The organism is Pseudoalteromonas sp. 1_2015MBL_MicDiv (genome assembly GCF_002407505.1).
Lineage (GTDB): Bacteria > Pseudomonadota > Gammaproteobacteria > Enterobacterales > Alteromonadaceae > Pseudoalteromonas > Pseudoalteromonas fuliginea.
Genome location: NZ_CP012738.1, coordinates 1 through 57671, shown reverse-complemented (window position 1 = coordinate 57671; position 57671 = coordinate 1). Strand labels below are relative to the sequence as shown.

49 protein-coding genes and 2 pseudogenes (1 of these 51 running past the window's edge) are annotated in these 57671 nt (G+C 38.2%); 18 read left to right on the top strand and 33 right to left on the bottom strand.

Features of this window, described 5'->3' with window-relative positions:
• Positions 1-2221: the 5' portion of a M1 family metallopeptidase gene (locus AOR04_RS17860; protein WP_096794185.1), read on the bottom strand. 227 nt of this gene lie to the left of the window's left edge; the window shows 2221 of its 2448 coding nt (coding positions 1-2221); it begins with the start codon at positions 2219-2221; its stop codon lies off the left edge, out of view.
• Positions 2222-3312: 1091 nt separating this feature from the next.
• On the opposite strand from AOR04_RS17860, the gene AOR04_RS17855 reads away from it, so the two are divergent.
• The 4 genes from AOR04_RS17855 (at position 3313) to AOR04_RS17840 (ending at position 9208) form a co-directional block, all read left to right on the top strand.
• Positions 3313-3549, top strand: a complete 237-nt coding sequence (locus tag AOR04_RS17855; RefSeq protein ID WP_007376681.1) for a hypothetical protein — start codon at positions 3313-3315, stop codon at positions 3547-3549.
• A 79-nt stretch (positions 3550-3628) separates the two neighbouring features.
• Complete coding sequence (locus AOR04_RS17850) at positions 3629-4876, top strand: exonuclease SbcCD subunit D C-terminal domain-containing protein (protein ID WP_096794184.1); 1248 nt, start codon at positions 3629-3631, stop codon at positions 4874-4876.
• The gene (locus AOR04_RS17845) at positions 4873-8523 is read left to right on the top strand and encodes an SbcC/MukB-like Walker B domain-containing protein (RefSeq protein WP_096794183.1); all 3651 of its coding nucleotides are present in this window, start codon (positions 4873-4875) and stop codon (positions 8521-8523) included. Before AOR04_RS17850 ends, AOR04_RS17845 begins: the two co-directional genes overlap by 4 nt.
• Before the next feature lie 28 nt (positions 8524-8551).
• A complete protein-coding gene (locus AOR04_RS17840; protein ID WP_096794182.1) occupies positions 8552-9208 on the top strand; it encodes a class I SAM-dependent methyltransferase in 657 nt (218 codons plus the stop codon).
• 328 nt (positions 9209-9536) lie between these two features.
• Here AOR04_RS17840 and AOR04_RS17835 read toward each other — a convergent pair whose 3' ends face one another.
• The 4 genes and pseudogenes from AOR04_RS17835 to AOR04_RS17820 form a co-directional block, all read right to left on the bottom strand.
• Complete coding sequence (locus AOR04_RS17835) at positions 9537-10304, bottom strand: DUF2971 domain-containing protein (protein ID WP_096794181.1); 768 nt, start codon at positions 10302-10304, stop codon at positions 9537-9539.
• 52 nt (positions 10305-10356) lie between these two features.
• A pseudogene (locus tag AOR04_RS17830) lies at positions 10357-10748 on the bottom strand (ACT domain-containing protein).
• A 19-nt stretch (positions 10749-10767) separates the two neighbouring features.
• Positions 10768-11331 (bottom strand): DUF6942 family protein, encoded by a 564-nt coding sequence (locus AOR04_RS17825; protein WP_096794179.1) that lies wholly within the window; start codon positions 11329-11331, stop codon positions 10768-10770.
• Between the two features lies 1 nt (position 11332).
• A complete protein-coding gene (locus AOR04_RS17820; RefSeq protein WP_002959175.1) occupies positions 11333-11788 on the bottom strand; it encodes a YaiI/YqxD family protein in 456 nt (151 codons plus the stop codon).
• Positions 11789-11918: 130 nt separating this feature from the next.
• Here AOR04_RS17820 and AOR04_RS17815 point away from each other — a divergent pair, with 130 nt between their 5' ends.
• On the top strand, positions 11919-12440 hold the full coding sequence (locus AOR04_RS17815) for a lipocalin family protein (RefSeq protein WP_096794178.1): 522 nt from the start codon (positions 11919-11921) through the stop codon (positions 12438-12440).
• A 474-nt stretch (positions 12441-12914) separates the two neighbouring features.
• On the opposite strand, the gene AOR04_RS17810 is transcribed toward AOR04_RS17815, so the two are convergent.
• From AOR04_RS17810 to AOR04_RS17800, 3 genes are read right to left on the bottom strand one after another with little or no spacing between them, the layout of a single operon-like run.
• Positions 12915-13250 carry a DUF3325 domain-containing protein gene (locus AOR04_RS17810; protein WP_007376694.1) on the bottom strand — a complete coding sequence of 112 codons (336 nt, stop codon included), beginning with the start codon at positions 13248-13250 and terminating at the stop codon, positions 12915-12917.
• Complete coding sequence (locus AOR04_RS17805) at positions 13247-14848, bottom strand: PepSY-associated TM helix domain-containing protein (protein WP_096794177.1); 1602 nt, start codon at positions 14846-14848, stop codon at positions 13247-13249. The genes AOR04_RS17810 and AOR04_RS17805 overlap by 4 nt, the downstream gene beginning before the upstream one ends.
• Complete coding sequence (locus tag AOR04_RS17800) at positions 14845-15201, bottom strand: hypothetical protein (protein ID WP_007376696.1); 357 nt, start codon at positions 15199-15201, stop codon at positions 14845-14847. The genes AOR04_RS17805 and AOR04_RS17800 overlap by 4 nt, the downstream gene beginning before the upstream one ends.
• Positions 15202-15546: 345 nt before the next feature.
• Between AOR04_RS17800 and AOR04_RS17795 the strand changes: the two genes are divergently transcribed.
• The 3 genes from AOR04_RS17795 to AOR04_RS17785 all read left to right on the top strand — a co-directional run bounded on the left by AOR04_RS17795 (position 15547) and on the right by AOR04_RS17785 (position 17806).
• Positions 15547-15903 carry a VOC family protein gene (locus AOR04_RS17795; protein WP_007376697.1) on the top strand — a complete coding sequence of 119 codons (357 nt, stop codon included), beginning with the start codon at positions 15547-15549 and terminating at the stop codon, positions 15901-15903.
• Between the two features lie 150 nt (positions 15904-16053).
• On the top strand, positions 16054-16635 hold the full coding sequence (locus tag AOR04_RS17790) for a uracil-DNA glycosylase family protein (protein WP_096794176.1): 582 nt from the start codon (positions 16054-16056) through the stop codon (positions 16633-16635).
• A gap of 304 nt (positions 16636-16939) precedes the next feature.
• Entirely contained in the window at positions 16940-17806 is an 867-nt protein-coding gene (locus AOR04_RS17785; protein ID WP_096794175.1) for a bile acid:sodium symporter family protein, read from the top strand.
• Positions 17807-18207: 401 nt separating this feature from the next.
• Here the strand turns inward: AOR04_RS17785 and AOR04_RS21910 are convergent, their stop codons facing one another.
• Complete coding sequence (locus tag AOR04_RS21910; protein WP_232525555.1) at positions 18208-18366, bottom strand: hypothetical protein; 159 nt, start codon at positions 18364-18366, stop codon at positions 18208-18210.
• 193 nt (positions 18367-18559) lie between these two features.
• On the opposite strand from AOR04_RS21910, the pseudogene AOR04_RS17775 reads away from it, so the two are divergent.
• The 4 genes and pseudogenes from AOR04_RS17775 to AOR04_RS17760 form a co-directional block, all read left to right on the top strand.
• Positions 18560-18754 (top strand): annotated as a pseudogene (locus AOR04_RS17775) (SDR family oxidoreductase); the annotation flags it as partial.
• Between the two features lie 324 nt (positions 18755-19078).
• Positions 19079-19588: a hypothetical protein gene (locus AOR04_RS17770; RefSeq protein ID WP_033028630.1), complete on the top strand. Its 510-nt coding sequence runs from the start codon at positions 19079-19081 to the stop codon at positions 19586-19588.
• Between the two features lie 101 nt (positions 19589-19689).
• Positions 19690-20457: a hypothetical protein gene (locus AOR04_RS17765; protein ID WP_198403035.1), complete on the top strand. Its 768-nt coding sequence runs from the start codon at positions 19690-19692 to the stop codon at positions 20455-20457.
• 3 nt (positions 20458-20460) lie between these two features.
• Positions 20461-23649, top strand: coding sequence for an SdrD B-like domain-containing protein (locus AOR04_RS17760; RefSeq protein WP_096794173.1), 3189 nt, complete (start codon positions 20461-20463; stop codon positions 23647-23649).
• 58 nt (positions 23650-23707) lie between these two features.
• Here the strand turns inward: AOR04_RS17760 and AOR04_RS17755 are convergent, their stop codons facing one another.
• Both AOR04_RS17755 and AOR04_RS17750 read right to left on the bottom strand, forming a co-directional pair.
• Positions 23708-24040 carry a hypothetical protein gene (locus tag AOR04_RS17755; protein ID WP_096794172.1) on the bottom strand — a complete coding sequence of 111 codons (333 nt, stop codon included), beginning with the start codon at positions 24038-24040 and terminating at the stop codon, positions 23708-23710.
• A 122-nt stretch (positions 24041-24162) separates the two neighbouring features.
• Complete coding sequence (locus tag AOR04_RS17750; protein ID WP_007376711.1) at positions 24163-24732, bottom strand: hypothetical protein; 570 nt, start codon at positions 24730-24732, stop codon at positions 24163-24165.
• A gap of 227 nt (positions 24733-24959) precedes the next feature.
• On the opposite strand from AOR04_RS17750, the gene arfB reads away from it, so the two are divergent.
• Positions 24960-25373 (top strand): alternative ribosome rescue aminoacyl-tRNA hydrolase ArfB, encoded by a 414-nt coding sequence (gene arfB, locus AOR04_RS17745; RefSeq protein WP_007376712.1) that lies wholly within the window; start codon positions 24960-24962, stop codon positions 25371-25373.
• A gap of 782 nt (positions 25374-26155) precedes the next feature.
• Here arfB and AOR04_RS17740 read toward each other — a convergent pair.
• The 5 genes from AOR04_RS17740 to AOR04_RS17720 form a co-directional block, all read right to left on the bottom strand.
• Entirely contained in the window at positions 26156-27205 is a 1050-nt protein-coding gene (locus AOR04_RS17740) for a DUF2955 domain-containing protein (RefSeq protein WP_096794647.1), read from the bottom strand.
• Between the two features lie 10 nt (positions 27206-27215).
• Entirely contained in the window at positions 27216-28280 is a 1065-nt protein-coding gene (locus AOR04_RS17735; RefSeq protein ID WP_008139130.1) for an HlyD family secretion protein, read from the bottom strand.
• Positions 28270-28755: a MarR family transcriptional regulator gene (locus AOR04_RS17730; protein ID WP_096794171.1), complete on the bottom strand. Its 486-nt coding sequence runs from the start codon at positions 28753-28755 to the stop codon at positions 28270-28272. Before AOR04_RS17730 ends, AOR04_RS17735 begins: the two co-directional genes overlap by 11 nt.
• A gap of 458 nt (positions 28756-29213) precedes the next feature.
• Entirely contained in the window at positions 29214-30098 is an 885-nt protein-coding gene (locus AOR04_RS17725) for a spermidine synthase (RefSeq protein ID WP_008136882.1), read from the bottom strand.
• Entirely contained in the window at positions 30091-30714 is a 624-nt protein-coding gene (locus tag AOR04_RS17720; RefSeq protein ID WP_033015969.1) for a fused MFS/spermidine synthase, read from the bottom strand. The genes AOR04_RS17725 and AOR04_RS17720 overlap by 8 nt, the downstream gene beginning before the upstream one ends.
• A gap of 622 nt (positions 30715-31336) precedes the next feature.
• Between AOR04_RS17720 and AOR04_RS17715 the strand changes: the two genes are divergently transcribed.
• Positions 31337-32119 (top strand): RES family NAD+ phosphorylase, encoded by a 783-nt coding sequence (locus AOR04_RS17715; protein WP_096794170.1) that lies wholly within the window; start codon positions 31337-31339, stop codon positions 32117-32119.
• Positions 32120-32282: 163 nt separating this feature from the next.
• Positions 32283-33254 carry a hypothetical protein gene (locus AOR04_RS17710; protein WP_096794169.1) on the top strand — a complete coding sequence of 324 codons (972 nt, stop codon included), beginning with the start codon at positions 32283-32285 and terminating at the stop codon, positions 33252-33254.
• 78 nt (positions 33255-33332) lie between these two features.
• Here AOR04_RS17710 and AOR04_RS17705 read toward each other — a convergent pair whose 3' ends face one another.
• Complete coding sequence (locus AOR04_RS17705; RefSeq protein WP_007378784.1) at positions 33333-33833, bottom strand: lactoylglutathione lyase family protein; 501 nt, start codon at positions 33831-33833, stop codon at positions 33333-33335.
• A 114-nt stretch (positions 33834-33947) separates the two neighbouring features.
• Here AOR04_RS17705 and AOR04_RS17700 point away from each other — a divergent pair, with 114 nt between their 5' ends.
• On the top strand, positions 33948-34814 hold the full coding sequence (locus AOR04_RS17700) for a LysR family transcriptional regulator (protein WP_096794168.1): 867 nt from the start codon (positions 33948-33950) through the stop codon (positions 34812-34814).
• Between the two features lie 10 nt (positions 34815-34824).
• On the opposite strand, the gene AOR04_RS17695 is transcribed toward AOR04_RS17700, so the two are convergent.
• From AOR04_RS17695 to AOR04_RS17655, 9 genes are all read right to left on the bottom strand, one after another.
• Positions 34825-35538, bottom strand: a complete 714-nt coding sequence (locus tag AOR04_RS17695; RefSeq protein ID WP_007378782.1) for a glycosyltransferase — start codon at positions 35536-35538, stop codon at positions 34825-34827.
• Positions 35539-35565: 27 nt separating this feature from the next.
• Complete coding sequence (locus tag AOR04_RS17690; protein ID WP_096794167.1) at positions 35566-36312, bottom strand: TIGR04282 family arsenosugar biosynthesis glycosyltransferase; 747 nt, start codon at positions 36310-36312, stop codon at positions 35566-35568.
• Between the two features lie 241 nt (positions 36313-36553).
• Positions 36554-37306 (bottom strand): glycosyltransferase family 2 protein, encoded by a 753-nt coding sequence (locus AOR04_RS17685; protein ID WP_007378780.1) that lies wholly within the window; start codon positions 37304-37306, stop codon positions 36554-36556.
• The gene (locus AOR04_RS17680) at positions 37299-39653 is read right to left on the bottom strand and encodes an NAD(P)-binding domain-containing protein (protein WP_096794166.1); all 2355 of its coding nucleotides are present in this window, start codon (positions 39651-39653) and stop codon (positions 37299-37301) included. Before AOR04_RS17680 ends, AOR04_RS17685 begins: the two co-directional genes overlap by 8 nt.
• Before the next feature lie 29 nt (positions 39654-39682).
• On the bottom strand, positions 39683-41065 hold the full coding sequence (locus AOR04_RS17675) for a glycosyltransferase 87 family protein (protein ID WP_232525554.1): 1383 nt from the start codon (positions 41063-41065) through the stop codon (positions 39683-39685).
• A gap of 13 nt (positions 41066-41078) precedes the next feature.
• Positions 41079-42587 carry a glycosyltransferase gene (locus AOR04_RS17670; protein WP_007378777.1) on the bottom strand — a complete coding sequence of 503 codons (1509 nt, stop codon included), beginning with the start codon at positions 42585-42587 and terminating at the stop codon, positions 41079-41081.
• Positions 42588-42590: 3 nt separating this feature from the next.
• The gene (locus AOR04_RS17665) at positions 42591-43448 is read right to left on the bottom strand and encodes a hypothetical protein (protein ID WP_096794164.1); all 858 of its coding nucleotides are present in this window, start codon (positions 43446-43448) and stop codon (positions 42591-42593) included.
• A gap of 526 nt (positions 43449-43974) precedes the next feature.
• Positions 43975-44652 carry a haloacid dehalogenase type II gene (locus AOR04_RS17660; RefSeq protein ID WP_096794163.1) on the bottom strand — a complete coding sequence of 226 codons (678 nt, stop codon included), beginning with the start codon at positions 44650-44652 and terminating at the stop codon, positions 43975-43977.
• Between the two features lie 80 nt (positions 44653-44732).
• Positions 44733-45509: a DODA-type extradiol aromatic ring-opening family dioxygenase gene (locus AOR04_RS17655; protein WP_096794162.1), complete on the bottom strand. Its 777-nt coding sequence runs from the start codon at positions 45507-45509 to the stop codon at positions 44733-44735.
• 106 nt (positions 45510-45615) lie between these two features.
• On the opposite strand from AOR04_RS17655, the gene AOR04_RS17650 reads away from it, so the two are divergent.
• A complete protein-coding gene (locus tag AOR04_RS17650) occupies positions 45616-46521 on the top strand; it encodes a LysR family transcriptional regulator (RefSeq protein WP_096794161.1) in 906 nt (301 codons plus the stop codon).
• Positions 46522-46566: 45 nt separating this feature from the next.
• Here AOR04_RS17650 and AOR04_RS17645 read toward each other — a convergent pair whose 3' ends face one another.
• Entirely contained in the window at positions 46567-47142 is a 576-nt protein-coding gene (locus AOR04_RS17645) for a DJ-1/PfpI family protein (protein ID WP_033030093.1), read from the bottom strand.
• Positions 47143-47228: 86 nt separating this feature from the next.
• On the bottom strand, positions 47229-48479 hold the full coding sequence (locus AOR04_RS17640) for an NADH:flavin oxidoreductase/NADH oxidase family protein (protein ID WP_096794160.1): 1251 nt from the start codon (positions 48477-48479) through the stop codon (positions 47229-47231).
• A gap of 100 nt (positions 48480-48579) precedes the next feature.
• On the opposite strand from AOR04_RS17640, the gene AOR04_RS17635 reads away from it, so the two are divergent.
• Positions 48580-48987, top strand: coding sequence for a MerR family transcriptional regulator (locus tag AOR04_RS17635; RefSeq protein ID WP_007379075.1), 408 nt, complete (start codon positions 48580-48582; stop codon positions 48985-48987).
• A gap of 36 nt (positions 48988-49023) precedes the next feature.
• Here AOR04_RS17635 and AOR04_RS17630 read toward each other — a convergent pair whose 3' ends face one another.
• The 5 genes from AOR04_RS17630 to AOR04_RS17610 form a co-directional block, all read right to left on the bottom strand.
• A complete protein-coding gene (locus AOR04_RS17630; RefSeq protein ID WP_007378812.1) occupies positions 49024-49215 on the bottom strand; it encodes a DUF3185 family protein in 192 nt (63 codons plus the stop codon).
• A 103-nt stretch (positions 49216-49318) separates the two neighbouring features.
• The gene (gene rmuC, locus AOR04_RS17625; RefSeq protein WP_096794159.1) at positions 49319-50785 is read right to left on the bottom strand and encodes a DNA recombination protein RmuC; all 1467 of its coding nucleotides are present in this window, start codon (positions 50783-50785) and stop codon (positions 49319-49321) included.
• A 939-nt stretch (positions 50786-51724) separates the two neighbouring features.
• Positions 51725-54871: a DEAD/DEAH box helicase gene (locus tag AOR04_RS17620; protein WP_096794158.1), complete on the bottom strand. Its 3147-nt coding sequence runs from the start codon at positions 54869-54871 to the stop codon at positions 51725-51727.
• Positions 54872-55294: 423 nt separating this feature from the next.
• Positions 55295-56257, bottom strand: coding sequence for a transcriptional regulator (locus tag AOR04_RS17615; RefSeq protein ID WP_096794157.1), 963 nt, complete (start codon positions 56255-56257; stop codon positions 55295-55297).
• 15 nt (positions 56258-56272) lie between these two features.
• On the bottom strand, positions 56273-57511 hold the full coding sequence (locus AOR04_RS17610) for an AAA family ATPase (RefSeq protein WP_007378808.1): 1239 nt from the start codon (positions 57509-57511) through the stop codon (positions 56273-56275).
• Positions 57512-57671: the final 160 nt, after the last annotated feature.

Here is a 57671-nt window from a genome sequence, read left to right as displayed (position 1 = left end):
TATCGGTAACAATTAGCTTTTGAACGTTTTTATAATTACGACGCCAAATTTCAGCAGGAATATAACGCTCTTCAGTTGTGCCATCTTCATATGTTAGCTCAAGTAAGATAGGCATTACCAAACCACCTAAGTTTGAAAATTCCATTACATAATAGTTTTTATCTTCTTCTAAAGCGCGTTCAAGCGTTTTACGCTCCCACGGCTCTAAGCCTTTTAAAAACTTGTTGTACGAGTTGCGTTCTTTATTGGTTACAGTAAAGCGGTCGTTTTCGTCATAAAAATCGGTAACATCAGGGTTTTGCTCAACCCATGTTTTTTTACCTTCTGCGCGGTTACGCTCAACAAATAATGACGTAGGCTTATCTGCTTCAATATCGCGTAAACGGCTGTAATCAATATCAGGGTTTTTAGTGTCTAAACGTAGTTGATATACTTTATCTAAAGAGATATCAACATGGTCTGTGGTGTAAAACCAGCCACGCCAAAACCAATCTAAATCAACACCAGAGGCTTCTTCCATTGTACGGAAAAAATCAGCTGGGGTAGGGCGCTTGTATTTCCAGCGCTGAGCATACTCTTTAAATGCAAAGTCGAATAAGTCACGGCCTAAAATCACTTCACGTAAAATATTAAGTGCTGCGGCAGGCTTAGTATAAGCATTCGGGCCTAAGCGTAATACGCTGTCTGACTGAGTCATAATTGGCACTTGATTTTCAGACTTCATGTAGCTCACTATATCGCGAGGCTCAACACCCCAAGGAATAGTAGGATCCCATTCACGACCAGCAACGCCATCTAAAAAGCTGTTTAAGCCTTCATCCATCCACGTCCATTGGCGCTCATCCGAATTTACAATCATCGGAAAGTAAATATGGCCAACTTCATGAATAACTACGCCAAGTAAAAAGCGCTTTTCAGCTTGTGAATAAGTACGAGTACCATCATCTTGTAACTTAGTACGTGGGCCGTTAAAGGTGATCATTGGGTATTCCATACCACCAACGGGGCCATTAACCGACTGTGCAGTTGGGTATGGGTAGTCAAAAGAATACTTAGAGTACACTTCCATTGTGTGTACTACCGCTTCAGTTGAGTACTTTTTCCATAAGTCACCACCTTCTTTAGGGAAGAATGACATTGCCATAACTAAAGGCTGAACGTCACCACCTTGCTGGTAACCTTTTGCATCCCACATAAACTTACGAGACGACGCCCAAGCAAAGTCTCGAACATTCTCTGCTTTAAAGTGCCACGTTTTAGTTTTGTCGGTGCCTTCTTTTTCGTTTTCTAGCGCTTCTTCTGCGTTAACAATAAACACAGGACGCTTAGATGTTTCAGCTTGCTTTAAACGTTTGCGCTGCGTACTTGTTAGTACTTTGCTCGCGTTATCAAGCTTACCTGTTGCCGATACAATGTGATCCGCAGGAACGGTAATCTCAACATCGTAATCACCAAACTCAAGTGTAAATTCACCAGAACCTAAAAATGGCTTGTTTGTCCATGCTTCGTAATCGGTATAAGCCGCTAAACGAGGGAACCACTGAGCAATTAAGAATATGTCGTTGCCATCTTCTTCAAAATGCTCATAACCAGAGCGCGCACCCACAGCATCTTCTTCAACAATATTGAAGGCAAAGTTCATACTAAATTCGACTTCTTTACCTGGTTTTAATGGCTCATTTAAATCAATACGCATTAAGGTATCAACTACAGTTACGCGCAGTTCTTTACCATCGTCATCTTTTACGCCACTAATTGTATAACCCAGTTCGTTGTCGCTCATAAATTGCTGACGACGTAGCTCACCTAAACTTAATTTAGCAGGCTTTTGTGCTGGTAGGCTTTTTAACGTACTTTTAAACGTTTTAGTTGTTTCGGCAATAGAGTCACTTTTAAAAATATTTTGATCTAGCTGTAACCATAAATATTTAAGCGTATGTGGTGAGTTATTTTTGTATTCAATACTTTGGCTACCCGTAATACGGTGCTTTTTTTCATCTAGCTTTACATCAATATCGTAGTTAACACGTTGCTGCCAGTATTTTTCACCTGGTTCACCTGCAGCACTACGATATACATTGGGTGTAGGAAGCGCTTCGTCTAATTGACGAAACTTATCAACGTAAGAACCTTTTGTTTGCTCAACTGAGGACGCCATAACAACACTCGACATTGCCAGTGGCAATACAAAAGCGCTCAGCGTAAGACCTATTTTTTTCATTGTTAGTCCTGATAAATTTTAGTAAGGGTACTTTGACAAAATAACAGCTTAGCTTCAATAAATTAGCGATAAAGTGTCGCTTTTATAAGGTGATATTCACCAAAAATTTACAGCACTTTTATATAAGTGCAACCATAACCAATATAAGCAAGATTAAAACTGTAAAGGGGTTTACAAAACACCAACACCGCGCAAACAAAATAGGGACAAGCACTTGAATCTATGAGGTTCAGACCCAATTCATCGCTAATAGCTACAGTGAAAACGTCTAACTTGAAAAGTGGAGATTGCTATGAAGTTTTATATTACAAAAAAAGAGCAGCAACTCGAAGCAAATCCTGCACAGAAGTTAATCCTTGAAAGTTACCAAGCTTATAATACCAATTTTATTAAAACATGATCACTCTAGGGTCTGTTTATCTTTCGAGGTTGAATTTGCAGCAGACTGTTTGGTGTTTAGGAAAGGCAGAGCCTGTGTAGTGTGGTTATTCCACATAAATAGGCGATAACGCAGCATAAATGCCAAACATGCGCTGCCCTTTGGGTTCTTTCTAGGGGCAATTTACTCTTTGTTGCTCGGTTTTTACTTAGCCCACTAGGTTACAAACCTCGCGCCGCGATTAAATCCCCCCTAGATTGAACAAATTTTAATCCTGAAAGGTCAACAGGCCCTAACGTATTAAATAACTCACTAACTACGTTAAAAATCATTCATATAGAACAACTATGTATCATAATTTCAGCCTTGTTATTGAGCTATTTTCTTATCGCTATAATAGATCACTAATTTAATGCAATTGGTATAACTACAAATTTGTAAATGTGATATGTGCATGCGATAAACAAGATGCGCTAAAAAGGTTCCCATCCATACAAAAAAGTAATAAGAAACGCATTATTATTGGCGTAAATATTGCTGCAATCTCAATAATATTGGCTATTTATACGATAAATTAAAAATAGTTAATATTTTTATTGATCTTTAATGCTGTTTGTATTTAAAATCGCCCACCCTTTTATTTGAGGCAAATAAATTCGTCACATTTATCCTCAAATAAATATAGATTAGTAGCAATAAATGCGGTGGACTCATGGATTTTTATATCCTAAAAAAACAACAAGAACTAATTGCTATCCCGGCAAATGAGAACAACTGTAAACAGTATCTCGATTCTGGTTATTTTTACATTGATAAAGTAGCAGCATGTAACGAAGTTAATGCTTTAAAAGTGCTACAAACTAAGCAAACTAAAACACTAAAGTACCCACTAATTATGGCATTGCTAGCATTACCGATTATTTTTGTAGGCTGGTATAGTTTAACCTAACCTTAAAATGGTCCTTAGGCTTGCATCTTTAATTACCTTGGGTATATTGGCGCTCTTACTGGTTTTTTAAGAGCGCGACATGAAAGTCCTCCACACCTCAGATTGGCACCTTGGCCAACAATTTTATGAACACGACCGCCGTGTTGAACACCAAGCCTTTTTTACATGGTTATTAGCCACTCTTGTTGAACAACAAATAGACTTACTTTTAGTTGCTGGCGATATTTATCATACCGCGACTCCAAGCGCTAGCGCCGAAAATCAGCTTTACCAATTTATTAAAGACGCCAAAAAGGCATGCCCACAATTACACGTAGTAATTATTGCGGGTAACCACGACTCTGCAAATCGTATTTTGGCAGCTCAGCCATTACTAGCACAGTTTGATACTCACGTAGTAGGGCGCTTTGATGTCGCAACACCCAATGAAACTGTTATTCCCATAAATACTAATGGTAAACGCGCTGTAATCGTCGCTATGCCATTTTTACGTGCAAGCGATGTAAGTTTACTTAGCCAAACTGAAAGCGGCTCTAGTTATGCTCAAGGCGTTGCAAAAGCTTACGAGCTTGCACTAGAACAAGCTACTAATATAAACGAGCAAAACTCACCATTAATAGTTATGGGGCATTTACACGCAAAAGGCGGGGATATTTCAAGTGATTCTGAGCGTAACTTAGTGATAGGTGGTGAGGAGTCTATTTCAGCCAATGTATTTGGTAAACAAGCCAACTATGTTGCCCTTGGGCATTTACACAAAGCGCAACAAGTCGCTAAAAGCGATATTATTCGCTACAGCGGCACACCTATACCTATGTCGTTTTCAGAACGTAACTACACGCACCAAGTAAATGTTGTTGAGTTTATTATTGATGAAAAACAACATATTAGTACAACTGTAAACCCCCTTTACATTCCACGCTCTGCCGATGTAATTATTTTACCAAAAGGGGAGTGTGTGCCATTAAGCGAACTATGCGAGCAAATTAAAGCGCTCGACACCGCACAAAATACAACAGCGCCTTATTTACGGGTAAAGCTTAAATCAAGCGATACCGACACCACCTTCAGAGAACAAATAGAACAAGCACTTGAAGGCAAGCATATTAAATTTTGTGGTATTGAACGTGTACGTGAGCAATCAGCGCAAAATGACGACAACACCGTATTTGAAGATTTAAGCGAAGTTGAAATGCTCAACCCACTAAACCTATTAGAACAGGCATTTGCAAACGATAAAGACATGGCAGGGCAAAGCGTACCCGATGAGCTAAAAGCACTTTTAAGTGACGTGATAAACGAGCTTACGGAGCAAGAACAACTATGAAAATAACCGCAGTTCGTATTCATAATTTAGCTTCAATAGTTGATGCTGAAATAGACTTTACTCAAGCCCCATTAAAAGATGCAGGCTTATTTGCGATAACAGGCGATACCGGCGCTGGTAAAAGTACTTTTTTAGATGCGATATGTTTAGCCCTTTATACAAAAACAGCGAGGCTACGCGGCGATAAAGGTAACTTAATTGAGTTTAACGGCGACAGCATTAAGCTTAATGATGCGCGAAACTTGCTACGCAGAGGTACATGGGAAGGCTACGCCGAGGTCGACTTTTTAGGGCAAGATAAACAGCTTTACCGTGCGCGCTATACAATTGCACGGACCCATAAAAAAGTAACAGGCAAACTTAAAGTAGCAGAGCACACCTTAGTAACCCTGCCAGACGAAACCCTTATAGCTGACAAAAGCCACACAATAAAAGAAGTTGAGAGCAAAATAGGGCTTAACTTTGAGCAGTTCTCCCGTGCCGTACTTTTAGCGCAACATGAGTTTGCTGCATTTTTAAAAGCCACTGGCGATGAGCGAGCACAACTTTTAGAGTGTTTAACAGGCACCGATAAATTTAGCCGTATTGGCGTGCGTATTTTTGAGCGCCATAAAGAGCAAGTGGCAAAGCTTGAAGCGCTTAAAGCAGGCCTTGAAAGCTATACCTTATTAACGAGCGAAGAACTTGAGCTACAACAAACCAAGTTAACCGATTTAAAAGCGCAAACCGAACACACTAAAAAAGAGCTGACCAAAACCGAAAAAGCACTTAACTGGTATCAGCAAGCTACAGTGCTTGAGCAAAATTTACTGCAGGCACAGCAAACTCAGCAACAAGCAAGCTCAGCGCTTGAAAGTATCGTTGTTCAAAGCGAGCAAGCAAAACAAGCTAAACAAACGCTTGAAATAAAAGATAACCGCAGCCGTTTTACTCAATTAACCGATCAAAATACGGCGTTAGATCAGCAAATAACATCGCTTAAAAGTGTTGATCATTTAGCGGTAATTAACGAGCGTAACACCGCGCTTGCTAAGCATACTGAGCTACTTAATAACGCCAATGAGCAAAAACAAAATGCAGCGCCCGTTATAGCAAAAGCGAGAGAGCTCGACAGCAGCATTGCTTTGCAAACTCAAGCTGTAAAAGGCGCAGAGTCGCAAATAATCAAAGAGCAAACTCAACTTGATGAGCTCAATCAGCAGCTTAAACAAAGCAATAACGAGCTAGAACTCGCTAATACCGACTCAACTAAAAGCCAGCAATGGCTTAATGAGCATGCACAGCTGCACGTTTTAGCAAAAGACTGGAGCTACTATCAGCAAAGCTTTAATACTTACTTAAATGCACAGCAGCAATTAACTGCAAACCTTGCACAAAGCCAAACTCTTAATACCGAGCTTGCAGGTCAGAGCGAGCGATTAAATACACAAAATAATAAAGTGCAGCAGTGCGAGGCGTTACTTACGAGCGAGCAGTCTGCTTTGCAGGTATTAAATACTCAGCTTAATGAATTTAATGCAGAGCACTGCGACGCGCAGCTAAAAAGTATTGATTACTTAAAAGAGCAGCGAGAGCGCTATAAGCAATTTAACGCAGAACTAAAACAAAGCACTCAACGCCAACACGTACTTAATCAGCAGCTAAATGAAAGCCAGCAAGCCCATGCTTTACTTAATCAGCATTTAATAACCAGTGAGCAAGCACTTAAAGGCAGCGAGTACGCACTTAACCAAGCGCGCTTAAGAGCCAGCGAAAACGTAGAGCATTTACGCACTGAGCTTCGCCCTAATGAGCCTTGTTTAGTGTGCGGTGCAACTGAGCACCCGTATGCGGTAAATCAAAATCAGCAATTAAATAACTTAATTACTGATTTTGAAAATGCTTTTAATATAGCTAAAAAGCAATTTGACCATGCACAAAGCGAGCTGCATAAGCATCAAACTCAACATGCCGTATTAACTGCTGAACACGAACAACTTGAGCAAATAATACAAACAGCAAAAGCCAAACAGCTCGACATTAAAAATACCATGCAAGGCGCACGCACAGAGCTTAACGACTTAACGCCTGATCAGCTTGAAGTAACTTATAAGCAATTAACGCAGCAAAAAGCGCAATACTTTGAGCAGCAAAAACGCCAACGCACACTGCAAACTAAAGTAAATGAGCTACAAGCATCACTTAAAGCAGAGCAGAAAATACAGCAGCAACTGAGTAATAAACACCTTGAGCTTACACACCAGCAAAACCAAATAACGAGTAAGCGTAGCGAGCTAAGTGCACAAATTAACGAGCTTGGTACAACGCTCAATAGCCAATTTGAAAACAGTGATTTTTGGCAGCAACTACAAGCCAATACACTTGAACTTAGCGAGCTGCACGAGCAAGTTACGCAGTATCAGCAAACTCAAACGCAACTTGAGCAAAGCCAAAAGCGCCAAGACACAGCTAATGAGCAAATAAAGCAGCTTACCCCCCTTATTAGTAAAAGCGAGCAATCGTTAAAAGTACTTAATGAAGAGTTTGTAAAAGCTAAAGCGCTATTAAACGCGGTACAAAGTGAGCGCTTAGCTTTATTTAATAATGAGCAAATAAGCGCAGACGACTACCAAGCAAAACTCACAAGTGAGCAAGAGCAAAAACAATCACAGGTTCAAGCGAGCCAAAAAGCCTATGACGACGCTATAAAACAACGAGATGAGCACGCTATAACGCTTAAAAATGTAGAGCAACGCTTACTTGAAAACAGCCAAGAACTAGCAACACTTGAGGCACGTTATAACCAGTGGTTTACTGACTTTAAAGCGCAATACAGCGATGTAACGCACGAACAGGTCAAAATTTTACTAACGCTAAGTAGCGAGACTATTAAAGCGCATTTAAATCAACACGAGCAGTTAACTCAAGCGTTAACAGATGCAAATGCCGCATTAAAACAGCAGCAACTTACACTTGAAAAACACAACAGTAGCGATAAACCAACACAAAGTGCAGAGGCTTTAAGTACGCAATTAAGCAGCTTAAATGAGCAACAAACGCAGCTGCAAAATTCATTACTAGCAACTAATACCGCTATTGAGCAACACAACCAAAATGCGAAAGCGCTTGAAGGCAAACAAGCTGAGTTAACTACGCTTAAAACACAGGTAGAGCAGTGGCACTTGCTTAATAAAGTATTGGGCGATGCAACGGGTAAAACCATGCGTAACTTAGCACAAACACAAACGTTAAAAATATTACTGCACTATGCCAACAGCCACTTAAAAACACTAAACAAACGCTACGAATTAACCGCCATAGCGCAAACGCTCGACATTGCAATTATCGACCGCGACATGGCCGACGAGCAACGCTCTGTTAATACGCTCTCGGGCGGTGAGTCATTTTTAGTATCGCTAGCGCTTGCACTTGGTTTAGCATCGCTTTCGTCTAACAAAGTACAAATCAATTCTTTGTTTATTGACGAAGGGTTTGGTACGTTAGACAGCGAAACCCTAAGCATTGCAATGGACGCTTTGGATTCTTTGCAAGCACAAGGCAGAAAAGTAGGCGTTATATCGCACGTAACACAAATGAGCGAGCGTGTAGCCACTCAAGTGCATGTAGCCAAAAAGCCAGGTGGATATTCCACAGTTGAAGTTTTATAAGCAACATTACTGAAAACAAGGAGATACAATGCCAACGTTTACAGGCGAGCAAGCAACACAATACGATAGCCGCATAACCCGTTTAGTGCCTGGTTATGAATTATTACATCAGCTCACTAATGCGCAACTACAAGCAACGCTGGGCGACAATGCGCATATTTTGGTAGTAGGGGCAGGCACAGGCAAAGAAGTACTTGCACTGGCTGCACTAAACCCTACATGGCAATTTACTGCGCAAGATACATCAGCCGATATGCTTGCTATCGCACAGCAGCAATTTGATGAACAAGGCATAACAAGTCGCGTAGATGTACATAATGGCCCCGTTGATAAGTTATCGGTTAAAGCCGATGCCGTTTTATGTTTATTAGTAATGCATTTTTTAGAAGACAACGGCGATAAAAAAGAGTTATTAAAAGCAATTAAAGGAAGCCTTAAAAAAGACGCCAACCTTTATATTGCAGATTTAATGCGCCCTGAAACTTCATTTGAGCGCGAAGCTCAGCTTACAACGTGCGCGCAATTGGGTTTAACCGAAACAGGCAAAACACAAACAGGGCACGACTTAGAAAATGAGTTTTACCCGCTTGATAGAATGCGCTTTAGCGAATTGCTAAATGAGTGCAAATTTGGCATTCCGAAGCTGTATTTTAAAGCTCTAGGTTTTAGCGGATATGTAGTTTAAGTTTCACAAGCTAAACAAGTACCCGCTATTTAGCACCAATAAAAACACCGAGTGAACAAACTCGGTGTTTTTATATAAACCTCAGCACAAGTCCTCACCGATTCTAATCATAACCCACAAAGTATTATAAAGTACTCCGCTTTTATTTGGAGCGTAGGTAGGTTAAACGAAGCCATATTTGCTGTTGAAATAAGTACTATCGCCGACAGAAACAATTAAGGATAGTTAAATATAGACTCTCTTCTACTTGGGTTTTTACGTCAGTGTCCAGATATAAATTAAAATATTTATGTATTCTTTTATTATTTAGTAAGCTAATTACTCTAACTTATTTCGGTTTATATGGGATATCAGAGCTGTAAACTTTAATACCCGTAAGTTTGTTTGACTTCAAAAAATCACGCATATCAGTGACCAATTGAGCCTGTTCAGATTGGGGACCGATGTATACTGCTTTAATAGAGCTTTTAGGTAATAAAACTTTTATATAAGGGACTTTTTTGCCATTACATTCTCTATGAAAAATCTCTGTTGTATGATGTTTATCTAAAGAAAAAATAGCTCTTTTTTCTTTTTCTGCATAAAATGCAGCGTGTTTTATGGCGGCAGCGGAATAAACTAAAGAGCTTATAAACCTAACCCTATCACCTTTTAGGTAACACTCATCATAGAGTGTTGATATAAATTCAAAGTCAATAAAACTATCTGATTTTCTTAATTGCACAGGGTATAAGCAAGGGCGAACATCACTTTGTGTGAATGGTCCGCTTACAGTTAAGGATAAGGTTATCGCATTATTATCTAATTCAATGGCGTAAGGCCCGTACTCTCTCCACATTGATAATTCATCTTTAGCTAAACATAAAGATACTATGAAGATATCTAGCTTGCTAAGGCTATGCATAACCTGTTGCTTTAAATCTTGAATTTTCTCAATTGATAGCTTTTTACTTTCAGCTAGTCTATTGAGAATTAATTCTATTCCCTGCTCAATTTCTGAAGTGTCATTTAAATATTGATAATGAGTAGCCCATAACTCTTGGGTTCTTAAAATGCTTTTTACTGCATTTATGTCGGTATATTGATATAAATTCATTTAATTCCTTTTTAAATATTTATTAGCTCAATGTTGGTAATTAACAAAAAACCTAACCAATCTCTTCAAGTGCTTTCATTGCGGCTTGTGCTTTATCTGTTTGTACAAAAATATGGTCGTGATAAAACGCAGCGACCACATTAGCGCTAATGCCATGCTCAGTCAGCTTTGCAGATACCGCAGCAGTTAGCCCTACGGCCTCTAAACTTGAATGTACGTTAAGGGTAATTAAATTATATTTACCCTCGTAAGTAATACCTGCTTTATCGGCGGTTTCAGCTTTTAAAATAAGGGTTAGCCCTTCTTCTTCAACATAAGTGGCAAGTGGCTCTAAATGAACATAATCGGCCAATTTACCAGCTAAACAGCAAAATATGTACTCACCTTGTTTAAGCACAGGCTGCATTGATTTTAATAATTCTTTAACTCTAAAATTCCGGCCATGGTCGTTCCTTACAATGTGTTATTTAGTGCCTTTTAGCTGCGCGACTAGCTCGCTTAATCTCGCAATTTTTATATTACTTAATTGCCTGTAATCAAAATATGGGCACACAATAATGTTGTTAGTTGTGTCTATTGCAAACTCGTCGTCGAGCCAATCAAATTGTGCATGTAACTTACCTTGTTGTAATAAGTTTTTAGCGTGCGTACGCCCTGCAATTATGTGTAACTGGTTTTTATTGCTAGTAGCTTTATCTGCGCAAGTAATAGTCGTGTCAGGCGCGCTAAATAGCAGGGCGGTTTTACTGTTTTTTTGCAGTAAATACTCATCGCGATATTGTTGCCAAGTAGGGGCTTGTTTGGCAAATGAATAATGCTCACTTGGCAGGGCAAATAGCACTTTTGCGTACACGTTAAACACTTTGCGCCAACCATTACCACAGTGCTGGTTTATGGTATTTATTTGCTCATTTATAACCGGCTCTAGGCATTCAAGTGTTTCAAAAAACGGCATTGGCGGCGCTTTTGCTACGTATACCGCCACGCTAAATTGCGTATCACCTAAGCCAACTAATTGGGTGTTCAAACTAGTTAGCCTTGTTTTGCGCTAAAATACGGTCAAGGTTATTTGCAAAGTTTTGGCGATCGGTTTGGCTAAGTGGCGGTGGCCCACCACTCATTTCTACGCCACTTGAGCGCATGGTATCCATAAAGTCGCGTACGTTAAGTATTGAGCGAATGTTTTCGGTGGTATAAAGCTCACCACGTGGGTTTAGCGCTTGCCCGCCGTTATCAATTACTTCACTTGCTAGCGGAATATCGCCTGTAATAACTAAATCACCTTTTTCAACACGTTTTACTATTTCGTCGTCGGCTACATCAAACCCCGACGATACTTGAACGCGGCTTATGTATTTTGACGGCGGAATACGCATTGCGTGATTGGCCACTAAAATAGTCTCGATTTTCATACGCTCTGCAGCTCTAAAAAGTATTTCTTTTATAACAACAGGACATGCGTCTGCATCTACCCAAATTTTCATGCTATGGTCATTTTTATTGCTTTAGAATTAATATGATCCTATAGCAAATTTTTTTAATCGGCTAGCAAACTTTATATCCATCTATATTTAGATAATACGTACGATTTATGTAATTAAAAAAGGAGCTTACATGAAGGCTATTAAATACGGTTTACTTATTACAGGGTTATTTTTTCTTAGTGCCTGCACCAGCCCTCCTGAGGGAATAACACCCGTTAAAAACTTTGATATACAAAAATATAAAGGCAAGTGGTTTGAAATAGCGCGTCTTAATCACTCATTCGAAGAAGGTATGGAGCAAGTTACCGCGACTTATTCAATTAACGACGACGGCACAGTAAAGGTCCTTAACAAAGGGTATTTAACGGATGATAAAAAATGGGATGACGCCGAAGGCTTAGCCAAGTTTGTAGAGGGCACAGACATAGGGCATTTTAAAGTCTCGTTTTTTGGTCCATTTTATGGCGCTTACGTGATTTTTGAACTTGACCAAGGCGATTATCAATATGCATTTATAACCAGTTACAACAAAGATTACTTGTGGTTTTTGTCGCGTACACCAACGGTTAGCAAAGAGCTTAAAGAACACTTTTTAACTAAAGCTAAAGAGTTGGGCTTTGCTACCGATGAAATAATTTGGGTTGAGCAATAAACAATGTAAAGCCCCTTTACAGTAGTCATAAAAGAGTCATCTAACAGTAAAGTAACTTAAATATATTATGGTTATATTGTGTGTACTTGCCGTGAGACAGCAAGTATTGGAAACACTGAATATCCCCTATTGTTGGCAAGCTATATAGCTTGCCATTTTTTTGCCTAGGGCGTGTTGATCTTTGTGGATTGAAATCTGTTCAATCTAGGGGCGATTAAATCGCGGCGCGAGGTTTGTAACCTAGTGGGCTAAGTAAAAACCGAGCAACAAAGAGTTAATCGTCCCTAGAAAGAACCCTTTGGGCAGCGCATGTTTGGTATTTATGCTGCGTTATCGCCTATTTATGGGGAATAACCACACTACATAGGCTCTGCCTTGCCTAAATACCAAACAGTCTGCTGCAAATTCACCCACCAAAGATCAACACGCCCTAATCTATGGGAAAGTAACGGATCACGTTTTTACTAACTAAGGCTAGTTTAATGCTAAAAACAACCCACTTAGTACAACTAACACGCTATTTAAAACACTAAACCACTTTACGTAGTCTACTAAAAAATTATAAAAAACCATTATAATTAAGACACTTAGGCTCATAAATCCGCAAAATAGTAATGCACCATATCCATCTTGAGTAACTAAACAAAGCACTAAGCTTAGTAAAATACTGATCCAAGCAGCTAATAACAGCTTTTTACGTTGGGATTCTGTAGGGCGTTTTTTAAATACGTCTTTAAAATGATTATACTTAGCCAGCGCAAAACAGTTAAAACTGAGCAGGCATAGGCTAAAACCGAGTAAATCAATCATGGTTTTTGCCTTTTAAGGTTATTAGATTGACTAGGGCTGATTGTTTTTGAGTTGCTTTTAGCAGTACGTAATTTTTCGGTTTGTATAAAAAACAATATACTAAATAACAAAAACAGTGCATCAAAAGTAAATAAAGCCCACTGTTTGTGCATCAAATAGCTAACTATATTACCGTTAGTTGTAAGTGCATTAATAACCGGTACGCTTAAACATGCAACAGCATTTATAGCTGCCATAACTCGCCATTGCAGTGTGTCGCGCTTTATAAGTGCTAAAAGAGCAACCGCTAGCCATGTTAAAAAGAACGCGAGTATTTCTTTATCGGCGCGCTCTGCGGTAGTTGGGCTAAGTAGTCTGTTAGCAATAAAAAATGCACACGTTGCCAGTGGAAGTCCCATAATAGTGGCTAGGTTTAACCCTTCAACTAGTTTTAAACCAAACGAAGGCTTAACGTTATTTTTAGTTCGCTCGCGAATTCGCTTAGCCCACATAATACAGCCAGAGCCAATCATTACACAGCCTGCAATACCGCCTAATACGTATAACCAGCGCAACAACCACGTAGCTAAACGCCCTGTATGCATAGAATTAAGCGATTCGTAAAGCGCTTTGCTGCTAGTTAGCTCGTCATCAGTTTTAGCGACCATTTGCCCTGTAGCACCACTAAATATTAAGCGTGGTGCTTGGTCACGTAGTGTTTTACCTGCGCTTACCAATACGGTAATTGTTGAAGCTGCCATATTTGGTTGGTTAACTTGTACGCGAGTAATATCTGCATGAGGCCACTTAGTATAAACCTGATCCAAAATACGTTGTATTGGCACCATTGGCAATTCGCCTTGGGCTTTATCGGTCATGGTGTTGCGAGGGGTTACATCGTTAAAAAAACCACGCATGCCGTTATCGTAAGTTACTTTTGCAGGGTAGGGAAACAACATAAATATGAGCGTAATCATGCCAGTGTAGGTAATCATTAAATGAAAAGGCAGGGCAAGCACAGAGCTTACGTTATGGGCATCTAACCATGTACGGCTACCTTTGTTACGCCTAAAGCTAAACATGTCTTTAAAAATACGCTTATGAATAACCACGCCCGATATAATGGCAATCAGCATAAAAAAGCTAGCAAAGCATACAATCCAGCGTGCTGTTATTGCATCCATGTAATGTAAATCATAGTGCAACCGATAAAAAAAGTTACCACCTTTCGTATCTACAAAGGGCTCAAGCTCTTGCATGGTATTAGGGTTAAGCTGCGTGTTTTCAAACTTACTGCGGCGCTGGCCTGGTTCTTTTGGCTTTGCATAACCATAAATTAAATAAGGAATACGCGGCTCAGGTAATGTAATACGCCAGCTTGATGAGTTAGCTCCATGGTTAGCTAAGTAATCAAATCCGGTAATTATTTGTTGTTTTTGCGCTTCTATACGCTGTGTTTGGGCTTGCACATTATGTATGGCTGGTTGATTCCATAAGGTTATTTCGTCTCTAAAAAAGCTAAGAGTGCCAGCAAAAAATATTAAATATAATAACCAACAAACGAGTAACCCTACCCACGTATGTAGCCAGGTCATTGAGCGGAAAAAACTGTCTTTCATAGCCAACCCTTCAATACAGCTAATAAACAAATTTGCGCACTAGTCGTTAGTAAAATACTGATCCAAACTGTTTTTAACGATTTAATATAAAACGCATAAATAAAAACTAATGCATAAATTAGAATACTTAATGATACACACAGCAGTACCGCATCTGATTTGGTCAGCGGTAATAAAAAACTCAGCAAAGCGGTACTCGCAGCCGTAAAAGAATAGCCGCCAACAATGGCAATTAAAAAGCGTAAAAACACTGAAAAACGATAGCTAAAAATAGGTGATAGTTTAAAAAATTGCGATAACAACTCAATAACGCGTAGTTTAGTGGGCTGCGCACTCAGCGGGTGTGCCTGCATAATGAATTAATCTCTTATAAATACAGCGGGTGAAAAAATAAAGCGTTATTATATAGCCTACAAATACAAAAGATAGTTATTATCATTCGTGATATTTAAGTTTATCCAACCAAAAAATTTATTACTCACCTGCTCTCTGATAAAGTAATTTTTTAACATATTGAACCATAATGATATTTAAACTCACCGCAGTTAACGTTGAAAGTAACTGCTTGAGATAGATTTATTATCCAAAATTCAGGCTACTTAGTAAAATAGTGATCTCAAATAACATCAGTATATTTGATTAGCAACTAACTAAGGTTTAAGGTTGTTTATTACACTTTAATAAGAGCTTTAATAACGATGAGCGATCACGAAAAACTAAATTATGTCGAGTTCCCTGCTTATGATTTACCTGCTACTAAAACCTTTTTTAGCAATGTATTTAATTGGCAATTTACAGACTACGGCCCCGAATATACGGCGTTTAGCGGCCAAGGGCTCGATGGTGGATTTTTTAACGCACCGCTTAAATCGTTAACTCAAAACGGGGCTGCACTCTTAGTTTTTTATAGTAATGATATCCACGATACCTATAAAAAAATAGAGCTGCATGGCGGCACAATATTAAAGCCCATTTTTGAATTTCCGGGTGGTTGTCGGTTTCACTTTGCAGAGCCAAGCGGCAATGAGTTTGCTGTATGGGCAGACAAACAATAGATTTTATAAGGCCTGTAGCCCGGAAGTAGTTAAAGATCACGATTTTACCAACTAACGCCCGTTTTAATTAAAATAAACCGATATTTTACCAACTCATTTGTTCTAAATGGCCATTTAGGATAAAAATTAAGCACTTAAGGCCAAGTAGACATGAATAGTCACCAATTAATAGAGCAAGTTAGTAAATGCGTGATCTGTGAACCTGATTTACCTTTAGGGGCTCGCCCTGTTATACAATTTAACCCAAACGCACGTATTTTAATTGCAGGCCAAGCACCTGGAATAAAAGTTCACGAAACAGGCGTGCCATTTAACGATGCAAGCGGTAATCGCCTACGAGAATGGCTTGGGCTAACACGTGATGAATTTTACGATGCCAATAATATAGCCATTTTACCTATGGGCTTTTGTTATCCTGGTAGGGGGAAGTCGGGTGATTTACCACCTCGAAAAGAATGCGCACCTACATGGCGCGAGCAATTATTGGCTGCCCTACCAAATATTGAGCTGACAATAGTGCTTGGTAAATACGCACAGGCATATCACTTACCGGACACTAAAAAAATGCCACTCACGGAGTTAGTAAAATCGTGGCGTGAGTATTGGCCAAACTATTTAGTGCTTCCTCATCCCAGTCCGCGCAATAATATATGGCTTAAAAAAAATCCATGGTTTGAACAAGATGTATTACCAGAGCTTGATAAACGCATTGCGACTATTTTAAATAAGTAACACTTCTAGCATTAGGATTTATTGTAAAGGGGCGTTATACCAATCCGCAATAATACTTAATCATTTTGCGGGGCTAAACGTGTCGCTACCTGTGTTAAAAAATTCTCATTTACGACTGCATGGATGCAGAAGGTAGAGCAATGCAGGAGCAATTGCCGAGAACAACTAAATAACGAATTTTTTGCCTAGCTATCAACACGTTTTTCCATCCTCAAAATAGATCACTTAATTAAGCGAATTGGTATACAGTTAACTTAAAAATTAACACTCTAATTAAAAACAATAACAAACGAGGTTACCTAATTTGAATGCATCTATATTAACTGAAGTAATACTTCCGCTCGCCCTTGCACTTATTATGTTTGGCATGGGACTTGGGCTCACTACAAACGACTTTACCCGGTTATTTAAAAGCCCACTCGCCATCGTTATGGGTTTAATTGGCCAACTTGTAGCAATGCCTTTATTGGCATTAGGCCTATGCTATTTACTTAACTTATCAACACCTATAGCCATTGGTTTAATGATATTAGCCGCTTGTCCCGGCGGCACCATGTCAAATGTAGTAAGCCAGCTCGCTAAAGCTAACTTAGCACTTTCGGTAAGCTTAACAGCCGCTTCCACCGCTATTAGTATAATAACCACACCGTTTATTATCGGCTTTGCTATGAGCCAGTTTGCGCCAGCAGATAACGCTAGTTTTTCTATTTTGACGACATCACTTGGGTTGTTTTTTATTACCTTAGTGCCTGTTGCTGTAGGTATTTGGTTACGCCATTTTAAAAATGATTTTGCTATTAAAACAGAACCGTTTTTTAGACGCTTCTCATTGTTTTTTATGCTCATGATGATTGCCGCATTGGTAATAAAAGAGCGCGCTTTATTAGTTAGCTCATTTAACGATGTATTTTGGGCATGTATTGCACTGAATATAGGCTCGATGATTGTAGGTTGGTTAATTGCTAAGTGTTCAAAATTAAATTTAACCGATTCACTAACTCTTTCTATTGAGGTTGGGATTCAAAATGCATCACTGGCTATTTTAATTGCGATTAGTTTTTTAAATAAACCAGAATACGCAGTTACTGGCGGTATTTATGGCCTGGCAATGTTTATAGGGCCGCTGCTGTTAATTGGCAGATTAAAGCTTAAAAACAAACGCACCATGTAGTTATAGCTAAAAAGCAGGGCTTATTATTGCTTGTGTAAGCTCTGTTTATTCTTAGAGTTTACTTTACACGGACACATTTCACTCTCCACGCTTGGACCTGTTAACCTTTGCGGATTAAAGTTTACTCTATCTAGGGATTATTTAATCACGAGACTCGGTAACTGCTCCTGCGTCCTGATCATATCCCTTACCACCATATAGGCAACAAAGAGTAAGTCGCCCCAAGGACGCCTCCAAAGAGCAGCCGCATATTTGGCATGTTTATACTAATCTGCCTATATAAGCAGATTAGTATAAACATGCCCTAGACATCTACAAATATAAATTCATTATTAAACTTTGCTGTAGACTTAAAACAAATCCACTTGAGAATGATTTTTAAGTGTCGTTATAAGCTGCACTTAACGCTTAAATATACTTTCTACTTGGCTGCGTAGCCATATTAATGCATCGTCTTTATCTGTATTTTGGTGCCAATATAAGTGCTGATAAATAGTAGGCATGGTGGTTGGTACTGGACGCGTAATTAAAGTTTCATCAAGTAGCTGACTTGCCACCATGGAGGGCAAAGTGAGTAAAAATGGTGAATTTTTTATTACCTCTTTTGCTGAAAAATACGTTTGACAACGTATAGCAACCTCACGATTTAAGCTTAACTGTAATAATGCTATATCCTCAATAACCGTACCCGTTGATCTGTTAGATACAGCTACATGTTTGGCCGTTAAGTAATTATCTATATTTAATTGCTCTGGCTACATTAGAAGTGAAATAAACGAAAAAGTAAAAACAGTGCCCTTTATTGTCGATACTGAAACAGGCTGTAGAGCACTTGTAACAGCTATAAATAAAGAAAAAGCCAACAGCTTTATACCAACGTGGCCATGGGCATTTTTACATTGGATTTTACGTATAGCCCCGCTGACTACACTTCGTAAAATGTCTTAAATAAACTCACGCCCCAAAATTGTTGTGGGCTTAAGTTTATCATTGCAAATAACCTAGCAATATATTAACAAAAAGAAATCCTCTTGCCTTATATCTGTAAAAAAACATACTTTTTTTGCTTTAAAAACAACCATAAATAAATTAACCAACTTTTATTGCTAATGATTTTTTCTTATTTATTATCCTTAAAGTTGCATTTGTTAATAAAACATTTAAAAAATGCACTTCCTGTGTTTAAATTGGCGCCAATGGATTACGAGCTCTTAGAAAATGAGATTAAACAAGGACGTAATACAATAATAATTATTTAAACACGGAAAAATTATGAATAAAAAAATTTTTGCAGCAACCGCTTTACTCGCTATGACTTCGACTTCTTTACTTGCATCTAGTGAAACATTACAAGCAAGTGTAAATGGTTGGAGCGAACCAACTTTTTTAGAAAATAACAAAGTACATTTTGGTAAAATTCGTTTAGCTACAGGTTCTACTTGTACAATGGATAATGCTGGCGCAGTAACGGGCGATTGTGATGCTTCAGACTCAAACATTCAATTAGGTGGCGTAACTGTTTCAGGTTTGGCTCCAAATTCAGCAATGAACATCACTGTATCAGGCAGTACAAGTGCCAACCTTACTTTCGCTCCAGTAACGACTGCCACTGATGGTACTTCAACTGTAACAACGGCTGATACTGTTGCTTCTGCATTTACAACTGATGCAAGCGCAACTGATATCGTAATCGGTGTTTATGGTGATATGACAGTAGCTGCCGATCTTACTGCTGGCGCTGCTTATGAAGTAGACTACACTGTCGATGTATCTTTTCAGTAATATTATTTCTTATATTATTATAGCCCTAGGCTACTAATAATATAAATTGTGTGGAGCTTAATGCTCCACATTTTTGCTTTATCATGTTGTTGAGTTGTCTCATGAGTTTTAAATTTTTTCGCTGGGCAACGCTTTGCCTGACTCTTCTATTACCTCAAATTTGCAGTGCTAATCTTTCTCTATCTGAATATCGTTTATATTTTGATGGACGAACTAAAAATAATTCATTAATGATCAGAAATACATCTGATAAAAACCTCGACTTTAAACTTAGTATCACGCACAAAGACATGACCGAAGAAGGGTCACTAATAGATGCAACACCTAAGCAAGTAGAGGGTCGTTCTGCTGCTGGCATGTTACGCTTTTCTCCACGCCGTGGTTCTATAGCGCCAAAAGGCATGCAAGCTATAAGAATGACGGTACGAAAAAAAGCAGAATTACCCGCAGGAGAATACAGAGCGGTACTTAAAATAGTTGCGTCAGAAGCACCAGCCCCTAATGCAGAAGGAATAACCATACGCCCTAAAATATCTTACAGCGTTCCGGTAATTGTGCGCCATGGGCAGTTAGAAGCTGATTCGCAACTAATCAACCCGCAACTAATTAGCCAAAATGGTCGACCAACCGTTACGTTTTGGCAAACGCTAACGGGAAATCGTTCGTTATATGGTAATTTTGAACTGCTAGACAGTAATAACTTATCTGTTGGGGAAGTAACAAACGTAGCCGTTTATACGCCTTTATCGCGTCGTAAAGTCTATATTTCGTTGCAACAGCCCATTGTCGGTCCGCTTACACTTAAATACAAAGAAAATCCCCAATATGGTGGCAATATTGAGTTAGCAATACCCGTTAATATTCAATAACACGTGTTTAAGCTAAACGCATTGCGTTATGGCGCTTTAATTAGTTTGTTGCTCATTGTTATTGTGCCTCAAACATTAGTCGCTAATGAGCTAACGCCTCTTCATCAATGGACTATTGATGAAGAGGCGTTCGTGATCGTAAATGTAAAAGTAAATGGCCGTTCAGTGGTATCCGACTTAGAAGCTTACTACACGCAATCAAATAAGCTGTTACTACCAATCAGTGTTCTTAAATCAACGATGGGGATTAACTTTAGTATTACCGAAGGGAGTTTAACTGCAACCGTTGATTCAACGAAGCTTGCACTAAGTACAACGTTATTGGCAGCTCAGTCGGTAACACCAACGGCATCTTTTTGGGCAAAAGACGATTACGATCATTACGTAGACTTATCCGTTATTAATACGCTTTTAGAAACCGACTCAACATTTGATTACTCACTCATGCAAGTCTCCTTTATGAGTAATTTATTAAGCACCACAAATGATAAAAAAAACACGTCAATCACGCATAAGCAAGCTATTGCCCCACAATATGATCACTTTATAGAAGATCAATATCGTCTACTTACCTACCCAATTTCTGAGTATACAATTTCATCAACTGCCACATCTAAACAAGCACGTTATAAAGGCTTAATTAGACTCAACAGCTATTTTGATTTATTTCACCATAGAGCAGAAGTTCGGTTTAATAAAAATGAAAACAGCGATAATACGTTTTTTAAAATTAGCAAAGACTTTAGCTTAACCGATGAAGATCATTCATTAGCTCGCATTCATTATCAATTAGGTGATATTCAATCTCAATCAGATCAGCTGACGACAGCTTCAAGCCAAGGCAGAGGTATTTATATCTCGAATGCCGATCCACGCTCAGCACAAAATTTTTCGTCAATAACCATTGAAGAACCCGCTTTACCCGGTTGGCAAGCTGAGCTATATCGCAATGGGCAATTTTTAGCGACCACACAAGCAAATGACGATAATTTAGTTAAGTTTATCGATATAGAAACATTTTATGGCAATAATATTTTTGAAATAAAGCTTTTTGGCCCCCAAGGTGAGCAAATTACACGCACTCAAAAATACACGATAGGGCAGGATGCCCTATCACCAGGGAAAATAAGCTATCAAGTTGAGTTAATTGAAACAGATAAAAGCGTATTTGATAACAACCAAAATACTCAAAATACATTTAGTGACACATTTAAAGCCAGTGTTTCATATGGGATAAGTGAAAATTTAACCTATGATGCACAAATCACTCAACTAGCATCTGATGAGCGCTCTCGCTATATATCATCAGGATTAAATATACTTACGGAGCATGGCAGCTATCGATTTTTATCTAGCAAACAACTCAATGCTGGCAGCGCTTATTATGCAGGCTTTAGGGGCTTGTTCTCTAATGATATTTATAACGACGTAAACGTCAATTTAGAATATACCGCCTTAGATGATTTCTCGAGCGCATTGTTTTTACCACAAAATAATGTGCTTAAAAATAAATTATCGATTAGTTTAAATGGTCGTTCTGATTCGTTTGACTCTTTAAACTGGAATATGAAATGGCTTAACGAAAATCGTGAAAATAAATCAAACAACAATACATTTTCATTAGGTATCAATAAAAATCACATTGGTGGTACATGGGCTGGACGCCTTTTTTATGATGAGCAAGAAGATGAATTAACCAATCAACTTTATTCATCTATTGATATCGCTTCTTGGAAGTGGACAAATACACTCGATTGGCTGCCTATAAATGGGGGAAAGCTTGTTAGCCTGCGTAGTAATTTACGTTGGCCGCAAACACAACAGACCTTTAACCAAACCCAGTTATCGTATAACCCTGATTCATCAGCGACCGCGCAACTAAGCCATCAGTATACTTATCGCTATGATATTTTTAATGTTCAAGTCTCAGGCCAATACGATAGTCGTGGTGATTGGCGCGTGTCATTAGGTTTAAACGGCACATTTAGCTTTGATCATCTTGAGTTAGATATGATATTTGACACCCCACGAGCTCTTAGCGGCGGACAGCTTGAAGCATCTGCTTTTATTGACTGGAACGAAAATCGAGTATTTGATCAAGGTGATGAAGCATTAGAAGACGTTCGCTTTACCGGTAATTATTTATGGCGAAATAAATTCACTAACAATACAGGTAAAGCGCTACTGCCAAGTAGTCACGGCGGGCAAATTTTAGAGGTCGATTTACGCACTTTACCTAATCCATATTTGCAACCTGTACTTGGAAAAATAAAAACCTACGCTCACCGAGGAGGTCAGACTAAAGTTGATGTACCAATGGTTATTTTTAATGAAGTAGAAGGGACTGTTTACTTTGAAAATAACGATAAAAGTAAACCTGTTTCAGGCGTAACCGTTTTTTTAAAGCAAATTAATGGCGACAAAGAATACACAACAACTACCGAGTACGACGGGTATTATTATTTTTCTAATGTGAGTCAAGGAAACTACAAAATTGAAGTTGAAGCAAATACATTAAATATAAAAAGCCTCGTTACTAAAAACTTACCAGAGCGCGTTGTTACCTCAAAAACAGGTGATACTATTATTCTAAAAGATATCGTTCTACAACCTAAAAACAATACAATAGACTCAATAGAGTTAGTTGATAAGCCATCAGAAAAGTCTTTTTTTGTTCAGCTTGGTGTATTTAAAAAATTTGAATCGGCAGTAATAGTAGCAAAGGAAATTGACTCAAAAGCGCATCCTTTAAAATTATATAAACATCAAACCCGCGACAGTTACTATTTAGTAACAGGCCCTTATGTAAACGCCCAAGACGCGCAAACAACAATTAACGATGTCTACTCAACGCCTGAATTACATGGCAGCTTTATGGTCGACGCTAGACGTTATACATCTACAGATTGGCGACTAATGCACGCATGGGGAGAGCAAAAAAGTGATACGAAAGAGCTCTATTATTGTCAATATGCCGCGTATACCTCTAAAAAAACAATAAAACCTCAATTGATAAAAGCTGATTTTCCACTGTTCACTATCAACAGAAATATTAATGGTAAAAAATATTTTTTATTACTCTCAGGCCCACATATTGAGCAACCACAGAACGCATGTAGCGCTTTAACTAGTCGGCAAATAAAGGAAGGCTCTACACCAATAAAAAAATCATGGAGCGACTTATACAAATAGCCTTAAATTAATGAGTTATTTGACGCTTAAAATACTCATGTATTAATTAAAATTAGTATTATTGAGCTGTAAAGTATGTCGTTTGTGAGAGGCCTTTTTTGTCAAGATGCGTTATACACCTTATTTCGCAGCGTGCACCCGCCGATTCTGCAATCCAATTGGATTGAGACTGTTTTTTTATATAACAAGCAGAATAAAATGCATCTTCTTTTTGTGCAGAAACAACAGCACAACGCGCATAATTACCAAGCTGCAATACTTTTATTGGAAATATTTGCTCCTGAGCAATAACTCCAGCACTAAAAGCTTGGGTTGATTTTGCGTACGTGGATACCGAAAAATACACAGTAAAAATAAAGAATAAACCAATAACCACATGCCATTGCTTCATACATTACACCTAAAAATACAGATAATTAAATTGTAGAAGTAAATAAACTTTATGCATCTGTTTATAGATTATTTTAGGCATTAAAAAAGGTGGCAAAAGCCACCTTTTTATAAAACAAAAACTTATAGAAGTGCAAAAAGCTTTTTAAGTTGTGGCATGTACTCGCTCACAAGCTCAAGGTTACTTTCGCTAACGACTGGCTCACTTGATTTAGCGGCACTTGATGCGTTACCTAATGAGCCCATTAGCGAGCTAGCGCCTTTGTCTTTAACACTTTTCATACTTTGAAAACCACCCATTAGTTTATCTGCTGTTTCTTTATTTTCAGTAGATAAGCCAGATTTAAGGTTTTCGATGTAAGCCATAGACACTTCAGAACCGACAGTAATTAACTGCTCTGGAGTAAAACCGTAACGACTCGTTACGCCTTCAAAACTTTTGTATAAGTCTTGCTCTTTAATCATGCTAAGCGCGCTGTTAGCTAGCGAGCCTTGCTCTGATGTTTTTTGGTCAGCCGACGCACCTAACATGCTTCCTAGGTCCAGCCCTTTTAGAGAATCTTGAGCGCTCGCCCAACTTGTTACCGCTGGTAGTGCTTTCATGTAGCTTTGTAAATCACCTTCAGTGATATCTTTTGCAACACCAGAGAAGCTCATTGCTAACAAACTAAGTGATACGAGTATTTTTTTCATGCAGGCATTTCCTATTATTGTGGAGCTATTATTATATGAAGCCCTAAATAGATAGGGCTGTGCAATTAGAAACTAAATAATTGCATATGCCAATACATAATAATGTATTGGCGAATTTTACAGTACAATTCATGGGAGTTGACCTAAAGTACTACGATTTTAGTTGATTCACCCTAAGTCAATGTACAAATGATATAATGCATTTTTGACAACGAGAGCTGAACACAATGTTAACAATTTCAAATACAGTCACAATTGATGAGTGGGAACTAGAGCTTACAGCTATTCGCTCTCAAGGTGCCGGTGGTCAAAATGTTAACAAAGTAGCAAGTGCTATACACTTACGTTTTGACATTAATCGCTCTAAATTACCTGACTTTTACAAAGAACGCTTACTCGCTTTAAAAGATTCTAGAATCACTAAAGATGGCGTTTTAATAATTAAAGCCCAAAGCCACCGGACCCAAGAATTGAACAGAGATGATGCACTTAAGCGTTTAAAAGATCTTATTTTGAGTGCAACCGTGGTGAACAAAGCTCGAAGAGCCACCAAGCCAAGTAGAAATTCTCAGCGCAAACGCATGGATAAAAAAACCAAGCACGGCCAAAACAAAGCATTGCGTGGCAGTGTGAAAATTTAACTGCTAGGCGCGCAGCTTGCTGGCGTATAAAAACGCAGTTTTTAAAATAACTTAATAATTAGAAGCCTTGCTTCTCACGTGAGCAAGCTCTACGTCTACAAAACGTGCAACCTTGTTAACTGGCAGACGCGCAGCTTGCTGGCGTGCAAAAACGCAGCTTTTAAAATAACTTAATAATTAGAAGCCTTGCTTCTCACGTGAGCAAGCTCTACGTCTACAAAACGTGCAACCTTGTTAACTGGTAGACGCGCAGCTTGCTAGCGTGCAAAAACGCAGTTTTTAAAATAACTTAATGATTAGAAGCCTTGCTTCTCACGTGAGCAAGCTCTACGTCTACAAAATGTGCAACCTTGTTAACTGGTAGACGCACAGCTTGCTGGCGTGTAAAAACGCAGTTTTTAAAATAACTTAATAATCAGAAGCCTTGCTTCTCACGTGAGCAAGCTCTACGTCTACAAAACGTGCAACCTTGTTAACTGGTAGACGCGCAGCTTGCTGGCGTATAAAAACGCAGTTTTTAAAATAACTTAATAATTAGAAGCCTTGCTTCTCACGTGAGCAAGCTCTACGTCTACAAAACGTGCAACCTTGTTAACTGGTAGACGCGCAGCTTGCTGGCGTGCAAAAACGCAGTTCTTAAAATAACTTAATAATCAGAAGCCTTGCTTCTCACGTGAGCAAGCTCTACGTCTACAAAACGTGCAACCTTGTTAACTGGTAGACGCGCACTTGCTGGCGTGTAAAAACGCAGTTTTTAAAATGGCTTAATAATTAAAATTTATTTAATCAAAGGTATGATGGCGCGTTGCACTAAAGCGATTAAGTAAATGATGCATAACATATACAGCGCACAAGCTTAAAATAATCGCCACCGATACCGAACTAAATCGATACAACGCACTGTAAATTAAGTCTTGTCCTGGGCCCAACGACTGCCCAAATAAAATACCAAATGTGGTTAATACACCAAACCCGATACCAGGAATACCGCCGCCTAAAATGTGAAACCGTGCAAACACAAAGGATAAAATCCACAATATAGCAACCGGAAAAAGTAAAAAATCGCTATGGTTGTACAAAAACAACTGTGATAACAGCGCTGCATTGCAACCAATCAATGTACCAATTGCACGTTGCCAGCCTGCCATACCTGCAGCTTTCCAACACAATGAAAATAAAATAAGTACTGAGGCCGCTTGTGCTGAAATTGAATCTTGTAAATCAAGCACCTGAAAAGCCACAAACGAAAGCGTTGCCACACTGGCGCAAAGTAGCACCTCATGGCGAATGCTTTCTTTAGGTTTAGCTGGCATTACTCGACTGGGCCTTGCGGTTACATCAGGAAACACCCCATGCATTATCGCGGCAATAATCACAGTTAGTAGGATAGCCAAACCGTTACTTAAAATCAGCGGATAAATACTACTGCCTTGATCAACATAGCTCGAAAAATGCAGTTGAATTGAAAGGCTAACCACGCCTAAAGCACCAAATAAAAAGGCGCTACCGCTACTCATTTTATGAAATAAAAAACAAAATATGCCAAATACAAGTAGCGTCATAACGACAGGCAAATGAGAAAATAGCCCCTGTATTACAAGTACTACAAATGCACTAAAAGCCGCCGACGCTATAAATTGATTGATAACACCTCGGCTTAATGTAGGCACCATACCGAGTAACAACATAGGATAAACAGTAAAAAATATGCCGTTTGGCCAGTTCATTAACTTACTAATGGCAAAACCGATAGTACATCCGCCAGCGATACGCAGTGCTTGGCGAAGGCCATTAGAATCGAATTGTGGTCCTTGGCTAACAACTTGAGTCATACCCTCTCCATTAATAAATGTAGTGTAACCAACTAATAAACCTAATTTGCGCTGCGCCAAACCACTGCCCAATAGTTGACTCTGGCAATAATTGCACTGTAGCACGTGCACCACTTGGCATATTTTCAATTAAATTTTGGTTGTTAACTAATTTTAGATGAATACGTTGTCGCTGCGCATCGCGCACCCAGCGGTTACTGATCTCTGTAGTACTGAGCAAACCATTGGCACTTAACTGACCATTGCTTACACCGGCCTCAAACGCCTCAAGTGTCGCGTCATAAACCTCTCCAGGGCGACTATCAAAAACGACTTTTGCTAGGCTACCGCGCTTCATGTGCAGAAGTGATTTTTCTCTAAAATCGGCAACTAAGTCGGCTTTTTTAGCCACAATCGCTAATAACGGTTTACCTGCAACGGCATATGCACCATCAAGCAATTGTAAGTTAGCAACTATGCCATCACTCAATGCACGCACTTGCGTATACGATAAATTCAACTCAGCTTGCGCTAACTGATTTGCAGCATGGCGCATTGCTAAGTTTTTATCACCTGACTCGCCACGGGCTAAAATAGCTTCCGATAATTGCGCCTCATACGCTGCTACATTTGCTTTGCTTGCTTGATAATTAGCACGAATGCTTTCAAGCTCTTGCTCTGATATGGAGTTTTGTTTGTAGAGCTTTTCGCCTCGGCTTTTTAATAATTTTTGCTCATGTTGTTTAGCTTTTGCAGCACTTATTTGCGCCTCAAGCGCTTTTACATTTGTATCGAGTCGTTTGTTTTGTAATTTAGCATCGTCAAGTGCCAGCTTGGCTTGTTCGTACGCTAAGTTGTAAGGTCCTTGGTCAATATGAAACAAAATATCGCCTGCTTTCACAGGTTTGTTATTACTTACTAATACACTAGTTACTCGGCCACTTATTTGTGGCGATATTTGCACAACAGGATGATACACGCGCGCTTGAGGCGTTACAGGTAAAAAAATATCAGCCATTAAATAGTAAATAAACACTAAAACAAACCCAATGAGGGAGAGTCTTACATAGCGGGCAAATTTTTGATCAGGTGTCATTTTTAGCCTTTGTTTGAGATTTAATGCAATTGAGTGCGTTTTCTTCCATTTTTATCAAGCCGTATGCCATTGCATCTAATTGTGCATGACTAAAACCATTATATAACTGCGCTTTAATATCTGTTATTCGCTCATTTAAGGTGTGTAAAATGCTGCGACCTTGCTCGGTAAAATAAAGCTTTTTACTGCGTTTATCGTGCTCATCTACGCGGCGCACAATCAGCGATTGCTCTTCTAACTGTTTGAGCGTGCGCGTAAGCGATGGCATCTCTATGCCTAAGCTCTGTGAAAGCGCTAACTGGGTAACGCCCTCTTTGAGCATATTTATATGCATTAAGGCAGTCCAGCGCGACTGTGTTAACCCTAAAGGCTCAACAGCAATAGTTACCGCTTCACGGCATAAGCGATGCACACGGCCCATATTGCCGCAAAGTGTTAAATCAAGAGTTTCATAAAATGGAATGTTTTTAACCATAGCGCACTTAATTAGTTAGCAGGCTAACTATAATATCACTACTTAATAAACAACGTAAATATATTAGTTAAAAATGGATTAAAGATGTGCAGTAAGGCATAAAGCGAGGTGTCTCAAAATAAACGCCGAACTTGTAGGTGCGAATTCACTTCGCGCTTGCCTTTCAATAAAATATAAGCGAGGTATAAAACCTCACCTACCTAAAAATAAAAGCCGAACTTGTAGGTGCGAATTTACTTCACGCTTGCCTGCAAATAAAAATATAAGCGAGGTATAAAGCCTCACCTACATACATAAACGCCGAACTTGTAGGTGCGAATTCACTTCGCGCTTGCCTTTCAATAAAATATAAGCGAGGTATAAAACCTCACCTACATACATAAACGCAGTGCCTGTAGGTGCGAATTTACTTCGCGCTCAAGTAACTTATCTATTACTTAGCGCTTTATAAAAGCACCTTAAAAATTAAGTAAATTAGCGGGAGAATATTGGTCGGTAAGCACTTTCGTATCAGCAGGCCAATCTTGACCGTCTTTTGTAAAATGCATAAATTCGCTAATTGCTTTTATATCAATGCCGTATTTTGCCAAGCGAGGCTCAAGTATTTTAACCTGTGCCTTTATTTGCTCGTTAGTTGGCGGCGCTTTAAGTCCCGCTAAAATAATACGGTTACTACGATTTTCACGGCTTACATTTATAAAGTCGCCAAATACAGCGTGGTAAGTTGCCGACTCATGCTCATAAAGCTTACTACTTGAAAATGTATTTGCAGCTATAACACCACCTTCGGCCAATACGCTTTGTACCTCTTCAAAAAACTCTTTAGTGAGTAAATGCTCCGGAATATAGTCGCCGTTAAAGGCATCTAAAATTATCCAATCGTACATTTGCTTTTTAATAGCGGCGCGTTTTATAAAAATACGGCCATCTTGCACGCTTGATGTCACTAAGTCGTTTTCTATAAAGTTAAAGTAATCGCGTGCAACTTTAGTTACAGCGGGATCTATTTCAACATTATGAATTTTTGCTGTGGGGTATAGTTCATGAATAACATTAGAAAGCGTACCGCCACCTAATCCTATAATAAGTACATTTTTAGGGTTATCGGCTACTAAAAGGCTGGCAAAAGTAAGTTTAGTGTAGTTAAAAACAAGTTTGTCAGGGTCATTTTTGTACATGCAGCTTTGGCTTGTTTGGCTACTTTTAGTATTAAATTTAAGACAACGTAAGTCGCTAGTGTCTTCAACAATAATATTGCGATAAAGCGAGCGCTCTTCATGAATAACCTTACTAAACGCAACCCCCGAAAACACGATTAACGGCAGTAGTAAATATTTAAGCATGAGCAAGCTCCTTGTTATTCACCAAGCTATTAACAACAATAGCCACTAAACCAAGTGACCCAAGCGTTAAAGCAAAAGCGCCAATAATTGTATTTACGTCAAACGCGAGCACAAAGTAAAAAGAGGTGATAATAGTACCCAGCGCACTGCCAAGCGTACTTACAAAGTATAAACGCCCCGCTACTTGACCACTTTTATCGCTATCGGTTACCAATAAACGTACTGAGTAGGGCGAAATCATACCTAAAATAACGGTTGGAATAAAAAATAATGCAGTTGAAGCTAACAGCGAACCATAACGGCTATCTTCAATATGCGTGAATATAAACTCCATTATTGGCTGCGAAAATAACGTAATAGGCACCACCATAATGCTGGCGACTAAAAATATTAAACCATATTTAGTAAGAGATGCATTTTTAGTACTTAGCTTACCGCCAAGTAAATAACCAAATGATAAGCTGAGCATAAACACCGTTATTATGCTGCCCCATATATGTACACTGCTCCCAAAAAAAGGCGCAAGTATTCGCCCTCCTAAAAGCTCAATCCCCATAATGCAAAAACCACTGCAAAAGGCTAAAAAATAAATTAATGCGTTTGTTTTTAAAGTCATGTAATTATCGTTTTGTAACTTAATAGAGTTCCATACTAACGTGATGTAAACATGCCCGCTAGTGTAAAAATCACTCAAGGCAAACCTTTTAAAGCAAATTAACCGTGTTTCATATTAGCGGTGCGCAACAGAGTAATTTAGTAATAACCTAAGTTTATCGTGGTGAAACACGCAGCGCAGGCAAAGGTGACTCGTAGTAGATGTTTTAGAGTAATCGTTACTTAATAAACAAAGTACGATCATGTTGAACTACCCAGCACTATGATCTTAAGCGATAACTAAACATTCAATGAGCTAACCTGCTTAATTGTTCAGGCTAGTAGCGGCTGTGTGTTTAAATAACCTAGTTGCTTATCAAACAAAATTTAGGTGTAATAACAACATAATAAACACTGAGCAATGCAGGGACAGCTCAGATACGACAGGCGCACCGATTAAATAGGCTTAATGTAGTTGATGTCACAAAAAGCCTTTCTTTAAATGTAAAGTTCATAGCATAAACAACACCAACTCAGACACACCGAGCAGGTGGCGCCTCAGTCCAATAAGCGACACTGCAACACAAACTCCGTGTCGCATAAATACTAAAATGTTATGTGTTACTACAAACTAAGGAGTATGAATGAGCTTCAAATCTTGGTTAAGCTATTCTGACTTTTCTGAAAATGCGTGCTCTAAGCTGCGCTACATTTTAGATAATGAGTCGAGTGAATTTCTAAATTCAATTAATGACACTTGTAGTGACAGGGTTAAAACCTTAAAAGTTGGTTCTGTGGTGTGGCGCGCACAAACTGGATGTGGTGAGGAGAAGGCTTCTGATAATGTAGAGCAAGAGTTCCATGTTGATAAGCGTATTCCTTTCCCATTCGAACGAATGAAGCCATTGACCAATAGCGCCTCTGAGGGGAGGGCGAACTCAAAAGGGATTCCTTGTTTATATGTAGCAGCAGATGCGGAAACTGCGATACACGAAGTGAGACCTTGGCCTGGATTAACCTTAACAATTGCCCAATTGCATTTGACAAAGGATGTGAAGTTGATTGATTTTTCGGAGACGGCTGATGCTGAACAGTACCCATATTTCTTCTTCGGCGAACCTTCTATTAATCAGAGGATTGACGCTGTGTGGGCTGCGATGGATATTGCTTTTTCTTGGCCTGTAACGGGATCTGATTCCAAATCAGAATATGTGCCGACGCAAATAATATCAGAGTTTATTAAATCGAAAGGGTATGACGGGATTATTTATAAAAGCTCTTTAACTAAAGGGCGTAATTATGTTCTTTTTAATTTAAATGATGCGGCTGTTGTTCAGTGTGACTTATTTGTAGTATCCAAGGCTAAATTTGACTTCGAGAAGTTGGATGGAAGCTCATCCTTGACAGCAGAGCGTGGTAACACCTAATCGGGTAGCCGGAGGTCTCTAACCTCCAGCGCCAATACCAACCATCATGCGCTTTTTATTGGCAGGAAGTGCAATGGGCGGTTCATCTCCCGTAATGAATAATCTATAATCAAGACACCCGTCTTAATTACCATTCTTATGTTCTTTTTATAAGGTAAGTGATTTGAAAAACAATAACATGCATAAGCTAGGGCGGGTTTATCTATCTATATTTTTAATAGTCTCTCTACTGTTATGTACTGTTGGTTATTTTTACAATAAAGCGTCGGCTCCACCGACTTCAGCAGAGCAAACTTCTAATTATTTAACTGTATTACCTCAAAAAACTCCTGAAAAAGCAGTCAATACTGACTTACTGACAAACAAAAAGGTGACTAACAGTGCCCTTTCATCAAGCGAAGGTAAGTATCAGCGAGTTATTATGACCAGACCACAATGGAAACTGCAAGGGGAGTTTAGGGAGCACTTTAAACGTTTACAAGCGGCAGCAAACGATGGTGATAACGAAGCAAAATATATCATCGCTACAAACTTAAGGTATTGTTTGTCGGCACCAATTGATGACTACGCTCTACAGGCTGAGTTAGAAGAGATCTCTCAGTACAGTGATGTCGGCGAAGCCGCTGATAGAAAAATAGAAAAGTTTGATTATTGTAAGGGCATTAATAGTATTGAGCGTCACCAATTTTATGCGTATTTAGAAGATGCAGCGAAAAATGGGTTTGTCGCCGCACAAGAGTCATTTGTTAATCTAACGGCTGAGTTTTTTATGAAGTCGCAAGGTTTTTCGACACTAAAACGCGCTGAGTTCATTAAAAAAAGAGATAATTTTAATAAACAAAAAATAGTATTTTTAGAATACGCTGCTCAACATGGTAGTGAAAAGGCATTAATCTCTTTATCTAATGTGTATTATTCACAGCAGCTTGGTGAAAAAAGTTTTGCAAAGTCTTACGCGCTAAACCGATTAATTATGGAAATCACCGATAATAATGATATTTATAACCGCTATGCGTGGTTTGAGCAGCGACAGTATCCGCAACTTAGCGAAAGTGAACTTGCCAGTGCAAATGAAATAATAGAGCAGTGGAGCGCAATCATAAATAAAAACGGCACCGTATACCCTCACGATTAGTAAAAATAAAAGCGCTATAGCTGAAACAAAAAGGCTGCAGTAATAAATACTGCGGCCTTTGTTTTTAGCTCAATGCTTTTAATAAGCGCCTGCGCTGTAAATTAGCTCGTAGCTGTGGCTGTAAATCTCAAGGATGTTACCAAACGGGTCTTCCATGTAGATCATGCGGTATGGCTTTTCACCAGGGTAGTAATAACGTGGGGCTTGCATACGCTTTTTACCGCCAGCGGCTACAATACGCTCTGCTAAGCCTTCTACATCAGGGTCTTGAACACAGAAATGGAAGATGCCTGTTTTCCAGTATTCAAAGTTGTCTTTTGGGTTTTCTTGGTTTTTAAATTCAAAAATTTCTACACCAATACGATCGCCCGTTGAAAGGTGCGCTATTTTGAATTTTTCCCATTTTTCACCAAATACTTCGGTACACATTTCGCCAATGGGGCTTTTGTCTTCGGTTATTAAAGTGGGTTCCATAATGGTGTACCAACCCATAACCTTAGTGTAAAACTCAACGGCTTTTTCAACGTCGGGAACCGAAATACCAATGTGCGAAAAACTACGTGGGTATGTATGACTCATAATGCTTCCTCTTTAACTTGTGACTTATCTTGTGACTCGTTGATGGAGTTAGTTTACGAATCGAAAAACATTAAGTAAAATTATCATTAATCATAACTTTGAGTACGTTTTGTAATGATAAATCCGACATGGTTAAACACATTTTGCACCTTGGTTGAGGTAAATCATTTTACCAAAACAGCTGAGCGCCTTTATATGACGCAGTCTGGTGTAAGCCAGCATATTAAAAAGCTAGAGCAACAAGTTGATTGTGCTTTACTTGAGCGCCACGGTAAGCAGTTTTCACTCACGCCACAGGGTCAAAACTTATATCAGCAGGGTAGCCAACTTATCAAAGATTGGCAGTTTTTAGAGCAGCAATTAAAAGATGATTCACCTTTTAGCGGAGCAGTAAAAATTCAATCGCCGGGCAGTTGTGGTTTAAAGTTTTACAATCAATTATTAGCACTGCAATGTGAGCATAAAGCACTAACTATTGATTACCGCTTTGCGCCAAATGTGAGTGTGGAGCAAGCTGTGGCAAATTACAGTGCCGATATTGGCTTTTTAACCCAAGCCCCTACACTTAGCGAAGTGATCAGTTATAAAATTAATAAAGAAGCGCTATTACTTATTACACCTGCGGGTATAAATACACCGAATTGGCAAACACTGTGTGAGCTGGGTTTTATTGCTCATCCTGATGCAAACCATCATGCGCAACTACTACTTAGCGAAAACTACGATGAATTTGAACATATTGAGCAAATAAAGCAGACGGGGTTTTCCAACCAAATTAGCTTAATACTAGAGCCTGTAAGTTTAGGCTTAGGTTTTACGGTATTACCTGCCAATGCGGTAGGTGCTTTTAATAAGCCTGAGCTTATTAAAACGCACTATTTAGCCAATCCCGTTAATGAGACTATTTATGCATGTCACCATCGAAATAGGCCACTGGCAAAACGGATGAATACAGTGATTGAGTTAATTAAGTCAAGTTAAGGTAAATACCTTATTTTTGTCTTTCGTCGTATTGAGTATTAAGCTGAATACCTTTTTCATAGCGCTGATTCATCGCAGTATCTGAACGGTTAAAATAATATAACCACTTCATGTACTGATTAGTTAAAGCCTGTCGATAGAGTCCGTTAACTTGAAAGCGTATCGCAGAGGTTTCGCTAATAAACGGTAGACGCTTTGCTTTACATTTGAGTTTAAGCCGTAAACATAGCTCTGTATCTTCAAAAATATCTATTAGCGGCAACATACCTACGTCGAGTAGAAGTTGTTTTTTTGCAAATAAACAATGGTCTAAATAATACACTCCCCGTTTATCACCGCGAATATAATTAGAATACCAAGAGGTAAACTGAAGTAATGGATGGCGTATATTAAATTTATGGGTAAATGCCCCCCACGACATCTGATCTGCGTGTTTGTTTAACGCATTCAACCCTGCAATATCAATTATGCTACGAGGGTGATGAAGCACAATTGTGTCAGCATTTGCTTGCACAATACCCGCATTGAGCCGGCCTGCTCGTGATGCTATATCGGTTTTAATTAAGCACACGCCCGCAGCATTAATTATATCGATGGTGTTATCGGTGCTTCCCCCATCCACACAAATTATTTCGCAGTTTTTTAAATGTTGATACGCCTTGAGGATCCGTTGTAAATACCCTGTTTTTTCTTCATTTAAAGTAGGAATAATAATACTTAACATACTTTTATAACCTCATAGTTCAGAATATTACTCATGAAAACTCACTTTAGCGAGCGAGAATAGATCATTAATTGTATGTAATAGAGCTTTACGTGCTGGGCGAGTATCTGACTGTAGATCAATAAATAATTTTTTAAGATCGCTGACATAATCAATATCGTAACCTGGTAAGCAATACTTCACCGATAATTTATTCTGCCTACACTGTTGTGATAATGATTGTGATAATTCATTCGTGCTCCAAGGTAAATGGGTTAGTACTGGCCAAGCTACTTTGTTAGCCATAATGATGACGCCACCATCATCAGCGTGATGCAAAGCTACGTCATTACTTTGTAATGCACTAATCGTTGCCTCAAAATATTGATGGTTAAGTATTGGAGCATCAGTACCTATGAACACTAGTTGCTCATGCCCTTGTACTCGCAGCTGATTATCAACATAGTTTAATCTATCGCCTAAGTTACCTAATTGCCCAAGCGGTAATTGCGTTATTACGTGGGCATTACTTACTAAAGAATGCGCCCACTGAATATCGCTTTCGCTTGAACAAGCAATAACAACAGGCCCTTGCCAATTATTAGCATCTTCTATTGCGCATGCTAATAATGCATGTGCAATTTTAAGTGCGCATTGCGCATTCGAGCCTTCAGCAAGCCGCTGCTTACCTTGGTTGAGTTTAGGCCGTTTACAAAAAACAACTAACGTCGCTTGATTTATAACTAATCTAATTGTTTGTTTTGACGCTTTATTACTTTGGTTTATTTTATTCATTTTAATCACAGCTCACGTAGCACTAATAATTTTGTAATTCGCATTTATAACTAGGGCTTGTTTATCTTTCTAGGCTGAGTTTGCAGCCGTATATTTGGTTTTTAGGTAGGGCTGAGCCTATGTGGTGTTGTTATTTCCCGTAAAGAGGCAATAACGCAACATCAATGCCAAGCATGTACTGCCCTTAGGTAGTACTAAAGACGACTTACTCTTTGTTGCTCGGTTATTACTTAGCCCACACTTACTCATACTCACTACCTTTAAGCTGCGCTGTATTTTTAACACTGGATTGGCGAATAAATAACGTTGCAATCATGGATAAAATACCGATACCAGCTTTAATTGAGCCCATTACTGTGCCGCTAATTTTTGATTGTCCTATTCGCACTTTAGAGTCAACAGCGTATTCGCTCACTTGCATACCAAGAATGATCGCTTTAACCTGCATTTCTACAGTCCAGCCAAACGAGGTATCAGCCATATTTAAAGTGTGCAGCGACGAGAAGCGAATGGCCCTAAATGGTCCTAAATCAGTTATTTTTTGCTGCCAAAATAGTGTTATTAAGTGGCTAGATAGCCAGTTACCAAAGAGTTGTGGTTTAGTTAAAGCTCCATTTTCAATGGTGCCTAAGGTTCTTGATCCAATAGCAAGATCGTCACCATTAACAATCCCATTTAGTAATGAAAGGGCTTGATCTACAAAGCAAGAATCATCACCATCTACAAAAAGTACAATATCGCATGAGGGAAGCTTAGCAATAGCGGTTAAGCAGGCAATACCATAACCAGGTGTACTTTGATGAACAACTTGAGCACCATTAGCGGTTGCTACTTTTGCAGTGTTGTCTGTGGAACCATTGTCACAAACAATAACGTTATCAATAACCGCCTGCTCATCAAACATTAAAGTAATCAAATTTCTGACCACAATGGAAATAGCTTGCTCTTCGTTAAGAGCAGGAATAACAACGGCAACTTTATGACCTTTATACATTTTTAATCTCAATAATGTTAACGCCGCCACGTGATTTTTCAGACATTTTCACAGGGCTAGCTGCGAGTGTATCTTTTTTGATAATGGCGGAAGTTTTTCGGTTTATTTCAGCAAAAGACAATGTGCCTGTTGGGCAGGTTTGTACACAGGCGGAGCAACGAACGCATTGTGGATCGGTCATTGGTTGGCCTTTACTTGCAAAAGCCATAACATCAATGCCTTGATGGCATACAGTTGTACATTGATTACAACTAATACATTTCGATTTTTCACTAACAATAGCAAAGCGACCAAAGCGACTGTATATATGCATTAATGCCGCTAATGGACAAGCAAACCGACACCATGTACGCCCTGAGTATTTAAAATAAAGGCCAAACCCTAAAATACCGGCTAATAAAATATCAACGACCCACTTATAACTAAATGCGTTTACTAATTGGTAGTCCTTGTTCTCGCCTTTTAAAAACAGATTAAACATATGGTTCATCCATGACTCAGGATATATCCACCCTAAAACACGAATGACTAATAACACTGCCGCTATTAATAAAATGAACTGGCCAAGCATATTTAGCTTATTCCACTTAGAACCGTGTGGCATTTTATGGCGTTGCAGATCTCCCATAGTTTCAGCCATAGCACCGCAAGAGCAAATCCAACTACAATAAGCGCCTTTGCCCCACTTCATCACAATAATTGGAATAATAACGAATGTTTGAATAGCCCCAATAACTAACCAAGCAACTTGGGGAGTGTCGGTGAATACGGTATACACACCTAACGGCCAAGCGAAGATAAAACTATATGCATGCCAATAAGCGCGTGGGTGTCCCCATTCAGGCCATGTATGCGTCGCAAGTTCTTGCGCTGAGATATAACTGGGAAACAACGCATCGGCAAAGCTTTTGCCTATTCCTGCATCAAATACACCGTTATAGCCAAGTAATGGTAAAATTATTTCTGGCAATAAAAATAATGGAAACAATTGAATCGCAAACAAAACTGACGTTTGTACTGTTACATAAGGTGTTTTGCGTCGTTTAATTCGTAGCCAACCAAAAATACCAATTAATAGGGTATAAAGAACGGTGTAGTAAAACGAACGACTTTTTAAAGAAACCGCTATTGTGCCAATTAAGGTACTGCGATCATTCACTTGCAACGGCCACCATTCACCAAAGCCTGCTATTAAGATTGGCATTTGATCGGGATAAGAAAAAGTACTCCAAAATGAATTTAAAAAACCATAGCCTTTCCAATCGTATAATGCAGTTAATGCGACTAAAAACAGGGCAAAGAAAGCCCAGCCAGACCATGTGCTTTCACCACTGATATTCATTTTTGAACGTCTGAAGAAATCTAACGGGGCTTCACGACCAGTCGCTAACAACACGCTATCGTTATCTAATATTTCATCTGTACCATCTTTATTTTTTAACTGCACAGACCGTGGTGAAATTTTACTGACTTGAGTCGCCATTTTAAGCGTCACTTTGTCATCTTTTACTAATTGAGTTACTTGTTCGACATTCTCTGGTTTTGCCCGGTTAAACTGAGTTTGTCGATAAGATAAAGTAACTTTAGCGCCTTCCTCTGCTGTTGCAATCGCAGCCTCTAATGCGCTATCACCTCCGCCAACGATTAATAGTTCTTTATCTTTATAGTATTGTGCGTCAATAAAACGATTTGCTACCTTTGGTAAATCTTCACCTTCAACATTTAATTTTCGATAACTTCCAGAGCGCCCAATAGCAACAATCACACGGTGAGCCACTAAGCTATCACCATTCTCTAAAGTAACACGTAGTTTGTTGCCCTCTTTATTTACATGGCTAACTTGCGCCAGTTTAGCTTCAATACTGTGGGCAGTAGTTTGCTCTTTAAGTTCGCTCAACAGGTTTTCTTTATGACTTACTTTATTTGAAAATTGTAATTCGCCTTCAGGCTTCATGTCAGTGGGGTAAGTATAAATAGGTTTATTATTAGGAAAATTTTCAATCGTTGAAAATGGTTTATTACCTTCTAACAACGTAACATTAAGCTGCTGTTTTTTACCTTCAATAGCGGCAGAATACCCACTAACACCACCACCAATAACAATAATATCTACAACATCAGCTGTTTGCGTACGGGTACTAAAAGTAGTATCAGCAATAATGGTTCGAATAGCTTTAGCGCCCGTATCGCTGGAGAATTTAAGTAAAGGAATACCCGTTAAATCACCAACAACATACACACCTTTAATATTGGTTGTGCCATCGGCATTCACTAATGGTTGCTTTTCTACAGTACGATCAGGCCATTGTCCGTGCAACCAGTGATAATAATTATTAATAATGTTCAATTTGTATATTCCAATATAAAGTTTTATGTTTATGAATTATCAATGTGATTCAGCTTTGAAGTCTTTTTGATGCCGTGATAAATCAGCCTCAATAACGTTAACGCGTATAAAACACCTAAAAGTACAACAGGCCAAAGCGCAGGTTGCCATTGTTGACAGCAAAGGAAATTACCGAGCACTTCGTATGTCATGGGCATAAGTAATAACCAAGTAAGTAAATAAATATTTGGGCGCAAGGCAAGCAAGGGAACTAACGGGAGTAAATACCAAGGAAAAAGCACAGGGCTTAACATAAGAGGTAAAGCCAAGGCTGCTTGCATACAAAAATAAATAGCCGATGTACTCATGTAGCGGGCTTTACTGTATCTAAAACTTGTATAAGCAATAAACAACACCGCAATAACTCCCATAACAAAAAGCGCTAAAACAACCTGAGAATTAGTTAATAGAGAATCAAGTGCAGTAAAAATAGGGGACGCATTACGCCATTTTTCAAAAAACACACTAATACTGCCTACGGGTACGTACCCAAGCGCAATGGTAGTACCATAAATTAGCGCGACAGTCGTAACCCAGCTGAGCACCAACATTAGAGCGGGTTTTAATGATTTTTGTAAAAAAAATAATGGTAGTAATAACATAACGGGTAAAATTTTCAGCGACATACCAATACCAATAGCGATACCGCAATATAAAAGTAATTGTCGCTGCCAAAAATAAATTGCGACAACAACTGCCAATGCAGAAAAAGCATCTATGTGTAACCCAACACCAGTTTCTAAAATCAGCAGTGGCGACAACGCAACAAGTGCTAAATTATTTAATTTGTTGGCCTTTTTTAATACTAAAGCCGACACGTACACCGTTAATAACCCTGCAAGTAATAGCAAAAACCACCATACCAACTGTGCCTTTTCAACTCCAAATGATGATGAAAAAGTAAATAAAGCCAACGCTAATGGAGGATAAATAGTGACATAAGCTGCATGCTCTTTAGGTGGTTGCCACTGTTCTCGCAATTGTGTTAATTCAATCGCGTCATGGCTTATGCTATAAGGGTCGTAGCCTTCATATGCTATTCGCCCATCAAATAGGTAACGACTTGTATCATTAGAGGTATAAGGCTCAACGTCAATCAATACAATACGCATTAGAAAAGCGGTGATTAGTAGCAGCTTATAATTTTTTAAATAACGTGATTTAGGAGATAAAGACCAAGCTACCAACATAAAAAATGCCATTAAACAATATTGAATAATGGTATAAACTCCAATACTGCTAACAGGAAATTCAGTATTGCTTTGCGACGTATTTGCTAAAAAATAACTCGAAAAACTCAGGGCAATTAAACTAGCTAAGCTTATAAAATAAAGCCAAGATTTACTTTTAGTTGTGAAACTTGGCTTAAACAATTGCAGGTTCATTTTAAGCGTGTCTAGATAGCTGATAATGACTATAAAAGCTATTAACTGCAGACATAACAAACCCAAGAGCTAACAACGATACAAATGGCAATATAAACCAATATTGGTAAATAACAGCCCACACTAAAACTACGACATAGATAGCTGCAACTAAAAATTCAAAAATGGCACCTTTAGGAGGTAAAGGTTTATAGTGCGGCTTATTTTTAAAGCCCTGCGAAGCTTGATTTTCACTTTTATAAGTATGTTCTGCTTTTTGTAGTTCACCTGTTTTAGGTGTGCGGACAAATTCACTTTCTTTGCCCATTAAAGCTTCAAAACCAGCCTTAGAATTATTAATTGCCAACTGTATACCTAACAATACTAAGTTAGGTAATTTTGCTAATGCACGTATTTTTGAGCGACCTAAAACCACTTGACCAAAATATAGGTATGCAATGTGTCCGCCTGAAGACATCAATAATAAGGCAATATCAATCCACCAAACGTTTATGTAATCATATTGCGCACGTAAATATAAGCTAGGTAATAAGAAAAATAATGTATCTAGCATCATGACTAAATAAGCTAGGTTATTTGATAAATGAAACGTTGATTCAAGTTTTTTAACAAGCGGTATTTTTGCTTTCCATACTGTTTTTAGCATTTTAAGCATGACTTGTACGCCACCTTTAGCCCAACGGTACTGCTGAGTTTTAAACGCATTCATATCAGCAGGCAGCTCACCTGGACATGTTATATGATTTAAATACTGCATTTTCCAACCAGCTAGTTGAGCTCTATAACTTAAATCTAAATCCTCAGTTAAAGTATCAGCACTCCAATGGCCTGCATCAATAATGGCTGAAGTACGCCAGATACCTGCAGTCCCATTAAAGTTAAAAAGCATATCACTCGCACAGCGCACATGCTGTTCTAACCCAAAATGAGCATCGAGCATTACAGCCTGTGTTTTTGTTAATAAGCTACTACGACGATTTAAATGCTCCCATCGCAACTGCACCATGGCAATATCAGTTTGAGTGAAAAAATGAATACTTTTTAATAATGTATCCGGAGTAGGTATAAAGTCAGCATCAAAGATAGCAATAAATTCACCATCGGCCGTTGTCATTGCCTCTTTTAATGCACCAGCTTTAAAACCATGACGATTGGTTCGCTGTACGTGCTCAATATTTATGCCTTGTAGCTTATAATGCGATACACGTTCAGCAATAACCTCACTTGTATCGTCATTAGAATCATCAACAATTTGTATTTGTAAACGATCAGCCGGATACTCCAATAATACAATTGAATCAACAATCCTTTTGGCAACTAACCTTTCATTATAAAGTGGAATTTGAACTGTTATCTTTGGTAATTTCTCAAACATTTTAGGTGATTGAGGTGTAAAATTTCGATATTTAAACCATCGAAATACCATAGACAAACGGTGCAAACCAAATAAAGATAAAATAGCTAATAATAAAAAATGAACAACAAGTACTAACGAACCAATTAACGACATAATTTAATAAACCTTAGTAATACCAAATTGAATATTATTACCTTGCAGGATATTGCTACCGTAAATTTCACGTGTAAAAGTAAGCTCAATACCAAAGCCAGCTAATGACGAGTTTTTATCAAAATTCCAACCTGTAGCCAGTTCAAATTTTCCTGAGTCAAACTCTAAAGGATTTGATAAATTTGCAGCATTGATTGAAGTTGACGAATCTGCATTTTCTGCACTTAGTATTCCGTCAAGTTTGGCACGCATATAAATGTTTTTATTAACGTTAAAACCATACTCAAGCAAGTATCTGTATTCGTCAGAAGGCTCTGCGGTACGAACCCGATAACCAACTTCAGCCCCAATATAACCAAACTTATCCAACCCTTTGCCTAACAATATTTTGGCTTCGTAGTCTTCTTGGTTATTTCCTAACCCATCATCCTCATCATATAAAAAAGGGGTTTTAACTAAAAAAGAAGTAGATAGAACAAAAGGTTCTGCCTGCCATTGATATCGAATACCAACCTCGGTATCACCAAAACCGCTGGCGCTACTTGTGCCCGTTACAGAATCTTCTTGTTCATAGCTTTGATGTAATAATGAGCCATAAATAGAGAAGTTATTCCCTAAACCATGCTCCAAGTAAAGTGATGTATTTTGCCCTTCAAAACGCTCAAAGGTTGGGTTGTTTCCACGATATTTGCTCGACGTATAATCAGCGTAACCTAACTTAATATAACCACTTCCTTCTTCACCAACCCATGCCCCAGCCGACACGTTAACTGACGCGAAGCTGATAGATAGAGCGATGGCTGAAAAAGATATTCCCTTTAATATGTAACTTTTTTCATTGTGATCTTTTTTAAATTTCATTTTTATTTTCCACTAATTTATTAAATTTAAATTTTGAAGTAATTAACTAAATTTTTATCGTGATTTTCAATTAGCATGTTTTATTTCGCTTTAAGTTTAAAAAACCAGACGTTTATAAAATAAATAATGCTTATTTATGAAAAAAATCAAAAACTGATAATTTTTTTAATTAATCTAAACCTGTTGATATCAAGTGATGCTGTTGCTCTAAGCTAAAACCTAAAGTTTGTTATTTAATTTAGGAACATTATGGAAGGTAAGTTTCGCAACTGTGTCACGAATTAATCACAAAATTATCACATTTTATCAATAGGGAATGAGCGCTCTGATATAAGCTCTAATTCAGATGAAATAGGGCATTAATTGCGCTTATTAATACAGAGATTAAGTTAAGAGGGTAGGGGTAAAAAACTAGACTAGTAAATAAACACTTGCTAAAGAATATAGCATTAATAGTGGTTCAAACGTAAACCCCCTTTACACCTAAAATGCACAAACACCAAAGGTATAAAGGGTATGATTAAAATTAGTTAACGCTTTCTAATTTTACTTTTAAATCGAGTAAATCGGTTGCGATTGTATTTGGCTGTATTTCCCAAGGATCGAAAATAGACTCCTCAGATCGTTGAATCCACGCTGCACGCATACCATGTGATATAGCACCGGTTACATCAAACGGGTTACTTGATACAAGCCATGTGTTTGCGCCAGTTGAATTGGTTTCGCGTAAAAAGTGACTATAAACCCCAGGGTTTGGTTTAAAGGTTTTAACGTCGTCGGCACTTACTACCCTTTCAAAAAGCTCACTAATGCCAGCGGTTTCTAATAAGGTATGAACTGCGTCGGCAGCCCCATTTGAAAATGCAAACAAACGGTAATCCTTCGCTTTTAATTGCTCAAGGCCTGCTTTTACATCATCGAACGCAGGAAGCGTTTTATAAAGCTCTAGCAGTTGCTCTTTTTGATCTTCACTTAGCTCGGTTTTGTGCGCTAAGCAGGCGTAATCGAGTGCGTGTTTTGTACATAGCGAAAAGGGAATATAATTTTGCATTAATCCACGTCTAAATGAATACTCTAATTGCTTTTCGCGCCATGTATTTGAAAATGCTTGGGCGTTATCGCCAATCATATCGTCGAGTAGGGACAGTACGCCGTGAGTGTTTATTAGCGTACCGTATACGTCAAACGCAAGTGTAGTTGCCATGTTTGCTCCGCAATAAAATAAATTAAGTTGGTTTTAGAGTACTTGCTTGCAGCTTAACTTAATTTGAACGAACGCTCAATTTAATAAAACTTGTATGCATCAAGCGCTAAAATATCCATTTCGATGTCTTCATGTATTTTTTCAACTTGACCGTCACCACTACCAAGCGCTGCAAAAAGAGGTAAAAAGTGCTCTGCAGTAGGGTGGTTAAATAAAGCATGGGGTGCTTCATCTAAATAGTTAAGTAACGCTTGGGTGTTTTGCGTTATTAACTTTTGCTCAACCCAATGGGTAAACTCATTAACCATTTGAACACGGTTAGGTGTAGGAGGGCTTTTAAATATTTCACGTAGATTGTGACTAATACCGCCTGAGCCAATAATTAATACGTTATCGCTGCGCAGTGGTGCAAGTAACTGTCCGTATTTATACATAGCTTTAGTGCCAAGACGTGTATTAATAGATACCTGAACTATAGGAATATTAGCTGCTGGGTATATTAAGCGCAGCGGGATCCACACACCATGATCCCAACCTTGCTTGGCACTTTGCACGGCTTTAATACCCGCCTTGTAAAAGTACTCACTAATAGTATTAGCAAGCTTAGGGTCTCCTAGTGCTGGGTATTGAATTTCATACAGGGGCTTGGGGAAGTTATAAAAGTCGTGAATAGTCTGCGGCGCATCTCCCGATGTAATAACTATATCGTGCGGTTCATCAAAGTGGGCAGAAAACACCACAATAGCTCGTGGTTTACTAAGCGTTTGACCTAATGATGCAAGAAAATCTGACGTAGCCGATTGCTGTACAGCCATCATTGGCGAACCGTGAGATATAAATAAAGCGGGCTGAGTCATGCTAAAACCTTAAACAAATAGATGTGTTATTAAGCACTATATTAGTTTTTATTTTGACGATAAATATGGTATTTATTTATACATTATCAATAAAGTATTGTTAAAGATGGATAAACTCACCACCATGAAAACCTTTTTGGCCGTTGTGCAAGAAGGATCGTTTTCAAAAGCGGCCGATAAGCTCGATATTTCCCCGCAGTTAGTCAGCAAATATATTTCTGCGCTGGAAGATAATCTACACACGCGTTTATTACACCGTACAACGCGAAAAGTAAGTGTAACAGAGGCTGGGAATCAATATTATCAGCGTTGTCAGCAGGTGCTTGTTGATATTGAAGACATGGAAAACTCACTAAATAACTTAAGCGAGAATGTTTCGGGTGTACTTAGTATTAGTGCACCTATGTCATTTGGTACTAAGCATTTAGCAGGTTTGCTGGTTGATTTTCAAAAGCAGTATCCAAATTTAAAGTTAGACTTACGGCTCACAGACCAATATGTAGACATAGTAGAGCAAGGTATTGATATTGCGCTGCGCATTGGCGTATTAAAAAATTCAACGCTCATAGCTAAAAAAATTGCCCCTATACACCTAGCGGTATTTGCGTCACCCGATTATTTGAAACTCCATGGCACGCCACAAACGCTTTTAGATTTACAGTCGCATAATTATTTACGCTATTCCCTTAGCGAGCCCACAAAACGCCTATTTGGAGTTAATGAGCTAAAAAGCGAGCTAAAGCTTGAAAGTAACTTTGTGGCTAACAATGGTGACTTACTACTAAATACAGCCATTGCGGGAGGTGGTATTGCTATGCAGCCCACATTTATTGCAGGCGAAGCGCTGGCTCAAGGTAAAGTAGTGCGCATTTTACAAGACTATGAACCCGACCCAATGGGACTCTACATGGTGTATGCTAATAGACAGTTTTTACCGAGCAAAGTGCGTGCTTTTGTTGATTTTGCGAGCGACTTTTATGGCGATACCCCATACTGGGACTTAGGGGAGTGATATGTCGATTACAAACAGTTGTATAAGTAGTTTTACTTGGGCCTGTTATTTTTTATGCCACTGATATTCCATTTGTTTTGCTGTTAAGCAAGCAAATTCATCAGTACTGCACAATGCTACTAATTGCAGGCTCATATCTATGCCAGCCGAGATCCCCCCTGATGTGATAAATTGATTATGCTGCACCCAACGTTTATCACTAATTACATTTAAATCAGGAAATAATAACGCCAATTCATTTTGATCTTCCCAATGCGTTGTTACATTTAAGCCATGTAATAAATCGGCTTTTGCGAGCAAAAACGCGCCCGTACATACAGACGCAACACGAGTAGCTGTTTTTGCACTTTTACTGATCCAATCAATCACCTGCTTTTTATTAAATTCGGCGGTGTGATCGCCACCTACCACAATTAATAAATCAATATGAGGGTGATCTAAAAAGTTGTAATGGGGGTTTACACTAAAACCTCCGCGCGCTATTACAGGCTTACTTTGCTCTGCAATAAAAAATACATTCCAGTTATTTTCAGCTAAACGCTTAGCGGTACTGAAAACTTCAAAAGGGCCAGAAAAGTCGAGTACTTCTGCGTTATCATAAATATAAATGCCTATATTCATTTAGGTCTCAAAAAGCTCAAATTAATATGAAGCTTTACCTTAGCCTATAAAATCATCATTGGTGTATTATTTTAATTTAAGAAACCCTACTTAGCCTCAACATTAAGCTCATGAGCAAAGCGTTTACGGTAACGCCTAGTTAATTTAACCGAACGTAGTTGGTCGCCAATTAAAGTAAATATTGGTGAGGCATTTATTTTTACGGGTTTGCCTTGGCCTATACGGCATATTTGTCTTTTAACCATTGCCATAGTGGCAAGTCCTGCGAGAGTTTTATCTTGCCAAGTAACATTGGGTAACACGGCTAATTGCAGTGGCTCATTTTGCCATTTGTTTGGTAAATTTGGTTGGTATGCAAGCGCAGTGGCAATACCCACGAGGGCAACGCCACTTTCAATCACGTTGTTGGCAATAGATAAGCGACTAATACCGCCTGTAGTCATTATTGGGACTGATGAGCGTTGGCTAATCGCTTTTGCAAACTCTAAAAAATACGCTTCGCGGGCAAGTGTGCGCTGATCACCTGTTTTTCCTTGCATGGCAGGTGCTTCGTAACTACCACCCGAAAGCTCTACAAAATCAACATTGAGTTTATTCAATAAGTCCACTACAACTTGCGCGTCACTGGGTTCAAACCCACCTCGTTGAAAATCAGCAGAGTTTAACTTTACCGAAACCGAAAAGGTAAGTGAGCAAGTAGCTTTAATACTGCGGGTTATTTCGAGAAGTAAGCGAGCTCTATTTTGTAAACTCCCTCCCCATTTATCGTCGCGCTTATTGGTTAGTGGCGATAAAAACTGAGCCAGTAAATAACCATGCGCTGCATGTATTTGTACGCCATTAAAACCTGCTTTTTCAGCTTGCTGCGCAGTTTGTGTAAAGCGGGTAATAACATCGTCAATATCAGTTTTCGTCATCGCTTTTGGTACGCCAAACAAGTGCGAGTGCTTACCCATATTAAGTGCAACACTTGACGCTGATAGAGCCTTTCCACCCATTTTTTTAAATACTTGCCTACCAGGGTGATTAATTTGCATCACCACTTTGCAATTATTTTGCTGCGATAAACGAGCAAGCTCTGCAAAGGCAGTAATATCGGTACTTTTTTCAAGCACAAGGCCGCCTGGGCCTGTCATCGCTAAATGATCAATCATTACATTGCCAGTAATAATTAGCCCTGCTCCCCCCTCTGCCCATGCGCTATAAACATTTTTGAGTATTTGGGAGGGCGTTTGATCCTCTTGCGCAAGGTTTTCTTCCATAGCGGCTTTGGCAATACGGTTTTTTAATACTAAACCACTTGGCAAGGTAAAAGGGGTAAATACAGGGTTACGCATAGTTATGGGCTAATTAAATTGACATTAAAACAACTATAACCTTAAAGTTAGCTTGAAGGTCAACCTACTAAGTTTATGTAAAGTGGAGTTATTATTAGTTATGAAAATAGGCGAACTTGCAAAACTTACCAACATACCCGCCAGTACTATTCGCTTTTACGAAAGCAAAGGGTTATTAACACCAACCACTCGCAGTGCTAATGGTTATAGGCTGTACACCCAACAAAACTTAGAAAAATTGCAGTTAATTAAATTTTCACAAAGCTTGGGATTTTCACTCAACGAAATACCTTTATTACGTAACGAAAACGACGAGCTAAACCACACAGTAATAATTGAACGTCTAGAAAAAAAACAAAAAGAAGCTGAAATTTTGATTGAGAAAATGCAGAAAAAGTCACAACGTATTGGCAGTTTAACTACGTTACTCAACTCTTATTGGGATAAAGGCGAATGCCTGCCAGAAGGCAAATTGAATGAATTACTAAAAGTGATAGATTACGAATAAATGAATACAGCTTACTAAAATAAGCTGTATTTTATATTACTTAAGCTTTTTAATGCCAATTAATACACAGATGGCACCGCCAATAATACCCGCCCATGCTTCTATTGGTGTATCACCACTGAATGCACGGCTTAACTGCGAAACCGCCGCATCATACACGTCATATCCCCACATAATTAAAGCGATACCTATAACGATTAAAACAATACCTATAATCTTATTACTCATAAACACCTCTAATCTCTAACGTACATTATTTAATAATATTTACTTAAGTGTGCTTTAAAACTTAAGGTAAGTTTTTATTTTAAGTCAAAACACTTAAAATAATTTAATCGAGCTCTAGCTGCGCACGTTCAACGCTCTCACTAGGTAACTCTTTTTGTACCGATACACCAAGCTCTTTAAACTCTGATGCTTGTTTAATTAAATTACCTTTACCGCGGTATAATTGCGAGAACGCTTTGTCGTAACTTTCTTTCGCTTTATCAAGCTGCTTACCTACGCCTTCCATACTTAATAAAAAACCATTGAGCTTGTTATAAAAACGCTCAGCTCGATTTGCCAACTCTTTTGAATATTTGGTTTGCTCTTCAAAACGCCAAAGCTGTTTAACAATATTTAAACTAGTCAGCAGGGTAGTGGGGGTGGCTACTAATATATTTTTTTCGATTGCTTGTTGGTAAATATCACTTTGATATTTAAGCGCCTCAACAAAAGCTGATTCTATTGGTACAAACATAACCACCACTTCTGGCGAGTTAATACCAGGCAAACGGTCGTAAGATTTACTCGCAAGCTCATTAATACGTGCTGTAACCGCATTTACATGCTCTTTAATCGCTTGATTAGCATCTAACTCATTTTCAGCATTTACGTAGCGTGTATAAGCATTTAATGATGTTTTAGCATCAATAACTAAGTGGCGGCCTTGTGGTAAGTACACAACTACATCAGGGCGTAAGCGGCCATCTTCAGTGTTAAACGACACTTCGCGCTTGTAATCAACACCTGCGCGTAAGCCTGCGCTATCTAACACGTTTTCGAGCATGAGTTCCCCCCAATTACCTTGGGTCTTCTTTTGCCCTTGTAGCGCGTTACTGAGCTTGTCGGCTTGATCTGTTATAGCTTGGCTTTTAGCTTGTAAATGCAGTAGCTCAGTTTTTAGCGCGGTCCGTTGCTTTATATCTTCAACGTGTATTGATTCCATTTTTTCTCTAAAACCTTTTAGCTCGCCTTGAACTGGTTTTAATAATTGCTCAATGCTTTCTTGATTTAAGGTTTTAAAGCTTTGTGATTTTTCTTCTAAAATTTTATTGGCTAGATTTTCAAACTCTTTTTTGAGCATATTTTTACTTTGCTCAATTTGCGCGAGTTGCTCACTAAAGCTTTGCTGTTTCTGCTCAAGGGTGGTGCGCATATTATTATACTCAACATCGCGTTGATTATATTGCTCACGAAGCATTGTAAGCTCGTCTTCGGCTTTGCGCCAAAAATGGTTGTATTGAATGCTTTGTTTTTCTTGTTCGCTAAAACGCGTTTTAAAATGCTGCGCCTCATCGCGCTGCTCTTGGTGAGTATGTTCGAGTAGTTCGTGATCCTCAAGTAAGGTGCTGTATTGTAGCTCTTTATTATCAAACTGATTTTGTAAGACTGAAAGCTGTTGTTGTTGTTCGCTTATTTTTAGGTGTAGCTTTTTGCGAAGCTGCGCAGATATAACACCATAAAATACAATACCTAAAATAGCACCAGCGCCTGCACTTAACCAATCGATGTTAGTGAATATTTGAGTGAGCATAAAAATAAACTTATAAGATTTAGAGACATGCCATCATAACCAATAACAAGCAATAGAAGTAGAGGAGCAAAGAAATTACAGACATAAAAAAACCAGCTCAAATAAGCTGGCTAAATATTACTAAATTAAGTAATCAAAGGGAAAATCAACATGTACCCGAGCAAGCTGCAACTTAAATACGCATTTGCCAAAATAAATTACATTATTTGGCTAAGTTGTATAACAACAGGTATTACAGTAGACCGGTAAATGAAGTAATTAATTCAAAAATAATTTAATAACTTTAAGTGATACCAATCAGCATAAGTATTTGAACAACTGAACGAATTAAATCACTTCATACCAAAGCAGATTGGTACAAATTCGTTTATCTGAGTAGTGGTTGATTGGAATTGGCAAATTTTAGGCATAAAAAAAGCCAGTTCAAAATGAAGTGGCTTAATTATTACTAAAATTAGTAATTAAATAGGGGGAATCAACATGAAAACTTGTATTAACTGCAATTAATCAACAAGCATAATAGTAGACGCCTGTTTTTAAATTAAGTTCAGTAAAAACTCAAAAAAATTTAAATAATATTTAAATGATGAATTTTGACCATAAAAAAAGCCAGTTCAAAATGAAGTGGCTTAATTATTACTAAAGTTAGTAATTAAATAGGGGGAAATCAACATAAAACTTGTATTAACTGCAATTAATCAACAAGCATAATAGTAGACGCCTGTTTTTAAATTAAGTTCATAAAAAAATAAAAAATTTTAAAATAAGTGCTAGCGCTATATTTTAGACATAAAAAAAGCCAACTCAAAATGGGCTGGCTCAATCATTACTAAAATTAGTAACTAAATAGGGAAATCAACATTATCGCTTGTGTAAACTGCAATTTAACAACAAGCAAAGTAGTAGACGCACTTTAATTAATTAAGTTCAAAAAAGATTCTAGTTTTTTATTAATGACAACATTTGCTGTTCATCAAACTGGGTAAAACTCATTGATTTATCGGTAAATAATGCATCAACTAAAGCTTGCTTATCTTCTTGCATTTTAAATACTTTTTGCTCAATTGAGTTACTCATTATGAGTTTATATACAAACACAGGGTTCGTTTGTCCAATTCTATAAGCGCGATCGGTTGCTTGTTTTTCTACTGCGGGGTTCCACCAAGGGTCAAAATGTATAACGGTATCTGCCTGCGTTAAATTAAGACCTGTGCCGCCGGCCTTTAAACTAATTAAAAATACCGATGTTTTACCGCTAGTAAATTCATCAATTACTTTATCTCGATGGCGAGTTTGTCCTGTAAGTAGACTAAAATCTATATTTATTTCATCTAGGCGCTTAGCAATTAAGTCGAGTGCCGAAGTAAACTGGCTGAATATAATTACTTTACGACCAAGGCTCAACATCAATGGTAAATGGGTCGTGAGCCATTCTAATTTAGCAGAGCCAGCTTGCGTATCAGGCTCTATTAATTTAGGGTGACAACAAATTTGCCTAAGCTTTAATAATGCTTCTAAAAAGGCTAGTTTACTTTTTTGAACACCTTGCTCTGCAAATAAGTCTATTAACTTTTCTTCAAGAGAGCGTGTAATCCCCTGATACATTTCTTTTTGTTTAGGTTCAAACTCAAACTCTTTTGTTATCTCTGTTTTTTCAGGTAACTCTTGAGCTACTTGCGCTTTAGTACGGCGCAATATAAAAGGCATAATCAACGCTTTTAACTGTTCAGCACGTTCCATGTCAGCTTCACGTTCAATTGGAGTTTGAAAATGTTGCTTAAAATGGGCTTGTGAACCAAGTAATGATGGCATAGCAAAATCGAGTAAAGATTTAAGCTCAAGTAAATTATTTTCGATTGGCGTACCACTTAAACATAACTTAAAATCAGCATTAAGTCGTTTAACTAAGCGCGATACTTGTGCTGTGTCATTCTTAATGTATTGCGCTTCATCGAGAATTATATTTTCGAAATATAATGGCGAGTAATATGCTATATCACGTTTTAACAGCGGATAAGTTGTCAGTATGCATTGCGATTGAGCAAGGTGCTGTAGTGGCTCGTTTCGATGAGAACCAAAAATAGTTGTCACTTTTAAGCCTTTAGCAAACTTAGTTATTTCATTTTCCCAATTACTTACCAAACTTGTCGGACACACGATTAAAGTAGGGCCAGCTTGCGGACGATTATACGCGCTAGTTAAAAAAGCAATCACTTGCAGTGTTTTCCCTAAACCCATATCGTCAGCTAAAATACCACCAAGCTTATGACGTTTTAAAAAGCTTAACCAATCAACGCCCTGTTGTTGGTATTCTCTAAGCTCTACCGACTCATTTAAGCCATGTAAAGATACCTTTGGCATAGCGTGGTCGGTATTATTTAGTTCTTGTAAGTAAAGCTCTAAAGAGTCGTCATGAAGCTCAACATTTATTGCGGTGTGTTTTACAAGCTCAGGCAAGTACGAAAGCGGAATATTAAATTCATCTCTTGTTTTTACAAACTCAAAGCGTTGCTTAAATTCAGTTAGTAAATTAATAGCTGATTTATTGATAACGCCAAATTGACGACCCATTGGATAGTAATGAAATAGCTCACTTTGACGATTTAATGATTGATAAGTTAAATCTTCATTATTAAAAAGTAGCGCAGCTTTTGCACCACTAAGTAATACTTTACAATGCATTTGATGCCCTGCGGCTCTATTCGCATAAAGTGTAACTTCGCTTTGTGGATTAGCAACTGTCATTTTGCTAATCGCTACTTTCCAACCGCGCTCTTTAAAACTTGGAAATACTTCATAGGTAAGCCAATGTAGATGAATAGGGGACTGCTTGGTAAAAACAAACTCACTTTGTAAACCCCCTTTACAAAACTCAAAACCTAAATTCACTAATTCATTTTTAACGGTATTTTCAAACGCATTGTTTATTAAGCTAGCAGGCGCTGCACCTGCTAAATAATTCTTGTTTTTATACTTAAATAACAATGAAAGCGTTAAGCCTTGTTCACCCGTAGTTACTTTTAAAACAGCATTACTAGCTGCTTTAGGTAGCGTTGTTTGTGAATTTGTTGGATGTGGTATAACGCCCGCACCAAAATTATCTGCTAACTGCTTATAAATTCGATCGAAGTTAGCACTATGTAAAGCGGGTATTGTTTGCAAATGTGAGATTTCATCAGCGCTTAATGGCGTACGTATACGCCCTATTTTTAAATAATCTAAATCTATGTATGTAGGTGGCGTTGTTTTAATCAGTGCCCAATTTTTGCTTTGCTCCAAATTAATACCCAACTGCGTTAAATCTTTTTCTTGTTTCCAATTAAAGTTCAGCGCTTGGGCACTTTGTGGCTTAATTGCAACACGAGAGCGTTGTAAAAATAATCGTTCTGTAGCAATAAGTTGTTGCAACGCATTAAAACCCCATAAACCTTTGAGTTCAATATTACCTACAGCATTTTGTGAACGGATCCAACTATAAAGTCTAAAATCACTTTCGAGTAAATCATTCGGGGTTATAAAGCTATTAAGTTGCTGATCGGTAAGGTTACGACCTAATGTGTAATTTTGATCTTTATCATAATTAGCTATTTTAGGTGATAAAAATACTTTGTTATTTTCAATATCTAATACAAAGAGTAAAACTTGCGACGGTATTGTTTGCTCGGCGCTTTTGAGTGCGCTTAACTCACTAAACCAATCATTAATAAAGTAATCTTCTCCGTATTCACCAGAGTGCTCTATTTTTAGTTTTAATAAAATTGCTGCTAGGTGACGGCATTTAGTTTTTATATTACACGTACAATGTGTATCAACCGAATAACCAGTTGGTATTTTACTGATCTCTATACGCTGATTGAACGGTGTACCGTTATCACCTTGCACAGTTGAATCAACAACAGAAAAGTTAGAAGTATGCTCTAACCAACTGATTTTTCCGTTTTTGTAATACTCTTTACCTTTGGCTAGCACATTGGGTCGAAACAGCTTATTTATAAAGCGTTCTGAAAGAGGAAACTGAGTAGCCTGCTCATTTTTAATTTCTTCAAAAATAGCCAGTAAATCATTTTTTGATAAGTTAGCAGACATGTCACTCTAAGGATTAGTTTTTAAAAATAATTCTGCCAGTATATGCCTTATGTGCTCTGAGCTAAAGCTATATTAACGCAATATAAACTGGTTGGAGTTGATTGGTTAGTAAAAAATTGGTTTATAACTAAATTTAGAATGGATTTTGTTGAATAAATTGCAAAATGTTGCTGATTCAAAAAATAAAAACAACTTAAACAATAGTTAGAGCGCTTTTAGATCAGAATTTTACTAACACTTTTTAAAACATATGGTGAATAGATAAAAAAGAGGCGAATAGTTAGTAAAAAAATGATCTACGCAATAAAACAGGCTAAATAAGCACATTAACGGCGTGTACAGATCAGATTTATACTAACTAAATAATATTGCAGATCAATATTTAACTAACAAAACAAACTGGATAGATCGCTATTTTACTAACTAATTAAAAGCACTTAATAGCTTTGTAAGTTGCTCTAAGCGCTTGTCTGTCATCACTTTGTTGTTTATTTTTATAGAAACATCGCCACTTTTAAGATTTCGTTGAAGTGAAACAAAATCATTTTCGAGAACAGCTTCGCGTTTTACTGTAGTTTGCGGTTCAGCTGTTAAGCATTTGGTAACAGCCATTGCACGCTTGTCGTCGCTTGTAATCGCGTTAATGTCATTGTTACTTGCTAGCTCTTGAACCAACCGATTAAAGCTATCAGGATCACGCTCCTTTGCAATAACAAGCTTTTTAGCAACTTCTCTACCAACATGATTAGCCGTAGGATAAAGCGCAATAACCTCAGCTGGTATTTGTTCATAGGCTTTAATTGCATCTGCAATGGCAGTATGCGAAACACCTTCAAGAGCAGCTATTTCTCGGTAAGATCCTTTTTTACCTTGTTCAATTAATTCATTTTTAGTTTGTTGATAAGCTTGTCCTAACTCCCATAAACTTGGTGCTATGTATTGATCAGATGAAACAGCTAAAATTTTTGCATCTTGTTCAGTAAAGTCACTTGAGCTAAGCACTAAATAATCAGCGTTACCTAGAATACAGGCCATACGACGACGTGAACCTGCAAGAACTAAACTTTTGTCACCTTGATCCCAAAGCAAAGCAGGGTGCTGATTTCGACCATCATCGCTAATTGCAGGAAGAATATCTGATACTGACTTTTCGTTAAGAAGTGCCTGTACGCGACGATTTTTGCCATATACACCAGTGGTAGATTCAATATCAGCATGTGCGATCACTTTACAAACAAGCGTAATTTGACGAGCAGGGTCGCTCGGTGCAGGCATTCTAATTACATCGCCAGCATTCGCTTGTTCTAGTAATGCATCAAGACTACTGCTGCCTACAGCTGTTGCAAATGGATCTAAGCGGGTGTCATTTTTACGTTTTTTAGCCATTTTTATTTAACATCCTTACTTAGGCGTATTTAATTTTGATTGTGTGGATTGCCAATTAGATCGAATTAGCATTTCAAGTTCGTCAACAACATCTTTAATGTTTTCTTGTGCACGCATAAGCGATTCACGACTGGCTAAACTATCAGACGCTTTTTGATCAAAAATAGTATTAAAAGATGAAGAGCTCGCTGTAATTGCAGAACTGTGGTTAATTGGGTAACTCATTACTTGGCGGCCAAATGCACTACGAACATCTTTAACAATATCGCGTTGTGAATGGTTACCTTTTACATAATTGGTCACAAGAAACTGCATAAAGTCCCAACCTTCATGTCCAAGCGCAGCAACAGTATGATAAATCTCGCCTAACCTTTTTAGATATTTATTGTTTGCATCAAAATCGACAGCTTCAGGATGAACAGGAATAAGCATCGCTGTAGATGCCATTAATGCATTATAAAACATAAAGTTAAGAGTTGGGGCTGTATCAATAAGTAAAATATCAAACTCATCTTGAACCGGCTCGATTACTTTTTCTAATAACTTATGATAATGGCGAGTTTGCTCATAATTTGAAGTATCTTTTAATAAAGTGGCAGTTTCGTGCTCAAAATAAAAGTCATCCATACCCGATGGTAAAACGCGAATATTTGGAATATGCGTAGGTAAAAATGAGTTTGATACAAATTCAGGCCATGTTTCGCCTTCGTCTAGATCTATGCAATCGCGCATTAAATCACCAACAGTAATTGGATCATGTTCGCTAGAGGGGAAGAAGCTAGATGATGATCCTTGCGGATCTAAATCAATAATACCAATGCGATAACGTTTAATATTGGTTGTGGCAAGTGCCGCTGCAATATTAACCATACTGGTTGTTTTACCACAACCGCCTTTGAGGGAGTTTATAACAATAACTTGAAGTTTGTCGTCGCTAGTGCGGTGATCAGGCTTGATATCCATAATATCAGCCATTGCAAAAATATTTACAAGTGTGTAAGCATAATGGCCATTTGCACCGCGTTTTATGTTTAAATCATCAAAATCACCATTATCATGGCGTCTTTTTAAGGTACGATTATTACAACCTAGTAAATCGGCTGCTGCTTTTTGGGTGTATGTTCTTAACTCTTTTTCTTCGGATTTAAGATGAGCGCGATAATGTTGAATACGTCCTTCTAATGACTTTTCTGCAACTTCAGCAGTCGCTTTTAAAAGTCGATAGGTATTTAGCGCATTATTGTTGATAGACATACTTTCCTTCCTCAAAGTTAGGCAGTAAGTATAATGTCCATTCAATTTGCTGTAAACAACTATTTATGGCGACATGCATTTTAAAAAGAAGACATCTAATAATATTTTTACATCATTAATATTGCTTAGTATAAATAAAGAAGTTTAAAGGTGGTTAAAT

Bases quoted from the DNA above. Each gene is read 5' to 3' on its own strand.
- AOR04_RS17855 (WP_007376681.1), top strand. From the start codon at position 3,313: ATGGATTTTTATATCCTAAAAAAACAACAAGAACTAATTGCTATCCCG.
- AOR04_RS17850 (WP_096794184.1), top strand. From the start codon at position 3,629: ATGAAAGTCCTCCACACCTCAGATTGGCACCTTGGCCAACAATTTTAT.
- AOR04_RS17845 (WP_096794183.1), top strand. From the start codon at position 4,873: ATGAAAATAACCGCAGTTCGTATTCATAATTTAGCTTCAATAGTTGAT.
- AOR04_RS17840 (WP_096794182.1), top strand. From the start codon at position 8,552: ATGCCAACGTTTACAGGCGAGCAAGCAACACAATACGATAGCCGCATA.
- AOR04_RS17835 (WP_096794181.1), bottom strand. From the start codon at position 10,304: ATGAATTTATATCAATATACCGACATAAATGCAGTAAAAAGCATTTTA.
- AOR04_RS17820 (WP_002959175.1), bottom strand. From the start codon at position 11,788: ATGAAAATTTGGGTAGATGCAGACGCATGTCCTGTTGTTATAAAAGAA.
- AOR04_RS17815 (WP_096794178.1), top strand. From the start codon at position 11,919: ATGAAGGCTATTAAATACGGTTTACTTATTACAGGGTTATTTTTTCTT.
- AOR04_RS17810 (WP_007376694.1), bottom strand. From the start codon at position 13,250: ATGATTGATTTACTCGGTTTTAGCCTATGCCTGCTCAGTTTTAACTGT.
- AOR04_RS17805 (WP_096794177.1), bottom strand. From the start codon at position 14,848: ATGAAAGACAGTTTTTTCCGCTCAATGACCTGGCTACATACGTGGGTA.
- AOR04_RS17800 (WP_007376696.1), bottom strand. From the start codon at position 15,201: ATGCAGGCACACCCGCTGAGTGCGCAGCCCACTAAACTACGCGTTATT.
- AOR04_RS17795 (WP_007376697.1), top strand. From the start codon at position 15,547: ATGAGCGATCACGAAAAACTAAATTATGTCGAGTTCCCTGCTTATGAT.
- AOR04_RS17790 (WP_096794176.1), top strand. From the start codon at position 16,054: ATGAATAGTCACCAATTAATAGAGCAAGTTAGTAAATGCGTGATCTGT.
- AOR04_RS21910 (WP_232525555.1), bottom strand. From the start codon at position 18,366: ATGGTGGCAAGTCAGCTACTTGATGAAACTTTAATTACGCGTCCAGTA.
- AOR04_RS17770 (WP_033028630.1), top strand. From the start codon at position 19,079: ATGAATAAAAAAATTTTTGCAGCAACCGCTTTACTCGCTATGACTTCG.
- AOR04_RS17765 (WP_198403035.1), top strand. From the start codon at position 19,690: ATGAGTTTTAAATTTTTTCGCTGGGCAACGCTTTGCCTGACTCTTCTA.
- AOR04_RS17755 (WP_096794172.1), bottom strand. From the start codon at position 24,040: ATGAAGCAATGGCATGTGGTTATTGGTTTATTCTTTATTTTTACTGTG.
- AOR04_RS17750 (WP_007376711.1), bottom strand. From the start codon at position 24,732: ATGAAAAAAATACTCGTATCACTTAGTTTGTTAGCAATGAGCTTCTCT.
- arfB (WP_007376712.1), top strand. From the start codon at position 24,960: ATGTTAACAATTTCAAATACAGTCACAATTGATGAGTGGGAACTAGAG.
- AOR04_RS17740 (WP_096794647.1), bottom strand. From the start codon at position 27,205: ATGACTCAAGTTGTTAGCCAAGGACCACAATTCGATTCTAATGGCCTT.
- AOR04_RS17735 (WP_008139130.1), bottom strand. From the start codon at position 28,280: ATGACACCTGATCAAAAATTTGCCCGCTATGTAAGACTCTCCCTCATT.
- AOR04_RS17730 (WP_096794171.1), bottom strand. From the start codon at position 28,755: ATGGTTAAAAACATTCCATTTTATGAAACTCTTGATTTAACACTTTGC.
- AOR04_RS17725 (WP_008136882.1), bottom strand. From the start codon at position 30,098: ATGCTTAAATATTTACTACTGCCGTTAATCGTGTTTTCGGGGGTTGCG.
- AOR04_RS17720 (WP_033015969.1), bottom strand. From the start codon at position 30,714: ATGACTTTAAAAACAAACGCATTAATTTATTTTTTAGCCTTTTGCAGT.
- AOR04_RS17715 (WP_096794170.1), top strand. From the start codon at position 31,337: ATGAGCTTCAAATCTTGGTTAAGCTATTCTGACTTTTCTGAAAATGCG.
- AOR04_RS17705 (WP_007378784.1), bottom strand. From the start codon at position 33,833: ATGAGTCATACATACCCACGTAGTTTTTCGCACATTGGTATTTCGGTT.
- AOR04_RS17700 (WP_096794168.1), top strand. From the start codon at position 33,948: ATGATAAATCCGACATGGTTAAACACATTTTGCACCTTGGTTGAGGTA.
- AOR04_RS17695 (WP_007378782.1), bottom strand. From the start codon at position 35,538: ATGTTAAGTATTATTATTCCTACTTTAAATGAAGAAAAAACAGGGTAT.
- AOR04_RS17690 (WP_096794167.1), bottom strand. From the start codon at position 36,312: ATGAATAAAATAAACCAAAGTAATAAAGCGTCAAAACAAACAATTAGA.
- AOR04_RS17685 (WP_007378780.1), bottom strand. From the start codon at position 37,306: ATGTATAAAGGTCATAAAGTTGCCGTTGTTATTCCTGCTCTTAACGAA.
- AOR04_RS17670 (WP_007378777.1), bottom strand. From the start codon at position 42,587: ATGTCGTTAATTGGTTCGTTAGTACTTGTTGTTCATTTTTTATTATTA.
- AOR04_RS17665 (WP_096794164.1), bottom strand. From the start codon at position 43,448: ATGAAATTTAAAAAAGATCACAATGAAAAAAGTTACATATTAAAGGGA.
- AOR04_RS17660 (WP_096794163.1), bottom strand. From the start codon at position 44,652: ATGGCAACTACACTTGCGTTTGACGTATACGGTACGCTAATAAACACT.
- AOR04_RS17655 (WP_096794162.1), bottom strand. From the start codon at position 45,509: ATGACTCAGCCCGCTTTATTTATATCTCACGGTTCGCCAATGATGGCT.
- AOR04_RS17650 (WP_096794161.1), top strand. From the start codon at position 45,616: ATGGATAAACTCACCACCATGAAAACCTTTTTGGCCGTTGTGCAAGAA.
- AOR04_RS17645 (WP_033030093.1), bottom strand. From the start codon at position 47,142: ATGAATATAGGCATTTATATTTATGATAACGCAGAAGTACTCGACTTT.
- AOR04_RS17640 (WP_096794160.1), bottom strand. From the start codon at position 48,479: ATGCGTAACCCTGTATTTACCCCTTTTACCTTGCCAAGTGGTTTAGTA.
- AOR04_RS17635 (WP_007379075.1), top strand. From the start codon at position 48,580: ATGAAAATAGGCGAACTTGCAAAACTTACCAACATACCCGCCAGTACT.
- AOR04_RS17630 (WP_007378812.1), bottom strand. From the start codon at position 49,215: ATGAGTAATAAGATTATAGGTATTGTTTTAATCGTTATAGGTATCGCT.
- rmuC (WP_096794159.1), bottom strand. From the start codon at position 50,785: ATGCTCACTCAAATATTCACTAACATCGATTGGTTAAGTGCAGGCGCT.
- AOR04_RS17620 (WP_096794158.1), bottom strand. From the start codon at position 54,871: ATGTCTGCTAACTTATCAAAAAATGATTTACTGGCTATTTTTGAAGAA.
- AOR04_RS17615 (WP_096794157.1), bottom strand. From the start codon at position 56,257: ATGGCTAAAAAACGTAAAAATGACACCCGCTTAGATCCATTTGCAACA.
- AOR04_RS17610 (WP_007378808.1), bottom strand. From the start codon at position 57,511: ATGTCTATCAACAATAATGCGCTAAATACCTATCGACTTTTAAAAGCG.